The organism is Dactylosporangium thailandense (assembly GCF_059739745.1).
In genome coordinates this window covers 344,397-402,067 of the sequence record NZ_AP029195.1, presented here as the reverse complement: position 1 = coordinate 402,067, position 57,671 = coordinate 344,397, and the positions used below count along the sequence as shown (strand labels likewise).

44 protein-coding genes and 1 pseudogene (2 of these 45 cut by a window edge) are annotated in these 57,671 nt (G+C 73.2%); 18 read left to right on the top strand and 27 right to left on the bottom strand.

The annotated features are described in order from the left end of the window. The 3 genes in view from AC6JBM_RS01660 to AC6JBM_RS01650 are tightly spaced (at most 3 nt apart) and all read left to right on the top strand, a layout consistent with a single transcriptional unit that may run on beyond the window. A protein-coding gene (locus tag AC6JBM_RS01660) for a carbohydrate ABC transporter permease (protein WP_497981830.1) crosses the window boundary here: on the top strand, nucleotides 1-266 show its 3' end. 700 nt of this gene lie to the left of the window's left edge; 266 of the gene's 966 nt are visible here — the last part of the coding sequence; the start codon falls outside the window, past its left edge; it ends in the stop codon at nucleotides 264-266. Next, nucleotides 263-1,126: a carbohydrate ABC transporter permease gene (locus AC6JBM_RS01655; protein ID WP_497981829.1), complete on the top strand. Its 864-nt coding sequence runs from the start codon at nucleotides 263-265 to the stop codon at nucleotides 1,124-1,126. Before AC6JBM_RS01660 ends, AC6JBM_RS01655 begins: the two co-directional genes overlap by 4 nt. Nucleotides 1,127-1,129: 3 nt before the next feature. Further along, nucleotides 1,130-1,717: a hypothetical protein gene (locus tag AC6JBM_RS01650; protein WP_497981828.1), complete on the top strand. Its 588-nt coding sequence runs from the start codon at nucleotides 1,130-1,132 to the stop codon at nucleotides 1,715-1,717. A 12-nt stretch (nucleotides 1,718-1,729) separates the two neighbouring features. Here AC6JBM_RS01650 and AC6JBM_RS01645 read toward each other — a convergent pair whose 3' ends face one another. Continuing rightward, complete coding sequence (locus AC6JBM_RS01645) at nucleotides 1,730-2,206, bottom strand: hypothetical protein (protein WP_497981827.1); 477 nt, start codon at nucleotides 2,204-2,206, stop codon at nucleotides 1,730-1,732. Nucleotides 2,207-2,219: 13 nt separating this feature from the next. After that, complete coding sequence (locus AC6JBM_RS01640) at nucleotides 2,220-3,851, bottom strand: RyR domain-containing protein (RefSeq protein ID WP_497981826.1); 1,632 nt, start codon at nucleotides 3,849-3,851, stop codon at nucleotides 2,220-2,222. 235 nt (nucleotides 3,852-4,086) lie between these two features. Between AC6JBM_RS01640 and fxsT (AC6JBM_RS01635) the strand changes: the two genes are divergently transcribed. Beyond that, nucleotides 4,087-7,752: an FxSxx-COOH system tetratricopeptide repeat protein gene (fxsT, locus tag AC6JBM_RS01635; protein WP_497981825.1), complete on the top strand. Its 3,666-nt coding sequence runs from the start codon at nucleotides 4,087-4,089 to the stop codon at nucleotides 7,750-7,752. A 6-nt stretch (nucleotides 7,753-7,758) separates the two neighbouring features. Here the strand turns inward: fxsT (AC6JBM_RS01635) and AC6JBM_RS01630 are convergent, their stop codons facing one another. Then, nucleotides 7,759-8,649, bottom strand: a complete 891-nt coding sequence (locus AC6JBM_RS01630) for an alpha/beta fold hydrolase (RefSeq protein ID WP_350622264.1) — start codon at nucleotides 8,647-8,649, stop codon at nucleotides 7,759-7,761. Between the two features lie 189 nt (nucleotides 8,650-8,838). Between AC6JBM_RS01630 and AC6JBM_RS01625 the strand changes: the two genes are divergently transcribed. The 3 genes from AC6JBM_RS01625 to AC6JBM_RS01615 all read left to right on the top strand — a co-directional run bounded on the left by AC6JBM_RS01625 (nucleotide 8,839) and on the right by AC6JBM_RS01615 (nucleotide 12,165). Then, complete coding sequence (locus tag AC6JBM_RS01625; protein WP_497986399.1) at nucleotides 8,839-9,981, top strand: FxsB family cyclophane-forming radical SAM/SPASM peptide maturase; 1,143 nt, start codon at nucleotides 8,839-8,841, stop codon at nucleotides 9,979-9,981. After that, on the top strand, nucleotides 9,978-11,783 hold the full coding sequence (locus AC6JBM_RS01620; RefSeq protein WP_497981824.1) for an HEXXH motif domain-containing protein: 1,806 nt from the start codon (nucleotides 9,978-9,980) through the stop codon (nucleotides 11,781-11,783). Before AC6JBM_RS01625 ends, AC6JBM_RS01620 begins: the two co-directional genes overlap by 4 nt. 184 nt (nucleotides 11,784-11,967) lie before the next feature. Continuing rightward, a complete protein-coding gene (locus AC6JBM_RS01615; RefSeq protein ID WP_497981823.1) occupies nucleotides 11,968-12,165 on the top strand; it encodes a hypothetical protein in 198 nt (65 codons plus the stop codon). Between the two features lie 121 nt (nucleotides 12,166-12,286). On the opposite strand, the gene fxsT (AC6JBM_RS01610) is transcribed toward AC6JBM_RS01615, so the two are convergent. Next, entirely contained in the window at nucleotides 12,287-16,744 is a 4,458-nt protein-coding gene (gene fxsT, locus AC6JBM_RS01610; protein ID WP_497986398.1) for an FxSxx-COOH system tetratricopeptide repeat protein, read from the bottom strand. On the opposite strand from fxsT (AC6JBM_RS01610), the gene AC6JBM_RS01605 reads away from it, so the two are divergent. Further along, on the top strand, nucleotides 16,644-17,015 hold the full coding sequence (locus AC6JBM_RS01605) for a hypothetical protein (RefSeq protein ID WP_497981822.1): 372 nt from the start codon (nucleotides 16,644-16,646) through the stop codon (nucleotides 17,013-17,015). The two genes, fxsT (AC6JBM_RS01610) and AC6JBM_RS01605, sit on opposite strands and share 101 nt — an antisense overlap. On the opposite strand, the pseudogene AC6JBM_RS01600 reads toward AC6JBM_RS01605, so the two are convergent. The 7 genes and pseudogenes from AC6JBM_RS01600 to AC6JBM_RS01570 form a co-directional block, all read right to left on the bottom strand. Beyond that, nucleotides 17,004-17,411 (bottom strand): annotated as a pseudogene (locus AC6JBM_RS01600) (TIR-like protein FxsC); the annotation flags it as partial. The gene AC6JBM_RS01605 and the pseudogene AC6JBM_RS01600 overlap by 12 nt on opposite strands. A 157-nt stretch (nucleotides 17,412-17,568) precedes the next feature. After that, entirely contained in the window at nucleotides 17,569-18,771 is a 1,203-nt protein-coding gene (locus tag AC6JBM_RS01595) for an ROK family transcriptional regulator (RefSeq protein WP_497981821.1), read from the bottom strand. A gap of 110 nt (nucleotides 18,772-18,881) precedes the next feature. Then, on the bottom strand, nucleotides 18,882-22,439 hold the full coding sequence (locus tag AC6JBM_RS01590; protein WP_497981820.1) for a choice-of-anchor D domain-containing protein: 3,558 nt from the start codon (nucleotides 22,437-22,439) through the stop codon (nucleotides 18,882-18,884). Between the two features lie 193 nt (nucleotides 22,440-22,632). Then, nucleotides 22,633-23,295 (bottom strand): response regulator transcription factor, encoded by a 663-nt coding sequence (locus AC6JBM_RS01585; RefSeq protein WP_497981819.1) that lies wholly within the window; start codon nucleotides 23,293-23,295, stop codon nucleotides 22,633-22,635. Next, nucleotides 23,292-24,389, bottom strand: coding sequence for a sensor histidine kinase (locus AC6JBM_RS01580; protein WP_497981818.1), 1,098 nt, complete (start codon nucleotides 24,387-24,389; stop codon nucleotides 23,292-23,294). Before AC6JBM_RS01580 ends, AC6JBM_RS01585 begins: the two co-directional genes overlap by 4 nt. A 10-nt stretch (nucleotides 24,390-24,399) precedes the next feature. After that, on the bottom strand, nucleotides 24,400-26,814 hold the full coding sequence (locus AC6JBM_RS01575; RefSeq protein ID WP_497981817.1) for an FtsX-like permease family protein: 2,415 nt from the start codon (nucleotides 26,812-26,814) through the stop codon (nucleotides 24,400-24,402). Nucleotide 26,815: 1 nt separating this feature from the next. Further along, a complete protein-coding gene (locus tag AC6JBM_RS01570; protein ID WP_497986397.1) occupies nucleotides 26,816-27,544 on the bottom strand; it encodes an ABC transporter ATP-binding protein in 729 nt (242 codons plus the stop codon). A gap of 116 nt (nucleotides 27,545-27,660) precedes the next feature. Here AC6JBM_RS01570 and AC6JBM_RS01565 point away from each other — a divergent pair, with 116 nt between their 5' ends. After that, the gene (locus AC6JBM_RS01565; protein WP_497981816.1) at nucleotides 27,661-28,683 is read left to right on the top strand and encodes an alpha/beta hydrolase family protein; all 1,023 of its coding nucleotides are present in this window, start codon (nucleotides 27,661-27,663) and stop codon (nucleotides 28,681-28,683) included. A 6-nt stretch (nucleotides 28,684-28,689) separates the two neighbouring features. Here the strand turns inward: AC6JBM_RS01565 and AC6JBM_RS01560 are convergent, their stop codons facing one another. Both AC6JBM_RS01560 and AC6JBM_RS01555 read right to left on the bottom strand, forming a co-directional pair. Continuing rightward, complete coding sequence (locus tag AC6JBM_RS01560) at nucleotides 28,690-29,787, bottom strand: nucleotide disphospho-sugar-binding domain-containing protein (protein ID WP_497981815.1); 1,098 nt, start codon at nucleotides 29,785-29,787, stop codon at nucleotides 28,690-28,692. Between the two features lies 1 nt (nucleotide 29,788). Next, nucleotides 29,789-31,840 carry an alpha/beta fold hydrolase gene (locus AC6JBM_RS01555; RefSeq protein ID WP_497981814.1) on the bottom strand — a complete coding sequence of 684 codons (2,052 nt, stop codon included), beginning with the start codon at nucleotides 31,838-31,840 and terminating at the stop codon, nucleotides 29,789-29,791. 121 nt (nucleotides 31,841-31,961) lie between these two features. Between AC6JBM_RS01555 and AC6JBM_RS01550 the strand changes: the two genes are divergently transcribed. From AC6JBM_RS01550 to AC6JBM_RS01535, 4 genes are all read left to right on the top strand, one after another. Beyond that, entirely contained in the window at nucleotides 31,962-32,495 is a 534-nt protein-coding gene (locus AC6JBM_RS01550; RefSeq protein WP_497981813.1) for a GrpB family protein, read from the top strand. A 150-nt stretch (nucleotides 32,496-32,645) separates the two neighbouring features. Next, a complete protein-coding gene (locus AC6JBM_RS01545) occupies nucleotides 32,646-33,083 on the top strand; it encodes a hypothetical protein (RefSeq protein ID WP_497981812.1) in 438 nt (145 codons plus the stop codon). 114 nt (nucleotides 33,084-33,197) lie between these two features. Further along, complete coding sequence (locus tag AC6JBM_RS01540) at nucleotides 33,198-33,983, top strand: SDR family oxidoreductase (protein ID WP_497981811.1); 786 nt, start codon at nucleotides 33,198-33,200, stop codon at nucleotides 33,981-33,983. 167 nt (nucleotides 33,984-34,150) lie between these two features. Continuing rightward, complete coding sequence (locus AC6JBM_RS01535) at nucleotides 34,151-34,948, top strand: hypothetical protein (protein WP_497981810.1); 798 nt, start codon at nucleotides 34,151-34,153, stop codon at nucleotides 34,946-34,948. 204 nt (nucleotides 34,949-35,152) lie between these two features. On the opposite strand, the gene AC6JBM_RS01530 is transcribed toward AC6JBM_RS01535, so the two are convergent. Beyond that, entirely contained in the window at nucleotides 35,153-35,905 is a 753-nt protein-coding gene (locus AC6JBM_RS01530) for an ROK family protein (protein WP_497981809.1), read from the bottom strand. Nucleotides 35,906-36,133: 228 nt separating this feature from the next. Here AC6JBM_RS01530 and AC6JBM_RS01525 point away from each other — a divergent pair, with 228 nt between their 5' ends. Continuing rightward, nucleotides 36,134-37,234, top strand: a complete 1,101-nt coding sequence (locus AC6JBM_RS01525) for an RICIN domain-containing protein (RefSeq protein WP_497981808.1) — start codon at nucleotides 36,134-36,136, stop codon at nucleotides 37,232-37,234. On the opposite strand, the gene AC6JBM_RS01520 is transcribed toward AC6JBM_RS01525, so the two are convergent. Together AC6JBM_RS01520 and AC6JBM_RS01515 are read right to left on the bottom strand one after the other, a co-directional pair. Further along, nucleotides 37,231-37,884 (bottom strand): TetR/AcrR family transcriptional regulator, encoded by a 654-nt coding sequence (locus tag AC6JBM_RS01520; protein WP_497981807.1) that lies wholly within the window; start codon nucleotides 37,882-37,884, stop codon nucleotides 37,231-37,233. The genes AC6JBM_RS01525 and AC6JBM_RS01520 overlap by 4 nt on opposite strands. A gap of 31 nt (nucleotides 37,885-37,915) precedes the next feature. Beyond that, a complete protein-coding gene (locus tag AC6JBM_RS01515; protein ID WP_497981806.1) occupies nucleotides 37,916-40,276 on the bottom strand; it encodes an RICIN domain-containing protein in 2,361 nt (786 codons plus the stop codon). Nucleotides 40,277-40,363: 87 nt separating this feature from the next. Here AC6JBM_RS01515 and AC6JBM_RS01510 point away from each other — a divergent pair, with 87 nt between their 5' ends. Continuing rightward, the gene (locus tag AC6JBM_RS01510) at nucleotides 40,364-41,155 is read left to right on the top strand and encodes an ROK family protein (protein ID WP_497981805.1); all 792 of its coding nucleotides are present in this window, start codon (nucleotides 40,364-40,366) and stop codon (nucleotides 41,153-41,155) included. A gap of 221 nt (nucleotides 41,156-41,376) precedes the next feature. Here the strand turns inward: AC6JBM_RS01510 and AC6JBM_RS01505 are convergent, their stop codons facing one another. From AC6JBM_RS01505 to AC6JBM_RS01495, 3 genes are all read right to left on the bottom strand, one after another. After that, entirely contained in the window at nucleotides 41,377-41,769 is a 393-nt protein-coding gene (locus tag AC6JBM_RS01505) for a hypothetical protein (RefSeq protein ID WP_497981804.1), read from the bottom strand. A 388-nt stretch (nucleotides 41,770-42,157) separates the two neighbouring features. Further along, nucleotides 42,158-42,667 carry a protein-tyrosine phosphatase family protein gene (locus AC6JBM_RS01500; protein ID WP_497981803.1) on the bottom strand — a complete coding sequence of 170 codons (510 nt, stop codon included), beginning with the start codon at nucleotides 42,665-42,667 and terminating at the stop codon, nucleotides 42,158-42,160. 544 nt (nucleotides 42,668-43,211) lie between these two features. Then, nucleotides 43,212-44,183: a helix-turn-helix transcriptional regulator gene (locus tag AC6JBM_RS01495; protein WP_497981802.1), complete on the bottom strand. Its 972-nt coding sequence runs from the start codon at nucleotides 44,181-44,183 to the stop codon at nucleotides 43,212-43,214. A 71-nt stretch (nucleotides 44,184-44,254) separates the two neighbouring features. Between AC6JBM_RS01495 and AC6JBM_RS01490 the strand changes: the two genes are divergently transcribed. Beyond that, on the top strand, nucleotides 44,255-44,932 hold the full coding sequence (locus AC6JBM_RS01490; RefSeq protein WP_497981801.1) for an alpha/beta fold hydrolase: 678 nt from the start codon (nucleotides 44,255-44,257) through the stop codon (nucleotides 44,930-44,932). Nucleotides 44,933-44,936: 4 nt separating this feature from the next. Here AC6JBM_RS01490 and AC6JBM_RS01485 read toward each other — a convergent pair whose 3' ends face one another. The 3 genes from AC6JBM_RS01485 to AC6JBM_RS01475 are packed head-to-tail and all read right to left on the bottom strand — an operon-like array spanning nucleotide 44,937 to nucleotide 47,640. Continuing rightward, entirely contained in the window at nucleotides 44,937-45,572 is a 636-nt protein-coding gene (locus AC6JBM_RS01485) for a response regulator (protein ID WP_497981800.1), read from the bottom strand. Next, nucleotides 45,569-46,729, bottom strand: a complete 1,161-nt coding sequence (locus AC6JBM_RS01480) for a sensor histidine kinase (protein WP_497981799.1) — start codon at nucleotides 46,727-46,729, stop codon at nucleotides 45,569-45,571. The genes AC6JBM_RS01485 and AC6JBM_RS01480 overlap by 4 nt, the downstream gene beginning before the upstream one ends. 5 nt (nucleotides 46,730-46,734) lie before the next feature. Then, complete coding sequence (locus AC6JBM_RS01475) at nucleotides 46,735-47,640, bottom strand: hypothetical protein (RefSeq protein WP_497981798.1); 906 nt, start codon at nucleotides 47,638-47,640, stop codon at nucleotides 46,735-46,737. Between the two features lie 192 nt (nucleotides 47,641-47,832). Between AC6JBM_RS01475 and AC6JBM_RS01470 the strand changes: the two genes are divergently transcribed. Further along, nucleotides 47,833-48,888 (top strand): cellulose binding domain-containing protein, encoded by a 1,056-nt coding sequence (locus AC6JBM_RS01470; RefSeq protein WP_497981797.1) that lies wholly within the window; start codon nucleotides 47,833-47,835, stop codon nucleotides 48,886-48,888. Here the strand turns inward: AC6JBM_RS01470 and AC6JBM_RS01465 are convergent. The 4 genes from AC6JBM_RS01465 to AC6JBM_RS01450 all read right to left on the bottom strand — a co-directional run bounded on the left by AC6JBM_RS01465 (nucleotide 48,885) and on the right by AC6JBM_RS01450 (nucleotide 54,863). Beyond that, entirely contained in the window at nucleotides 48,885-51,539 is a 2,655-nt protein-coding gene (locus AC6JBM_RS01465) for a putative bifunctional diguanylate cyclase/phosphodiesterase (protein WP_497981796.1), read from the bottom strand. The two genes, AC6JBM_RS01470 and AC6JBM_RS01465, sit on opposite strands and share 4 nt — an antisense overlap. 99 nt (nucleotides 51,540-51,638) lie before the next feature. Further along, complete coding sequence (locus tag AC6JBM_RS01460; protein WP_497981795.1) at nucleotides 51,639-52,598, bottom strand: carbohydrate ABC transporter permease; 960 nt, start codon at nucleotides 52,596-52,598, stop codon at nucleotides 51,639-51,641. 19 nt (nucleotides 52,599-52,617) lie between these two features. After that, complete coding sequence (locus AC6JBM_RS01455) at nucleotides 52,618-53,619, bottom strand: carbohydrate ABC transporter permease (protein WP_497981794.1); 1,002 nt, start codon at nucleotides 53,617-53,619, stop codon at nucleotides 52,618-52,620. Beyond that, nucleotides 53,616-54,863, bottom strand: a complete 1,248-nt coding sequence (locus AC6JBM_RS01450) for an ABC transporter substrate-binding protein (RefSeq protein WP_497981793.1) — start codon at nucleotides 54,861-54,863, stop codon at nucleotides 53,616-53,618. The genes AC6JBM_RS01455 and AC6JBM_RS01450 overlap by 4 nt, the downstream gene beginning before the upstream one ends. Nucleotides 54,864-55,186: 323 nt before the next feature. Here AC6JBM_RS01450 and AC6JBM_RS01445 point away from each other — a divergent pair, with 323 nt between their 5' ends. After that, a complete protein-coding gene (locus AC6JBM_RS01445) occupies nucleotides 55,187-55,489 on the top strand; it encodes an STAS domain-containing protein (RefSeq protein ID WP_497981792.1) in 303 nt (100 codons plus the stop codon). A 27-nt stretch (nucleotides 55,490-55,516) separates the two neighbouring features. On the opposite strand, the gene AC6JBM_RS01440 is transcribed toward AC6JBM_RS01445, so the two are convergent. Further along, nucleotides 55,517-57,671, bottom strand: the 3' portion of a protein-coding gene (locus tag AC6JBM_RS01440) for an ABC transporter permease (RefSeq protein ID WP_497981791.1). Its footprint extends 143 nt past the window's final position; the window shows 2,155 of its 2,298 coding nt (coding positions 144-2,298); its start codon lies beyond the right edge, outside the window; the stop codon is at nucleotides 55,517-55,519.

Genomic DNA, 57,671 nt, shown 5'->3' with positions numbered 1-57,671 from the left:
TCATCTTCTTCAACCTGGTGCTGGAGACCATCCACGGCTTTCAGGGCTTCACCGGGGCGTTCGTCATCTCCGGCGGCACCGGCGGCCCCGTGGACTCCACCCTGATGTACACGCTGTACCTGTACGTCAAGGCCTTCACCGACTACGAGATGGGCTACGCGTCCGCCCTCGCCTGGGTGTTCCTCGCCGCGATCGGCCTGCTGACGGTGGTGCTGTTCAGCACCGGCCGGTTCTGGGTGCACTACTCCGACGGAGGGGACGAATGATGGGCCGAGTGACGGGCCTGGCCAAGCGGAGCCTGCGGCTCGTCGTCATCCTGGCCCTCCTGGCCATCATCCTGTACCCGCTCGCCTGGCTGCTCGGCAGCTCGTTCAAGAGCCAGGAGGAGGTGCTCAGCAACGCCTCGGTCTGGCCGGAGCACTGGACGCCGGGCAACTACCCGCAGGGCTGGACGCACTTCAAGAGCGCCGCGGTCACCTTCGGCCGGTTCTTCCTCAACAGCACGCTGGTGGCCCTGCTCGTCGTGGTCGGCAACGCGGCGTCGTGCCTGCTGGCCGCGTACGCCTTCGCGCGCCTGCGCTTCCGCGGCCGCCGGATGTTCTTCGCCATCATGATCGGCACCCTGCTGCTGCCCGGGCACGTGCTCATCGTGCCGCAGTTCATCCTGTTCAAGCAGCTGGGCCTGGTCGGCGGCGAGTTCCCCTACCTGCCGCTGGTCGTCCCGCACTTCCTGGCCACGGAGGCGTTCTTCGTCTTCCTCATGGTCCAGTTCATGCGGAGCATCCCGCGGGAGCTCGACGAGGCGGCGAAGATCGACGGGTGCTCCCCGTTCGGGGTGTTCCGCAACGTGATCCTGCCGCTGTCGCGCCCGGCGCTGGTGACCACCGCGATCTTCTCGTTCATCTGGACGTGGAACGACTTCTTCCGTCAGCTGGTGTACGTCTCGGAGACCACGAAGAACACGGTGCCCGTCGCGCTGCGGGCCTTCATCGACTCCTCGGGCCAGGTCACCGTCGGCCCGATGTTCGCGATGTCGGTCCTCTCCCTGCTGCCGGTGTTCCTGTTCTTCCTGGCCTTCCAGCGCATGCTCGTCGAGGGCATCAACACCTCGGGCCTGAAGGGCTGAGCCATGAAACGGGACTGGCTGGAGACCGTGACCGTCGCCGCGGACGTCGCGCTGGTCGGCGTCGCCGTGACCATCGCCTCGGCGCCGCTGGTGACGGCCGGCGCCGCGATCCGCACCGGCTCCTCGGCGATCCACGCGATCGGCCACGGCGAGAAGGTGGACCTCCGCGCGATGGGGCGGCTGTTCCGCGCCTCGCTGCTGCGCGGGGCCATCGCCGGTGCCACGGCCGCGGCGTGCGCGCTCCTGCTGGTCTTCAACGTCGGCGCCGTCGCCGCCGGCCGGGTCCCGGGCGGGTCACCCGCGCTGGCCGGCACCGGCGTCGCGGCCGCCGTGCTGCTCGCGATCGGCATGCTGAGCGTCGTTCGCCTGGGCCGGGACACGTCCCCGGCCGGGTGGCGCGACGCCCTGCGCTGGGCCGGCCGCACGGCATGGCGGCAACCGGGCGCGGCGGCGGCGGTGGCCGGGGTGTCGGCCGTCGCCGCCGTGCTTGGCGTCTTCGTCCCCCTGACGGCGCCGCTGCTCGTCGGATACGCCCTGTACGCGGCGCACGCGGTGACCGCCCACCTCGTGCGGGCCCCCAGCGCCGCGTGAGCCGCCCGGGCCTCAGGCCCGCTCGGCGCCCGCCGGCCAGATCACGGTCATCGGCAGATCCGCGGCGCGGGCGCGGGTGACCACGTCCGCGGTGCCGCCCGGGTCGCCGTGCTCCAGCCCGTCCCACACCGCGATCAGCTCCTGCACGCGGCCGAGCATGATGCGGTTCGCGGCGACGTACGCGGCCGGGCCCGAGCGGGCCTCGCCGGTGGGCAGGATCTTGCGGGCGCCCGCGAGCAGCCCGTCGAAGTCGCGGCGGCGCTCGATCGGCACCACGCGGCGGTAGTCCGGCGCCGGCAGCACGACCTCGTAGACGCCGCCGACCTCGCGCACCGCGCGGGCGAAGAGCTGGTCGGCGCCGTCGGCCAGGCACGTCACCCCGATGAGCTCGCCGTCGTCGCGCGAGCGCAGGTGCTGCACGAGCGCCCGGTAGATCAGCTCCGCGCCGACGTCGGTGAGGTTCGTGTGCCCCGTGATGCCGATGCGCATGGCGGTCTCCCAGTCAGACGGTCGTCGCGCGGATCGGTTCGTTGAGCCGGACGATCGTGAAGCCCTCGTCCGCGAGCATCTCCGTCATGTACCGCACGGCGTCGAGGGCCTTCGCACGGCCCGTCTCGCCGAGATCCTGCCACGCGACCAGGTCCGGATGCCGTTTCCGGCGCTCGTCGCGCCGTTCGGCGTGGCGCCACCCCTGGCCGGCCCGCTCGTCGCACCACCGCTGGTGCTCGAGCTCGGCCAGCACCTCCAGCTCGCTTTCGGTGATGAGCCCGTCCTCGCCGTTGCGCACGGCGATCACGCAGTCGATCCTCTGCATCTTGGCCGCGATCCCCTGCACCTGCGCCCGGTTGGCGTTGCGCATCGACTCCGACAGCTGCGACCAGGCCACGGCGCTGCTCGGGCTGGCGGAGCTGCGGGCGATCTCGAGGTACCGCCGATGGAAGCGCCGTGCCAGGCGCTCGGTGAGGTCGTCGGCGATCAGGCGCGCGTCGCACGCCCGGGTGATGATCGGGTAGACCCGCAGCTTGCCCGCGACCTCGTCGAGCAGGTCGTTGTGCTCCCCGCCGTGGAAGGCGTCGGCGAGGGCGGTGGCCTCGTAGGTGGCCACGAAGACCGCGTCGGAGACCGCCTGCCACAGCTCTGTGCTCTCCAGCGCCAGGTCGAGCATCTTCGACTCGTCGCGGTGGCTCAGGTGGATGCGGTCGTAGCGCGCGGGCCGGGTGATGCGCGGCAGCCAGGTCTCGAGCAGCTCGTTGTGGGCGCGCACCCGGCAGACGGAGGCGAGGAACGGGAACCGCGCCTGCAGGGTGGCCAGGGTGCGGCCCGCGTCGGCGCCGATGAGGTCGATCTCGAGCTGGTCGGGGTGGCCGCCGACGGAGCGCCAGTACCGCGCGGTCTCGACCAGCAGCACGCGCGGGAACGAGCCGTCGCCGGAGATGAGCAGCCGCACCGGCGGGCCGCCGGACGCGGGCGGATGCAGGGGGTTGAGGCGGTACAACATGCGCGCGGCGACGTCGTCGACGTGGAAGTAGTCGAGGCGGAAGCGGTTGGAGCCGGCCGCCCCGAGCCGCCGCGCCTGCAGCAGGTGACAGGTCTGCTGGCGGTGCAGCTGCACGAAGATGTACGGCGAGGAGCGGCGCAGCTGCAGCTCGGTGCCGGCCGTCACGGACACGGCGTGGTTGAACTGGTCGTCGTCGCCGCAGATGTAGAGGTGCCGCGCCCGGCGCAGGCCCGCGGCCCGCAGCACCTCGGGCGAGCGCGCGTCGCCGGACACGCCGAGCATCCGCCGGTGCCGCAGCTCGAACGGGCGGATGGGCGCGGAGCGCACCACCACGACCCGCTCGCCGGTGGCGAAGAGCTGCGCGGCCAGGGCCTTGGCGAAGGGCGTGTCGCCGCACACGATCGCGTGGCGGCGGGCGGTGCGGGCCCGCAGCCGGCGCATCTCCCCGGCGAACAGGACCCGGGCCGTCTCCACCACCGTGGCGGCGAGGAACAGCGGGGCCAGGAACCGCGCGACCTGCAGCTGCCACGGCAGCGGGGGATCCGGCAGCTGCAGCGGGTCGGATCCGAGCACGAAGAGCTGAAAGGTGTAGTACCACTGGTCGGGCCAGTCGCGATCGGGACGAAATTGGTGCATCCCGATCAATCCGAGCACAAGTGCGGCAATGCCCACGAGGCCGAACACGGTTCGCAGGATCGTCCAGCCCGGCCGGCCACCGCCCCGTTCCGGCCCCACCACGGCGCACCCCCATTGTCGGCGTTAGATGGATTTCCAGTGTGCGGTAATCGCAGCGTTACTGACAGATGCCGATGCGTGAGGATTTTCTCCGCATCCCTTGGGCGGAGGCCCTTCCATCGGGGACTATCGACGGGTGCCGCAGCAGCCAGAGGGTCGCGTCGTCACGTTCCACTCCTTCGCCGGCGGCTCGGGCCGCACCATGGCGACGGCGAACACGGCCTGGATTCTGGCCGCGGCCGGGCACCGGGTGCTCGTCGTGGACTGGGATCTCGAGTCGCCGGGGCTGCATCGGTACCTCCACCCGTTCCTGGACGCCGCCGAGCTGGACCAGTCCGGCGGCGTGACCGATCTCTTCCGCCGCTTCGAGCGCGCGACGGTCGACCCGTTCGCCGTCACCCCGCCCGTCCCGGTGCACTGGCCGCACTTCGCGGGCGGCATCGACTACCTGCCGGCCGGCCGGCAGGACGCGGCCTACGCGGGCGCGCTCGGCGGCCTCGGCGGCCTGGACTGGGACGACTTCTACCGCGCGGGCGGCGGCGAGTTCCTCGACGCGCTGCGCGGGCACATGACCGCCCGCTACGACTGGACCCTGATCGACAGCCCGCCCGGCGTCGGCGACCTGGCCCAGATCTGTCTCGCGCACCTGCCCGACGACGTGTTCGCCTGCTTCACCCTCAGCGCCAAGAGCATCGAGGGCGCGGCCCGGGCCGCCGCCGCGACCCGCGACGCGGAGCACCCGCCGCGCGTGCTGCCGGTGCCGATGCGCGTCGACCCGGCCGACCGCCCCCGCGCCGAGGCCGGCCGCCGCGCCGCCCGCGAGCGCCTGTCCGGCCTGCCCGCGGGCCTGAACGCGGACGAGCGGGAGGTCTACTGGCGCGACGTGCAGGTGCCGTACCAGTCCGCCTACGCCTACGAGGAGACGCTGGCGACGCTCATGGACCTGCCGGGGCAGCCGGACTCGCTGCTGACGGCGTACGAGCGGCTGGTGTGGTACCTGACCGACGGCGCCGTGAAGGCGCTGCCGCCGCTGGACGAGGGGGTGCGGTACCGCGCCGCCGCGCACTACCTGCGCCTGACCGCCACGCGCGAGGACCGGGTCCTGCTGCGCCACGCGCCCGAGGACGGCATGTGGGCGGAGTGGATCACCGCGACCCTGTCCGCCGCCGGCGTGAGCGTCCTGCACGCCGACCTCGCCGACGCCGAGCCCGGCGGCCGGCCCGCCACCGCGGCCCGGGAACTCGCCGTCATCTCGGACGGGCCGGCCGCAGCGGACGCACGCCGCCGACCGGCGAGCCGGCGGGGACGACCACCGCTGGCCGTCTACACCGAGGACATCCGCGCCCTGGCCGCCTACCCGGAGCCGACCTCGGCGCGCCTGCACGGACTGCCCGAGGGGCCGGCCACCCGGGAGCTGCTGCGCCTGGTCGGCCAGGCCGAGCAGCCGCCGGTCGGGACGCTGCGGTATCCGGGCCAGGAGCCGGTCCACTTCTGCGCCCCGCCGCGGCCGCGGGACTTTCTCGGCCGGACGAACGATCTCGCCCTCCTGCGGGACCGGCTGCGGGCGGAGGGGTACGCCGACCCGCGCCAGGCGCCGCCCGTCGTGCTGCACGGGCTGGACGGCTCGGGCAAGTCGACGCTCGCGCTGGAGTACGCCTACCGCTTCCGCACGGCCTACGACCTGGTCTGGTGGCTCGACTGCGGCGCGCTGGACGACGGGCTGCCCGGCCTCGCCCGCGCGCTGGGCGTTCCGGCCGGGACCGGGCCGGGCGCGGCCACTCCGGCGATCCTCAGCGCGCTGCGGCGCGGCGAGCCCTTCCGGCGCTGGCTCATCGTCCTCGACGACGCCGACGAGCACGACCAGGTGCGCGACTTCCTGCCGCAGGGCCCCGGCCAGGTGCTGATCACGTCGCGCAACCTGTCCTGGGGCGGCGGATTCGACTCGGTCCCCGTCAACGTGTTCAACCGCTACGAGAGCATGGTGTACCTCAGCCGGCGCCTGCCCGACCTGCCGCCGGCCGATGCCGACGCCCTGGCCGAGTCCGTCGGCGACCTGCCGCTGGCGGTGGCGGAGACGGCCGACCGGCTGGCGTCCGGCGGCGAGCGGGCGGCCGAGCAGGTCGCCCGCGCGCGCAACGGCACGCTGGAGCTGCCGGCGGTCGAGCGGCGCTGGGACCGGGAGCTGGCCCGGCTGGCGGAGCGGTCCCCGGGCGGCTACCGGCTGCTCCAGCTGTTCTCGGTGCTCGGCCGGGAGACGGCGACCGACCTGGTCTACAGCGACGTGATGGCGGAGGTACTCAACCCGTACGAGGCCTCCGTCACCGATCGGCTCATGCCGGCCTCCCTGGTCCAGCAGATCAGCCGGCTCGGCCTGCTGCGGCCCGACCTGCCGGGCGGGCGCATCCAGATGCACCCCCTGGTGCAGCGGGTGGTCCGGGCGCGCATGTCCGCCGACGACCTGCGGGAGGCCCGCCATCAGGTGCATCAGGTGCTGGCCGGGCTGGCGCGGCCCCACGACGTCGAGGACCCACGCTCCTGGCCGCAGTTCGAGATGATCTGGCCGCACCTGGCGATCACGGGCGCCGCCGCCTGCCGGGAGGAGGCGGTGCGCGGCCTGATCGTCGACCGCGTGCTGCGGATGCGCCACGCGGGGCAGGTGGCCGCGGGCGAGCAGCTCGCGCGGGCGGCGGAGGCGGCGTGGTCCGGTCCGCGGTACGAGCGCCAGCTGCTGCAGATGCGGGGCGTGCGCGCCGCGCTGCTGCGCGACCAGGGCCGCTACGCCGAGGCGCTGCGCCTCAACGAGCAGGTGGCCGCGGAGCAGGAGCGGCTGCTCGGGCGGCACCACACCGCGACGCTCACCACCCGCAACCGGCTGGCGGCGGACCTGCGCTCGCTCGGCCGCTACACGAAGGCCGTGGACCTGGCCCGCTCGACCTACCGGGCCTGGGCGCGGGCGGTCGGGTCCGAGCACGCGCAGACCCTCAACGCGCTCACCGGGCTGGCCGGCGCCTACCGGGCGGCCGGCCTCTACCGGGCCGCGCGGCGCTGCGACGAGCGCGTCCGCACCTTCCGGCCGTTCCCGGGCCCGGAGCACTATCCGGCGGCCCTGCGCACGGCCGCCAACCTGGGCCGGGACCTGCGCGACACCGGGCAGTTCACCGAGTCCGCCGAGCTGCTGCAGGCGCTGGTGCCGGCGGTCGCCGCGATGTTCGGCGACCGGTCGCGGGCGGCGCTCACGGTGCGCATGAGCCTCGGGGTGTCGCTGCGCGGCGCCGGCCGGGCCGCCGAGGCCGCGCCGCTGCTCGAGGAGACCTACGAGCACCTCGCCGACCTGTCGGGGCCGGCCGGGCCCGACACCGTGATGTGCCGGCACAGCTGGGGCCTGGCGCTGCTGGCGACCGGGCACGTCGAGCGCGCGCGGGCCGAACTCGCCGGCGTCGAGCAGCGCTACCTGGACCTCCTCGGCGCGGGCCACCCGCGGACGATCGCCGCGCGCGCCAACCTCGCGCTCGTGGCGTGGGCGGCCGGCGAGCGCGAGGACGCGCTGGACCGCGCCGCCGCGGCCGCGGCCGATGCCGCCGGCGCGCTGCCCGCGAACCACCCGCACGCGCTCGCGGCCGCCCTGAACGAGGCGCTGCTGCGGATCGGCGGGAGCGACGAGGCGCCGCGGCGCGTCCAGGAGCTCGCCGCCCGGCTGAGCCGGCCGCTCGGCGCGGACCACCCGCAGGTGCGACGGTTGGCCGGGCAATCGACTGTCACATATCCGACAATCGATGCGTTGTGGCCGATCGACCCGTGCTGAGAGGCCTCAGGCGGCGGCGCTCGGCGTGTCGTCGGAGTCGGCCAGCCAGCGGATGATCTGCGGCATCACCAGCAGCGCCCCGAAGTGCGCGGCCCCCGGCTCGACCTCCAGCTGGGCGCCCGGGATGCGGTCGGCCAGCCAGCGCGTGTGACTGGCTGGCGAGAAACGGTCGTCGGCACCGTGCCACAGCCGGACGGGCGCGCGGATGTGCTCGAACCGGAAGCCCCAGTCGATCCGCAGCGCCACCAGGTCGTCGATCCAGCCGTCGGGCCCGTCGCCCAGCGCGCTGGCGTAGGTGGTCAGCAGCAGCCGCTCGATCGCGATGTCGCCGACCACGTCCAGGTCGGCCGGGGGCATCTCGGAGCGCAGCTGCCGCAGCAGATGGGCCGGGTCCTCGCGGATCCGGTTCACCCGCAGCCGCAGCTGCTCGGCGACGAGATCGTCGTCGACCGCCGCCGTGCGCCAGGCGCGCTGGTTGGACGGGACCATGTCGCCGAGCCAGTCCAGCCCGACCGCGTCGAACGGCGCGACGCTGACGAGGGCGGCCACCCGGGTGACCCGGTCGGGCAGCAGCGCCGCGCAGGCCAGCGCGTGCGGGCCCCCGCCGGAGCGCCCGAGCACCGCGAACGTGTCCAGGCCGAGCGCGTCGGCCAGGGCGGCGACGTCCCCGGCGGCGTCGGCCACGGTGCGGCCGGGATGCCGCGACGATCCGCCGTACCCCGGCCGGCAGTAGGCGATGAGCCGGACGCCGTGGCGATACAGGATCGAGTCGCGCGGCTTGGGGCCGGCGGCACTGCCGGGCGTGCCGTGGTGCAGGAACACCGGCCGCCCGTCGCGCTTGCCGGAGTCGGCGTAGAAGATCCGCCGGCCGCCGGGCAGCTCGAGCACCTCCGACACAACCGCCCTCCCAGACATCATGATCGATCTCTTCCGGGTTCGCAGGATCGTAAGGATACGAGGCGGCAGGCCACCCAGCCAGCACGTCATTTCGCCATCTGCCCGCCGCGACCCTCGCCAGAACTGGGGAGAGCACCACCCGGCGTGACGATTCGCAGGTACAATCTGGCCGTTCCGCTGGACATCCGAATGACCGGCGCCAAGAATGCTCCAGTGGGTATGCCGCTGCGGCAACTGATCTTAAAAATTCACAGCCGGTGCAATCTGAGCTGCGATTATTGCTACGTATACGAGAGCATCGACCAGAGTTGGCGAGGCCGGCCGACGACGATGGCTCCCGCGACGATCGACCAGATCGCCCGCCGCATCGATGATCACGCCCACCGGCACGACCTGCGCGACCTGCAGGTGGTCCTGCACGGCGGCGAGCCCCTGCTGGCCGGGCACGACGGCGTGGCGGCGGCCCTGTCGGCGATTCGCGGCGCGTTCCCCGCCACCCGGTTCTCCATGCAGACCAACGGCATCCTGCTCGACGAGCGATTTCTGGCGCTGTTGCACGAATACGGCGTCCGCGTCGGCGTCAGCGTCGACGGCGGCCAGGCGGCCACCGACCGCCATCGCCGCTACGCCAACGGGCGCGGCTCGTACGACCGGATCGCGGCCGGCATCGAGCTGCTGATGCGGCCCGAGCACGCCGAGATCTACGGCGGCCTGCTGTGCACGATCGACATCGACAACGATCCCGACGAGGTCCTGGAGGGCCTGCTCGGCTTCCGGCCGCCCCGGGTGGACCTGCTGCTGCCGCACGGCAACTGGACCAACCCGCCGCCGCACCACGACCGGCCGCTGGCCTACGCCCGCTGGCTCATCAGGGTGTTCGACCGGTGGTACGACCAGCGCCCGGAGCCGACCCGGATCCGGATGTTCGAGTCGATCATCGCCCGGCTCTTCGGCCTGCCGAGCCAGACGGAGGCGTTCGGGGGTGAACAGCTCGGCATCGTGACCGTCGAGACCGACGGCGCCTACGAGCAGTCCGACGCGCTCAAGACGACCGCCGAGGGCGGCCCCGCCACCGGCCTGTCCGTCACCGGGCACAGCTTCGACGACGTGCTCGAGCACCTCGCCGTCGCGGCGCCCTACCGGTTGGCGCAGCAGTGCCGCTCGTGCCCGGTCGTGAGCGTCTGCGGCGGCGGGCTGCGGGCCCATCGCTACGCCGCGGAGACGGGGTTCGACAACCCGTCGGTCTACTGCCAGGATCTGCTCGCCCTCATCACCCACATCGGCGACCGCGTGCGGGCCGACCTGAACAACGCGGCGGTGCTCGCTCAGTGAACACGGATCGCATGCTGCTCAGCGCCGAGCAGTTTGCCGGCATCGCGTCCGGCTACGGAGACGCGGGAGCCATGGCCGTGCTCGACGCCGGCCAGCTCGCCAAGCGGCGGGCGCTGATCGTCATGGTGCTGCGGGCGGCCGCGCCGACGCCGTTCGCCGCCGGCACCCACGCCGCGGCGGCCCTGCTCGCGCGCGCCGAGGACGCCGACCCGGCCGCCGTGGACGCCGTGCTGGCCCACCCGCATCTGGACGCCTGGGCGACGCTGTGCCTGCACCGGCTGGCGGACCACGGCGAGGGCGCCGACGTCGATCCCGCCGCGGACCTCGCCCACCTGGCCGCGTACGCGGTGGCGGCCGCGGTGGCGGCCGGGGTCGCCTTCGACATCGAGGTGCCGGTCCGCGAGGGCATCGCGACGATTCCGGGCCTCGGCACCGCCACGGGACTCGGGGCGGGGCCGGCCCGGGCGCGCGGCGCGGGCACCGCGGGCGACGCGGGCGGCGTGCGCCTCACCGGGTCGAACGGTCATGTGGTGGCGAGCGGCGGCCCGGGCTGGCAGCCGCGGCGCACCGTGGAGCTCGACGCGGGCTGGCACCTCGCGATCGAGGACCAGGACCCGTACCGGCACTGCTACGGCTGGCAGCCGCTGCCGGCGCTCGGCCCGGTCCAGGCCGACGAGCTGGCGAAGCTGCTCGGCGAGGCCTGGCGGCTGATCGAGCGCGACCATCCCCGCCACGCGGAGGCGATGCGGCACAGCCTCCGCTCGCTGGTGCCGCTGGCCACCCCCGGCCACGGGAACATGATCAGCGCGGCCTCGCGGCAGGCGTGCGGATCGATCGCCGTGTCCGTCCCCGACACCGCGGCCGACCTGGCCCTGCTGATGCTCCACGAGTACATGCACGCGAAGCTCGGCGCGCTGCTCGACCTGCACGACCTGCACCCCCGCTCGTCCCCCGCGCGGCTGCACGCGCCCTGGCGGCTGGACCCCCGCCCGGCGGGCGCCCTGCTGCAGGGCATTTACGCCCATACGGGCGTGACCGACTCCTGGCGAATGCGCCGCCACGGCCCGGACGGCGACACCCGGCGCGCCGCGGCCCAGTTCGCCTACTGGCGGGCCATGAATCGCATCGCCATCGAGGACCTGACGCAGAGTGGGGAATTGACTCCCGTCGGCGAGCGGTTCTGCACTTTCCTGCACGACACACTGCGATCCTGGGAATCCGAAGGCATTCCTGCCGATATCGCTTCCCGAACGCAATTGTTCGTCGTCGCGCAAATGACACGATGGCTTCTCCTGAATGCCCGCCCGGCGGCCGGCGAGACTGAACGAATCCTCAGTTCCATCCGGTCCGGCGAGCCCCTCGGCACGATCGCCGGGCGCGGCACCGTCGTCGCCGGCCCCGCCGCCCGGCCCGCCGACGCGCCGGGGCTGCTCGGCGAGCTCCATCAATGGCTGGACGGGCGGACCGAGCCGCCGGCAACATCGGGCCACAACTCGACCGCAGCAGGGATGATGTTGCTCAATGGCGACGCCGCTGGCGCCGAGCGGGTCTTCCTGGAGCGGCTCGACGCCGACGCCGCCGACGACGAGGCCTGGATGGGCCTGGCCGTCGCCCGGAGCCTCACGGCCGAGCTCGCCGACCATTCGGATCGAGTCGACCTGGCCACCCGGCTCGTTACCACCAGGCCGGAACTCTTGCGGGACGTCGTGCTCAAACTGCAATGTGCGGGTGGTGCCGACCACCCCGCGAGTGATCTTCTGAAACTGCTGGTGGAACCACTGGATGGGTCGACGAGTTCCTGATACACGGCGACCCGCACTTGTGCAATACTTCCTGCCGAAGATGTCAGCTTCCGCAAGGCTGCGACTGCGGAGTCGACTTCATCCTGCTCCGGTGACCCCAGTCGCTTGCGCCCGAGGTCAACTAAACAGTGGATCACGCATTCTGGCCATAACCCGCAGCACTCTCCTATTTCAAGGTGGAAGCATGGACAAGCCGGGCGGGGTCGCCGGGGGCGACGAGGTTCAGAGCGGATTACTGGACCTGGCGGGGGTGAGGTTGCGGACGCTCATCACCGAGCCCGATGCGCCGACCGCGTCGACGCTCGACAGCGTGATGCGGCGGCTGTTCGACCCACGCGAGCGGGATCTGCTCACGGTCTCCGCGTTTCAGTCCGCCCTGTAGCCTCGATGCCGCCCGGCCCACGCCGGACGGCATCGCTCTTCGCAGCTCATGACCGAGGCCTGGAACGAGGTTCCGCGGAACGCTCGAACCAGGCCCTGTCTCCCGCTCAGTCTCCCGCTCGTTACGTCGGCGGCGGCGAGATGTCGCAGTTGAGCCGGCGTCCGTCTCGCACCGAGAGCGTGTTGGGGTGGTCCTCCCCCAGCCGGCGCACACTGCGGTCGAGCGTCACCTGCAGCAGTTCGTCCGCGCCGGTCACGTCGCCGGTCTGACGGCGGCTGACGATCAGATTGGCCGCCGCCGCGAGCGTGTCGGGATTGTCGACGCCGAGCACGCGCTCGAAGGCCGGCTTGACGCTCTCGTCGATCTCGCGGGCACCCTCCAGGTCGCCGAGGTCGACCAGCGCGTTGGCGAGGTTGATCCGGCTCGACAACGTGTAGGGGTGCTCGCCGCCCAGCGACTGCTCGAACAGCTCCGTCGCCTGCTCCGACAGGACGCGGGCGTCGCGCGCCGAGCCGTTGACGCGCACGAAGATGGCGAGGTTGTTCAGGGCCGCCAGACGGAACGGATGCCGCTCGTCGTAGAGGCTCTCGTAGCCGGACAGCACCTGCCGCGCGATGCGCTCGGCCGCCTCCCCGTTGCCCAGCGCCGCCTCCTCGAACGCGGCGTTCATGAGGCACGAGAGCGTGTCCGGGTGCTCCTCCCCGTGGATGTCCCGATATCGCTGCAGGGTGTCGCCGGTCAATTGGCGAGCGGCCCGGATGTCGCCGAGCTTGCGCAGCGTCACCGCCATGTTCTTCGCCGCGCGCAGGGTCGCCGGGGCCGAGTCACCGAGCAGCGAGCGGTACGACTTGAGCGTCGTCTCGAGCAGTTCGCGGGAGTCTGTGAACCGGCCGATGGCCCGCAGGTCGTGCGCGTAGTTGTTCGCCGCGAACAGGGTGTTGAGGCTGCGTTCGCCGAAGACGCGGCGGCGGCGCGAGAGGGTGTCCTCGTCGTAGTTGGCGGCGCCGTTGAAGTCGCCGACCAGCCGCAGCGAGACCGCGACGTTGTTGGCGGCCATCAGCGTGCGGTCGTGGTCCTCGCCGAAGGTGCGCTGCGCCCGGTCGTAGGTCTCCTCGGCCAGGTCGCGGGCCTCCTCGAACCGGCCCAGCGCCCGCAGATCGGCCGCCACACCGCCCGCCGTCATGACGATGTAGGGGTCGTCCTCCTCCTCCACCGTCTCCTTGAGCCGCTCCAGCGCCCGCTGGTCGATGTCCAGCGCACGGTCGAACATCGCCTGCGAGCGCAGCGCGTTGCCGAGGTGGAAGTCGAGCAGCAGCGTCACCTGGTCCTCGCCGATGCGCGGATCGCCGCGCCAGATCTCGACGGTCTCCTCGGCCAGCTCCTGGCTGCTGGAGAAGTCGCCGCGGGACCACAGGTAGCGCACCACGTCCACGACGAACAGGCGGACCTGCATGTCCGAGGAGTGGTTCGCCTTGGAGCCGCGCACGTGCGGCAGGAGCCGGGCGTACGCCGGCCAGCTCGCCACCTCGTCGGGGTCGGAGCGCTCGGCCGTCGCCAGCACCTGGTAGACGTGGCGGCGGTTGTCCTCGCGCTCCTGGGCGGTGAGGCTGTCCTGGATGACCGCCTGCACGAGGCGGTGGATCTGCATGATGGTCTGGCCGGAGTCGACCGACGCGAGGGCGTAGCGGCCGATCTGGCGGATCAGGCGGCCCTGCCGGATCGGGTCGTGCAGCGCCGGGTCGTAGGCCAGCAGGGGCTGGGTGAAGCGCGGGGTGTAGAGCAGCCGCGTCGGGATCGGCTCGGGCGCGAAGAAGGCGCAGATCTCCAGCAGCTTGGCCGCGGCCGGGGACTGTTTGCGCAGCTGCTCCAGCGACAGCTGCCAGGTCGCGGCGGTCGAGCGGTCGTAGCCGACGGGCGGGTTCTCGTCGAGGATGCGCAGCGGCTGGGTGTCCAGCAGCTCGAGGTACCGCGTCACCGGCATGCCGGTCTCCGAGAGCCACGCCGCCGCCTGCTCGATCGCGAGCGGCAGGTCGCCGAGGCGGTTGGCCACGGCGTCGGCGTCGGCGACCGCGAGGCCGATCACCCGGCGGGTGAGGAACGTGATGCTCTCGGCCCGGCTGAACGTCGTGATCTCCACGACCTGGGCGTCCTGCGTCCACTCCTGGTTGCGCGAGGTCAGTAACACGTGGCCGGGGCCCTGCGGGATGAACTCGCGGATCGACTCGGGATCGCCGACGTTGTCGAAGATCAGCAGCCAGCGCCCGGGGCGGCCCTGGCGCAGCGCGTCGCGGACCATCCGGACGCTCTCGCCGAGGGTGTCCGCCTCCTGCAGCCGCAGCTCCCGGGCCAGCTCACCGAGGGCGGAGCGGACCTGGGACACCTGCTCGGCGGAGATCCACCAGACGAGGTCGTAGTCGGCGGCGAAGCGGTACGCGTACTCGATCGCCACCTGCGTCTTGCCCACGCCGCCGAGGCCGTAGAGGGCCTGCGGCACGACGACCGTGACGCTCGCCGAGAGCCGGTCGCGCAGCTGCTCGAGGGTGTCGCGGCGGCCGGTGAAGCCCGGGTTGCGCTGCGGCACGTTCCAGATCGGCGGGAGCACGCCCGGGAAGCGCGGCCCGGTGTCCTCCGGCTCGCCGACGCCCGCGTGCAGCGGCACGCCCAGCGCGCCCAGGAGGGCCTCGTGGGCCCGGTCGCGGGGCTGGTTGGCCAGCTCGGCCGGCAGCCGCTCGGTGAACGGCGGCGTGATGCGGGTGCTGTCCAGCCGGATCGGCACCACCGCGGGCGTCCCGGCCGAGCTGCGGCTGTCCAGCAGCGCCCACAGCGGGGCGGCCTGCGGCGAGGACACGTAGTCCTTCGACAGCAGCACCAGCGTGCGCCCGACCGTGGCCAGCCGCCGCTCCAGCTCGCTGACGAAGTGCGGGCCGGTCACCGAGTCGATGTCCAGCAGCGTCACCCGCATGTCGATGTCGACGAGCCGCTGCTGAATCCACTCCGCCCACATCCGGTCGACGGCGGCGTAGCTGATGAGCACGTCCGAGGCGCTGCTGGGCCGGGGCCGCTCGAACTTCTGCAGCCAGCGCCGCCGCTCGGACTCCTCCATGGCGGGCATCTCGCGCACAGCCCCGTCGGTGAGCACGCCGACGAGCCGCTCGAACGCGGCCAGCAGCGAGGTCTCCAGGCGCGGGCGCTCGGCGAAGGTCGCGAGGATCTCCTCGTAGGCGAAGTACGGCTTGTACGGCACCTCGACGTCGCCCCAGTACCGGTTCGCCTCGTCGGGGCTGGCGTGCTCGAGGAACGGCCGGAAGCGGCGCCGGGCGTAGTCGCGGCCGATCTCGAGCTTCAGCTGCTCGGCGTCCTCGACCCGCATCAGGGCCGGCAGGAAGCGCAGCGGGCGGCCGCGGCGCTGATGGCGGATCGACTCGCTGACCGCCACGGCGCCGTCGACGCTCTGGATGCTCAGGGTGAAGCAGTTGACGACGACGTCGGGCAGCAGCACGGTGCAGACGCCGGCCGCGTCGCTCAGGCCCGTGCGGCTGTCCACGAGGATGTAGTCGTAGTGCTGGCGCATGTTGCGCGCGAGGGCGTCGATGAACGCGGCGCCGGGCAGCCGGTCGTAGAACTTGGGCCAGTCGAAGGTGCTGACCGCCGCGGCGTAGGAGCGGGTCTGGCGGCCCGACGGCAGCAGGTCGACGCCGCCCTTGCCGGGGAAGCGCCACTCCAGCGACACGGCGTGGTCGAGCACCTGGGCCTGGGCGTCGATCCAGCCGGGGTCCTCGTCGCGGTCGGGCTGCAGCGCGGCGGTGACGAAGCCGGTGAGCATCTCGATGACGCCCGGGGAGTTGCGCAGCTCCTTGTCCAGCAGGAACGGGTGGAAGTACCGGTGCAGGCCCGGCGACTCCAGGTCCCAGTCGACCACGAGCACCCGGTGGCCGTTGCTGGCGAGGATCCAGGCCACGTTCGCCATCGTCATGGTGCGGCCGGAGCCGCCCTTGTACGAGTAGAAGGTCACGATCTGGCCGGACCCGGCCGGCGCATGTTCTGTCGCGGTCATCGTGCCTCCTACGGTCCTTCGAGGATGGGGCGCGGGGGGGTAGTCGCCGGGGGGTGGCCGCCGCGAGATCCGCCCGTCGGCCACGAGCCGGTTGCGGGCCTCGGCCAGCACCGCGGCCAGGTCGGCCTCGAACGACGGCCAGGTGAGCACGCTGCGGCGGGACAGCACCTCGCCGAGGCGGCGCTCGTTGTTGCCGAGGGTGTCGTGCATGAGGTCGACCAGCCGGGGGCTGTTGGCCTGGGTCTGCGGGTCGGTGGCGCTCATGACCACGAGCATCGCCGACACGTGGTCGCGAAGGTGGTCGATCTCCAGGAGCCGCTCGCGGTGCGCGGCGACATCGGCGCTCCAGGGGTCCACGAGCAGCACGACGATGTGGTTGTACTGCTGCGCCATCTTCACCCGGTCGGCGAGCCGGTCGAGTCCGGTGAACATCGACTCGAAGCCGGCGTCTGAGGCGACCTTCTGCGCGTATTCCCCGCAGCGGCTGCGGCTGCCCGGGCCCGAACGGCGACCACTCCAGCGGATCGGCCCCGTAGAAGCCGCCGTCGCGCTCGATCGCCTCCGCCTCCGCGCGGGTCGGCGCGGCGACCACGAAATGGATCATCTGCCCCGTGCCGAACCGGGCGGGCAGTTCGCCGCTGTCCTCGAGGCCGAGCCGGCTGAGGTGGAAGGCGCTGTCCGTCTGCGCGAAGTCCTGGTTCACCGAGCCGCGCGGGGGCGGGGTGCGGGCCGCGGTGACGATGCGCTCGGCGATGTTGGACAGGAACTCCAGATACGCGTCGCGATTGCGTTGTAATCGCAGCAGCTGCCGCAGGCCGCGGCGGCGGTAGTCCTCGTCGGCCACGTCGAGGTCGTAGTGCACGGCCTGGACCTCCGGCGGGAGCTCCCGCGGTGGCAGCCAGACGATCGGGATCAGGCCCTGGATGCGCGGGCTCTCGTCGAAATGCGAGCCGTGCGATCGCTGCTCGAACAGTTTCCATTCCTTGCCGCAGGGGCGGCTCAGGAAGTACGCCGGGGAATAGAGCGCGAGAAAGCAGGAACAGTCGGCGATCGCGTCCACCAGGGCCTGCGGCCAGTGCTGGCCCGGCTCGATGTTGTGGTTGTCCAGGAAGCCGACCTCGACGTCGTGCCCGACGCCCGCGTGCGCGCGCACCTCGTTGCAGAGGTCGTTGTAGAACTTTCTGACGAACACGTCGTCCGGGCCGCGGGCGTAGCTGAGAAAAAAATACAGCACACGTCCTCCGCGGGCATGACGAAACCGACCCCCAAGGCATTCAGTATATAGATCAACATGCGTGGGAACAGCCCTCGCGAATCTCCGTACCGGCGGGAGTGAACCGGAAACGCGATTACGCCTGGTCGGCGGCGGCGAAGGGCACGGTGTCGATGCCCAGGGCCAGGGCCACCGCGCCGAGGGCGGCCGCGCGGGGCGTCAGGGTGCTCTGCACGACCTCGACCGCCTCGGCCGCGGCGGCCAGGGCGGTCTCGGCCAGGCCGCGCTGCAGCGGCTCGCGCAGCAGCTCGGTCGCGGCCCCGAGCTCGTCGCCGAGCAGGACGCGCTGCGGGTTGATGAGGTTCACGAGGTTGCCCAGCGCGTATCCCAGCTGCGTCCCCGCGTCGATGATGAGGCGGCGGCAGCCGGGGTCGCCGGCGTGCGCGTACTCGATCAGGCCGCCGAGGTCGAGCAGATCCGGGTGCCTCTGCCGCGCGTTGGCGAGCAGCGCGCGGCCGCCCACGGCGAGCTCGACGCAGCCGCGGTTGCCGCACCGGCACACCGCGCCGCGCGCGTCCAGCGTCACGTGGCCGAGCTCGCCCGCGGTGCCGGCCGCGCCGCGGTAGAGCCGGCCGTCCAGCACGATCCCCGCGCCGATGCCGGTGGCGAGCTTGACGTAGACGAGGTCGGTGCAGCCGCGGCCGGCGCCCCAGACGTATTCGCCGAGGGCGGCCAGGTTCGCGTCGTTGTCCACGCGCACGGGCAGGCCCAGGCGCGCGTTGAGCTCGTCGGCGGGGCGCAGGTCGGCCCAGCCCGGCAGCATCGGGGGCGAGCCGATGCGCCAGTCGCGGGTGATCGGGGCGGGCACCCCCAGGCCGACGCCGACGACGTCGTCGCGGGTCGCGCCGATGTCGCCCAGCGCCGCGTCGACGAGGACCACCGCGAGCTCGAGGGCGTCGGCGGGGCGGTCGTCGATGTCGAAGTCGGTGCGGGAGCCGCGCTCGGCGATCACCGTGTGGCCGAGGTCGGCGACGGCGACGCGCACGTGGCGGCGGCCGATGTCGGCGCCGACTGCGATGCCGGCGCGGCGGGTCAGCTGGACCACGGACGCGGGGCGGCCGCCGACCGGGCGGGCCGCGGCGCCGACCTTCTCGCTGACGAGCCCGGCGCCGCCGAGGTCGGTGAGCACGGCCGAGACCGTGGGGCGGGACAGGCCGCTGAGGGTGACGAGCTCGGCGCGGGTGCGGGGCCCGTACAGGCGCAGCGTCTCGGCGACCCGTCGGGCGGTGCCGCTCAAGCGTCGCCACAGGTCGCGGGGATGCGTCTGCTGCGCCGCCACGGCGCGTAATCCTGCATGGCCGTCGCTAGTTATGTCAAGGCCTTACTGAACCCCAGAAGCGTGAACGCCGCCGGGCCCGTGGGCCCGGCGGCGCTCGAAACCCTTGCTGACTAGCTGTTCCAGACCTGGAAGGTGGAGAGCTGACCGGCCGGCCAGCCCGAGTTGGACGTGAACGTCAGGCGGAAGTACCGCTGCGTGCTCGCCGTGAAGGTGATCGTCACGGTGTTGTTGGCGCCCGGCGTGAAGCTGTAGTCCGCCGCCGCCTTGAGCTCCGTGAAGGACGAGCCGTTGGTGCTGCCCTGGACCTGGATGCGCTGGGTGCGCGCACCCCAGCCGGCGGGCAGCTGCAGCACGACCCGCGACGCGCTCTGCGCCGAGCCGAGGTCGACCTGCACCCACTGCGGGAAGGCGTTGTTCGCGCTCTCCCAGTAGGTGCTCTGGTTGTTGTCGACCACGTTGCCGGACGGGTACACGTCGTTGTGGCTGGACTCGCTGGTCGCCTTGCCCTGGGCGAGGTCGATCGGCGAGCTGCCGGCGCCGGTGCCGCTCAGCGCCACGGTCGTCGGGCTGTTGTTGGCGTTGCTGGTGACCGTGAGCGTGCCGGTGCGGGTGCCCGAAGCCGTCGGGCGGAAGGTCACGCTGACGGAGCACGAGGCGCCGACGGCGATCGAGCCGCACGTGTTGGTCTGGGCGAAGTCACCCGAGACGCTGACCCCGGAGACCGTGGCCGCCGCGGTGCCGGTGTTGGTGATGGTGACCGACTGCGCGGCGCTCGTGGTGTTGAGGGCCTGGGTGGCGTACGACAGCGACGCCGGGCTCGCGCTGAGCACGGGCGCGTTGACCGTGCCGCCGCCGCTCGGGTAGACCTCGAGCTCCGACAGCTGCGCGGCCGGCCAGCCGGTGTTGGCGGTGACGTTCACCCGCACGTAGCGGACGTTCGTCGCCGGCACCGTGATCGCGACGGTGTTGCCCGACGCCGGGTTGAAGGTGCGCCCGGCCGACGCCGACAGGGTGCTGAAGTTGGTGCCGTCGGTGCTGCCGGTGATCGACAGCGTCTGCGTGCGCGTGGCCCACGCGGTGTCCGGCGGCAGCTTCAGGGTGACCTTGCCGATGCTGGTCGCCGCGCCGAGGTCGACCTGAATCCACTGCGGGAAGGCGTTGTTGGCGCTCTCCCAGTAGGTGGCCGCGTTGCCGTCGGTGGCCGTGTTCGGCGTCTGGGTGCCGTTGACCTGGCTGCTCGCGGTGGCGGTCTTGTTCAGCGCGATGTTGGTGTCGGTGCCGATGCCGGAGCCGGAGAGGCCCACGGTGGCCGGGCTGTTGTTGGCGTTGCTGGTGACGGTCAGCGAGCCGGTGCGCGAGCCCGAGGCCGTCGGGGTGAACTTGACGGTCACGGTGCAGGACGCGCCCACGGCGATGCTGCTGCCGCAGGTGTTGGTCTGGCTGAAGTCGCCGGAGGTGGCGATGCCGGAGACGCTCGCCGCGGTGGTGCCCGAGTTGTTCAGCGTGACGGTCTGGGTCGCGGACGACGCGCCCACGACGGTACCGCCGAAGCTGAGGCTGCCCGGGTCAGCGTTCACGATCGGGCCCGGGGCGACGCCGGTGCCGGACAGCGGCACGGTGTTGGTGATGCCCGAGGCGGTGACGGTGAGGGTGCCGGTGCGCGCGCCGGCGACCGTGGGCTTGAACGTGACGCTCACGGTGCAGGAGGCGCCGGCGGCGATGCTGCTGCCGCAGGTGTTGGTCTGGGCGAAGTCGCCGCTGACCGCGATCGTGCCGACCGGGGCCGCGCCGCTGCCGGAGTTGGTGACCGTGACCGTCTGGGCGGCGCTGGTCGAGCCGGTGACGACCGAGCCGAAGCCGACCGCGCTCGGGCTGATGTTGATGCTCGAGCCGTTGTCGGGCAGGTACGGCGGGAAGGCCGGGTTCTGCAGGTTCGAGCACGCGGTGGTGGACAGGCCGCTGTTGCCGCCGCCGTCGGTGAGGGTGAAGCCGACGCCGCAGTTGTAGATCGCGGCCGGGGCCTGCACGCCGGTGGCGGTGGAGTTGGTGATCGTCGCGGCGCCGCCGACCTGCTCCTGGATCGCCCAGGTGCCGGTGTTCTGGATCGTGGCGTTGTTGATCTTCACGTTGGAGATGTTCGAGCCGGAGACGAACTGGATGGCCTCGAACGGGCTCTGCTGGATGAGGATGTTGTCGACGTTGGTCAGGCCGTTCATCACGCCGTCGCGGGCGTCGAACCACAGCGCGCCGACGCCGAACTGCCAGTTCGGGTCGAGGCTGCCGGAGCGGATGATGGTGTTGCGCAGCACGTCGGTGCGGCCCAGCGTCGTGGAGGCGAAGCGCTGCGCGACGTGGATGCCGCCGCCCTGGGTGAGGCCGGCGTCGATGACCCGGTTGTCGGTCACGAAGTTGTCGTGGCCGCCGTAGATCGCGATGCCGTTGGCCAGGATCGGGTACTGCACCGTGTTGTGGTCGAACGAGTTGTTCGCGTCGGCGTTCTGCTCGGCCCAGGTGGCCAGGCCGTCGTCGCCGGCGTTGCGCACGTCGGAGTTGGTGACCTTCGAGTTGGTGACGCCGTTGTGGAAGTTCACGCCGTCGGCGGTGAAGTTGCGCAGCCGCAGCCCGCTCATCACCAGCTTGTCGAACGGCCCGTCCATCCAGGCGCCGACCTTGGTGTGCTCGATCCAGACCCGGTCGACGGTGGAGTTGCTCATCGCGCCGCCGATGCCGTTGACCTGGTCGGAGTCGTTGCGCTCCTGGACGTTGCCGAAGATGGCGAAGTCCGACAGGTGCACGTTGCTGCTCGGCGTCGGCGCGTAGTTGCCGTAGAAGCCGATGCGGTCACCGGTGGTGCGCGAGCGCCACATGCCGGCGCCCTTGATGGTGATGTTGTTGACCGCGATGTGGCCGAGGATCTTGAACGTGCCCTCGGGGATCCACACGGTGCCGCCGGCGCCGGCCGAGGCGATCGCGGCGTTCATCGCGGCGGTCGAGTCCTGCGCACCGGTCGGGTCGGCGCCCTTGCTCGTGATCGAGACCGAGCCGGCTGGCTGGGACAGCGCCGCGCCGACGTTCTCGAAGTCGGCGAAGTCGATGGTGTACGACGAGGCGGTGGAGTCCGAGTCGACCTGCAGCTTGAACTTGGTGCCGGCCGGGTAGGTCGTCGGGAAGAGGCGGTTGACCTCGTCGTAGAAGTGGTGCGGGTTGCTGCCCGGCTGGTTGCTGAACGGGTAGCTGCTGTAGTACCAGCTGTACGCGTTCGTCAGCGTGAAGTTCGTGCTGCGCGTGCCGTTGATGTACAGCGAGATCGGCGCCGTGTAGACCGAGCCGCTCGCGGTGTCCGGGATGCTGTAGCGGAAGACGATCGAGTTGGTCGCCACCGGGGTGGTGAACTCGACGTACTTGCCCTGGCCCTGCAGCGTGACGGCCTTGCGGTAGGAGGCCTCGGCCGGCAGCGTGTTGTAGGCCGCGCTGGGCCCGATCACCGTGCCGTTGGTCGTGGCGTTCTCGGCCTGCACCTCGACGTAGGGCAGGGTCGCGCCCACGCCGCCGGTCGCGGCCGCGAGGGCCGGCGACGCGACGTACACGACCGCGCCGGCCGCGGCCAGAGCGGCACCGGCGACGAGGGCCGCGGTGCGTGCTCTGGGCCTGAATCTGGGAATGCGCATGGGGTGCCAACTTTCGACGAGCCGGGCGCACGGCCGGGCCCTCGGTTGGCGGCGCGGGGGCCTGAGAACAGTGCGCGGGCTGAACGGGGGATGCACCGGTCGGCGGTTTGGTCGGTGCAAGAGGGACGGTAACCCCAGCGACACTGGCGCGCAATATCCAGACGCATCTTCGCAAGAGATTGACGATCCGGCGTCATCCGCCGGGCCGGACCAGACCCGTCTCGTAGGCCAGCACGACGAGCTGCACCCGGTCGCGCAGGCCCAGCTTGGTCAGCACCCGCCCGACATGCGTCTTGACCGTCGTCTCGGCCACCCGCAGCCGCTCGCCGATCTCCAGGTTCGACAGACCCTCGGCGACCAGCAGCAGCACCTGCCGCTCGCGGTCGGTGAGCAGGTCGAGCCGGACCCCGGGCGGCGCCTTCGCCACGACGGGCCCGGGCACGACGAAACGGTCGAGCAGGCGGCGGGTCACGCTTGGGGCCACCACGGCGTCGCCGGCCGCGACGACCCGGATCGCGGCCAGCAGGTCGGCCGGGGGCGCGTTCTTGAGCAGGAACCCGCTCGCCCCGGCCCGCAGCGCGGCGAAGGCGTCCTCGTCGGTGTCGAAGGTGGTCAGCACCAGCACCCGCGGCCCGTCCGGCCGGCGGGTGAGCTCGGCGGTCGCGGCCACCCCGTCCATGACCGGCATGCGGATGTCCATGACGACGACGTCGGCCGGGGTGTCGCGCAGCAGCCGCAGCGCCTGCGCCCCGTCGCCGGCCTCGCCCGCGACGGTCATGTCGGGCTGGGCGGACAGGATCATCCGGAACCCCGCCCGCACGAGCTCCTGGTCGTCCACGATCACGATGCTGATCATGCGCTCGTCACCGGGATCACGGCCCTGACCTCCCAGCCGCCGCCGGAGCGGGGACCGGCCGCGAACGTCCCGCCGTGCATCGCCACCCGCTCCCGCATCCCGACCAGCCCGTGCCCGGGCTCGCCGGAGGCGCCCGAGCCGGTGCCGTCGTCCGTGGCCGTGATCGTGAGGCGGCCGTCGCACCGCTCCAGCCGTACCGTCAACGTCGCCCCGGCCCCCGCGTGCCGCAGCGTGTTCGTCATCGCCTCCTGCACGATCCGGTACGCGGTCAGCTCCTCCGCCGCCCCGAGCGGCCCGGCCTCCCCCTCCACCCGCAGCGTGAGCCCCGAGGCGGCCGCGAGCTCCGCCACGTCGGCGAGGCCGACCCGCCGCCGGTCGAGGGTGCCCGGCCCGCGCAGCACCGCGAGCACCCGGCGCATGTCGGTGAGCGCGTCGCGGCCCGTCGCCGCGATGGTGTCGAGGGCCTGCCGCGCCTGGGTCGCCGAGGGGTCCAGGGTGAAGGCCGCGCCGTCCGCCTGCACGATCATGACGCTCAGCCCGTGGGCGATGACGTCGTGCAGCTCCCGCGCGATGGCGGCCCGCTCGTCGGCGGCGGTGAGCCGGGCGAGATGGTCGCGCTCGCGCTGCAGGGTCGCGGCCCGCTCCTCGAGCGAGGCGACGTAGAGCAGGCGCGTGCGCACCGAGAACGCGGTGACCCACGCGGCGACCGTGATCGCGCCCAGGACGGCGAACACGGTCCAGAAGTTGCCGGCGTTGTGGTGTTCGGTGATCGCGGCCAGCAGCACCCCGATGCCCGCCCCGGCGCCGGCCACGATGCCCCACACGAGACGCGGCTGGTACTTCACCACGGAGTACATGGCGATGAGCGCGGCCACGTCCACCATCCGCACCGCCGGGCGCACCGCGAGCTGCGCGATGGCGAGCCCGCAGACGACCAGGGCGACCGGCACCGGGTAGGCCCGGCGGAACAGCAGCGTGAGCGCCATCGCGACCAGGATGGCGGCGAGGGCGGGCGGGCGGGCGAAACCGCGCTCGAGGTACAGCAGCGCGAGCACGCACGCCGTGACCCCGATGTCGAACAGTCTCGCCCTCACACCGACCAGCCTAGGCACGCGCCGCGCGGCGGGCGGGCAGGACCGCGGCAAGCACCGCGGCGGCGGCCGCGAGCCCCACGAAGCCGGCCAGCTGGCCGAACGGCACGCTCAGCAGCGGGTGTACCGCCCCGAAGGCCGCCTTCGTCGTGAGCCACCCGTAGAGCACGCCGAACGCCACCCCGCCCAGCGCCCCGGCCAGCGCCATGAGCAGGGCCTCGGTCAGCAGCGTGGCCCGCAGCTGCCCGCGGGTCAGGCCCAGCGCGCGCACCAGCCACGACTCCCGGGCCCGCTCCAGCACCGACAGCGAGAGCGTGTTGCCGATCCCGATGACCGCGATGACCAGCGCGAAGGCCAGCAGCGCGGCGATGATCGCGACCATCTGGCCGATCTCGGCGTTGCGCTCGTCGCGCACCTCGGCCAGGTCCGCCACCTGCACCAGCGGGTGCGCGGCCAGGGTCTCGTCGAGCTTCTGCCGCGCGGCCGCGGCCGACAGCCCGGGCGCGGCCTTCACCAGCACCAGGCCGTCGTCGTGCACGTCCGGGAACAGCGTCGCGAAGTCGGCCTCGGCGATCACCGCGTCGCCGACGAGGCTCGAGCTCTGCACGACCGCGGCAACGGTCAGCCGCAGCCGGCGGTCCCCGGCCACGAGCTCGATCGTCGAGCCGGCGGTGGCGCGCACCTGCCCGGCGGCCGGGACGACGGCGGTGCCGGGCCGCACGTCGGCCGCGAACACGTCCGCCCCGGCGCCGACGGTCCCGACCAGCACGTCACCGGCCTCGCCCTGCTTGACCGGCGCGGCCACCGGGAAGCCCGCGGCCCGCACCTCCCCCGCCACCCCGGCCGGCACCAGCTCGCCGGGCACCGCGGGCGTCAGCAGGTAGTCGACCGGGAAGGCCCTGTTGAGCTGCGCCTCGGCGGTCCGGTTGGCGGTGGCCGCGACGGTACCGCCGCCGGCCATCAGCGCCACCCCGATGAGCAGGGTCGCCGTGGTGGCCGCGGTGCGGGCCGGATGCCGGGCCGCGTTCGCGGTGGCCATCTTCACCGGCACCCCGAACAGCCGCCCCGGCAGCCAGCCCAGCGCCCGCACGACCGGCCCGACGAGCCGGGGCATGAGCAGCAGCAGGGCCGCGAAGTTGCCGATCCCGCCCAGCATCACCAGCGCCATCGCGGCCAGGGCCCCGCCGGTGCCGCGCAGCCCGGCGACGGTGATCGCGGTGCCGGCCAGCGCGGCGAGCACGGCCAGCACCAGCGAGGTGCGGCGCAGGGCGCCGGACTCGGGCACCGCGGCCCGCAGCGCCGCCATCGGCCGCACCCGGGACGCGCGCAGCGCCGGGGCGACCGCGGCGCCGACGGTGACCAGCAGCCCGAGCGCCGGGCCGGCCAGCAGCGGCAGCGGGCTGAACACCACGTCGCCGGCCGGCAGCCCGAGCACCGTGGAGAGCCGGGACATGAGCAGCGCGACGAGCACGCCGAGGCCGGTGCCGAGGACCGCGCCGGCCAGCCCGACCAGCGCGGCCTCGGCCAGCACGAGCCGGAACACCTGCCCGCGCCCGGCGCCGACGCAGCGCAGCAGGGCCGTCTCGCGCAGCCGCTGGGCCATGAGGATGGTGAACGTGTTCACGATGACGAAGCCGGCCACGAGCACGGCCACCAGCGCGAACAGGCCGATGCCGACGAGCAGCCCGCTGAGCTGCCCGGAGGCCGCCTTGGCCAGGTCGTCGCGCAGCTGGGTGCCGGTGCGGGCCCGCGCGTCGAGCCCGGCCCCGAGCCGGTCGCGCACGGCGGCCGCGTCGGCGCCCGGCCGCAGCGCGGCGACGACCTCCCGGTAGCCGGCCGAGCCGGTCAGCCCGGTCAGCTCGGCGTCGGTGAGGACCACGGTGGAGGTGCGGCCGCCGCCGAAGCCGGTGACGTCGACGGTGCCCACGACCCGCAGCCGCTGCCGCCGCTCGCCGGCGCCGATGACGGTGATCTCGTCGCCGATCGAAAAGCCGATGCGGGCGGCGGTACGGGTGTCGAGCGCCACCTCGCCCCCGGTCTGCGGCAACCGGCCCGCGTGCACGTCGAACGGCCGCAGCCGCGCGACGGTGCCGGCGTTGATGCCGTAGCCGGGCAGCCCGATGTCGGTGACGATCCGGCCCCGCTTGTCCAGCAACGGCAGCCGCTCGGCCCGGCGCCCGTCGGCCTCGGCCACCCCGGCATCGGCCCGCGCCCGGTCCAGGGCGGACGGCTCCAGCCGCCCGTCGTCCCGGGCCGTGAGCGCGGCGCCGACGTTGCGGGCGGCGCGGGCGTACTCGTCGTAGAGCGCCGCCTGCGCCGTGTCCCGGTAGATGAGGGTCCCCGCCACGAAGGCCACCGCGAGCACGACGGCGACCAGGGTCGGGACGAGCCGCCGGACCCGCAGCCCGGTGAACGCGGTGCGCAGCACGTCAGCCCCCCAGCCGGCGCAGGCCCGCCAGGACCGCGTCGGGGCTCGGCCGGTGGATCTCCTCGACGATCCGCCCGTCGGCGAGCAGGACCGCGCGATCGGCGTGCCCGGCCGCGACCGGGTCGTGCGTGACCATGACGATCGTCTGGCCGAGCTCGCGCACGCTGCGGCGCAGGAACTCCAGCAGCCCGGCCCCGGTGCGGGAGTCGAGGTTGCCGGTCGGCTCGTCGGCGAAGACCACGTCGGGCCGGCTCAGCAGCGCCCGCGCGCACGCGACCCGCTGCTGCTGGCCGCCGGAGAGCTCGGAGGGCCGGTGCCGCAGCCGCTCGGCGAGGCCCAGCGTCGTCACGAGCTCGCGCAGCCACCCCGGGTCGGCCCTGCGCCCGGCCAGGTCGAGCGGCAGCGTGATGTTCTGCTCGGCGGTCAGCGTCGGCAGCAGGTTGAACGACTGGAACACGAACCCGATCCGCTCCCGCCGCAGCCGCGTCAGGGCACGGTCGGACAGCCCCGTGATCTCGGTCCCGCCGATGCGCACCGACCCGCCGTCGACCGTGTCGAGCCCGGCCAGGCAGTGCATGAGCGTCGACTTGCCGGAGCCGGACGGCCCCATCACGGCGGTGAACTCCCCGGCCGCGAACTCGACCCCGACCCCGTCGAGCGCGCGCACCGCGGTGTCGCCGCTCCCGTACACCTTCACCACGTCGGCGGCCCGGACCGCCACCCGTCCCATCCCGTTGTTCGTCACGATCCGTGACGCTAGGCGCGCACCGGCCGCGCGTCGTCCACGCGAGGTCGTACTACCTGAGCAGGACGCGCTCCCCCGGACGGGCCCCTACGGTTCGCCGCATGGATCGACGCTCCTTCCTCGCATCGGCCGCCGCGCTGGCCGCGACGGTCCCCGCGGTCCCGGCGTTCCCGCGCACGCACGCCGCCTTCGAGCTGCCGGATCCCGACGGCCCGCACCCGATCGGCACGACCGTGCTGCACCTCGTCGACGGCTCCCGCACCGACCCGTGGGTGAGCGGGAACCGTCCCCGGGAGCTGATGGCGCAGCTGTGGTACCCCATCACGGCGCGATCCGGCCCGCGGGCACCCTGGGTGACGGCGGGCGAGGCCGGGCCGGTCGGCCGCGACCTGAGCGAGACGGTCACGGGCACCCCGCGCGACCTACCCGGCCTGGCCGAGGTCCGCACCCACGGACGGCTGCTGGCCCAGCGCCGCCCCGGATGCCCGGTGCTCGTCTTCTCCCCCGGCTTCGGCGCGCTGCGCAACTCCAGCTCGGCGCTGGTCGAGCACCTGGCGGCGCGCGGCTACCTGGTGGTGACCCTCGACCACACCCACGACGGGATCGCGGTCGAGTTCCCGGGCGGGCGCATCGAGCCGAACACGATCGTCCCGCTGCTGCAGGACCCGGACACGATCGCCGAGGTGGCCGCGCGCATGGTGACGGTGCGCGCGGCCGACATCCGCTTCGTGCTCGACCGCCTCGGCGTCCGCGGCCGGGCCGGCGTCTTCGGGCACTCGCTCGGCGGCGCGGCCGCGGCCCAGGCCGTGCGCGACGATCCACGGCTCGTGGCCGGGGCCAACCTGGACGGCACGTTCTACGGCCCCGTCGCGCGGACCGGCCTGGACGAGCCGTTCCTGCTGGTCGGCAGCGACGACGCGGACGAGTCCTGGCCCGCGTTCGAGGCGAAGCTGCGCGGCTGGCACCGCACGGTCCGCGTGGCCGGGGCGCGCCACCTCACCTTCCACGACTCGGTGCTGCTGCGCCTGTCCGCGGACGCCTACGGCACGATCCGCCCCGAGGACGCGATCGCCCGGACCCGCCGCCACCTGAGCGGCTTCTTCGACCGCTTCCTGCGCGGCTGATCGCCGTCAGCGTGTGAGGGTGGCGATCGTGTCGGCCACGGCGGACGGGGACGGCATCGCGGCGATCTCGGCGGCCAGCTCGGCCGCGCGCACGTGGTAGCCGTCGTCGGTGAGCAGCTTGGCCGCCTCGATGCGCACGGCCGCGGCGCAGCGCTCCGCGAAGGGCACCGCGCGGGCCGCGCCCGCGGCCGTGAGCCTTTCGGCGATCGCGAACTGGTCGCACATCTGCGGCATGAGCAGCTGCGGGCGGCCGGCGGCCAGGGCCGCCATCGAGCTGCCGGAGCCGCCGTGGTGCACGAACAGCGCGCAGCCGGGCAGCACCTGGTTGTGCGGGATCCAGCCGATGCGGCGCACCCCGTCGGGCAGCCCGCCGAGGTTGTGCACGCCGGCGCCGGAGACCACGACCTCCACGTCGAGCTCGCGCAGGCCGAGCACGGCGGCGGTGAGGCCGTCGACCCCCTCCGGGATCGGCACGGTGCCCATCGACACGCAGACCCGCGGCCGGTCCGGGGGCTCGAGCAGCCAGTCGGGGATGGTGCAGGCGGCGTTGTACGGCACATAGCGCATCGGCGTCCCACCCGGCACGGCGCCGAGGCTCGGCGGGCAGGTGTCGACGGTGAGCGCGGGCGGGTCGACCGTGACCCCACGGTACAATGTGGACAGTCGTGGCCCGACCCTGTCCAGGGCGGCCCGGTGCACCGGCTCGGGGACCGGCAGCCCCCAGTGCTGCAGCACCCACGGCACCCCGGCCCGCGTGGCGGCGAGCGGCCCGGCGTACTCGACCGGCTCGGTCACGACGAGGTCCGGCCGCCAGGCGCGCACGAGCGCGTCGATGTCGTCGCGGGTGCGCTCGGCGAGGGCGACGAACACGTCCAGGTCGAGCTCCTCGTTCCCGCCGAGGCCGACGCCGGACGGCCACAGCTCGAAGAACGAGGCGTCCCCGCCGACCACGGCCGCGGTCAGCCCGGCCCGGCGCACCTGCTGGTGCAGCGGCTGCGGGACGGCGACGAGCACCTGGTCGCCGCGCAGGTGCAGGGCCCAGGCCAGCGGCACCATCGAGAACAGGTGGCCCGGGGCCGGGTTCATGGTGAACAGCACGCGCACGTCAGTCCTCCGGTCGTTCGGGCGCCGACAACGTCACCGGCAGGTCCTCGATGCCGCGCAGCATGGTGCCGGGCGCCCGGTAGCGGACCGGCCCGGCGATGCGCAGCGCGGGGAACCGGCGCAGCAGGCGCGGGAAGAGCACCTGGGCGTGCAGCCGGGCCAGCGCCGCGCCCGGGCAGAAGTGCCGGCCGGCGCCGAAGCTCAGCGACGCGCGGCCGGGCTTGCGCAGCACGTCGAAGCGGTCGGGCTTGCCGACGTACGCCGGATCCCGGTTCGCCGCCCCGACGAGCCCGAGCACCGCCATGCCGGGCGCCACCTCGACGTCGCCGAAGCGGGCGGGCGCCATGGCGATGCGCACCGCCACCTGCACCGGCGGCTCGTAGCGCAGGATCTCCTCGACGGCCCGCTCGGCCTGGGCCTCGTCGCCGCCGCGGACCAGGGCGGCCTCGTCGGGGTACGACAGCAGCAGCCGCGCCCCGAGGGACACCAGGCTCGCCGGCGAGTCGTAGCCGGCCCCGAAGAGCAGGACCAGGTCGCCGAGGTACTGCTCGCCGAGGTCGGGCCGCAGCCCCCGCACCATCGCCAGCAGCCCGGTCTCCCGCTCGGCCGCGAGCGCCTCGAGCGCGTCGATGATCTCGTCGCCGGCCGCGGCCATCCCGGTGCGCTGCCGGGGCGTCATGAACGGCTCGAACGCCGCCGACGCGACCCGGGCCGCCTCCCCCAGCCGCAGCGCGTCCGCGTCGGGGATGTCCAGCAGCCGCCCGGTGACGAGCGAGGCGAACGGCACCGCGAGCGCCTCGGCGAGGTTGACCGTCCCGCCGTCCGCGAGCCGCTCCCCCAGCCGGTCCAGGCAGGCCTCGGCGGTGTCGATCGTGTGCCCGCGCAGCTCCTCGGCGCGGCGCGGGACGAGCCGGCGGGCCAGGGCCGCGCGCAGCTCGCTGTGCACGGTGCCCTCGCGCCAGCCGAACGACTGGTAGAGGCAGCGGATGAGCCGCACGTCGCGCCAGTTGGGGGTGAGCCGGGCCGGGTCCTCGCCGGGGCTGGCGAAGATCGGCTCCTGCAGCAGCCGGGCCACGTCGGCGTGCCGGCTGAGCACCACCGCGGCGGCCTTGCCGGGCAGGTCGATGCGCAGCACGGGGGTGCGCTCGCGCAGGGTGCGGTAGTGCGCGTACGGGTCGGCGAGCGCCCGCGGCCGGACCAGGTCGAGGAAGAGCCGCTCGCCGTGGCGGCGCTCGGCCCCGGCCCAGAACCGCAGCAGCGCCGCGACCGTGCGCCCGGGCTGCTCCAGGTTGGGGCTGTGCGACGCGTCCGGGATGATCTCGAGCTCGGCCCCGAGCCGCTGGGCGTAGCCGGCGAAGTCCTGGGTGGACCAGAGGCGCTGGTCGCGGTACCCGTGCATGAGCAGCACCGGCAGCCGCGTGGCGCGCAGGTCGGCGCCGCGGTCGGCCTCGGCGGTGAGCGAGCGCAGCGCCCCGTGCAGGAAGGCCAGGCGCATCCCGTCGAGCCGGCGGCGCCAGAACTCCCGCCGGTCGACGTCCCGCTCGGGCACCAGCCGCCGCACGACGGGCCACATGACGGCCGCACCCTGCAGCGCGAGGGTCTTGTCGAAGCCGGAGAGCAGCTTGCGGTGCCGGAACCCGTCCATCCCCGGCCCGGCCCCGATGAGCGTGACGGAGAGCAGCAGGTCGGGCCGGGCGAGCGCGGCGGCGCGGGCGACGAACCCGCCGTAGGAGTGCCCGACGAGGTGCACGGGCCGCCCCGCGCTCGCGAGCACGGCCACCAGGTCCTCGGCGTGCCTGGCGATGGTGTGCGCCTCGGGCGACTCGCCGTCGAGCCGGGCGTAGTGGCCGTGGTAGTCGTAGGCGTAGGCGTGGTACCCGGCGGCGGCGAGCGCCGGCAGCACGGGCACGAAGTCCTCCTTGGACCCGACCACCCCGGCGCACAGCACGACGGCCGCGTTACGGTCCGCCTCGGCGGGCGGCGGCATGTGCAGCGCCGCGACCGGCCCGCGGGCGGTGTCGAGGACCAGTTCGGAGTCACTGAGCGTGAGCACACTACGACGATAGTCCTGTTCGTCCGATTTGTACGGCTATAACACCACATAGGCCTCGCCAGGCGATATCGGCGCCGGCTCGGGCCCACGTGCGTGGCATCATGACGGAGTGTCGAGTCCGGTGGAGATCGTCGACTACGACCACGGCTGGGTGGCGGCCTTTGCCGGCCTGGGAGCCACGCTTCGCGGCGCGCTCGGCGACGTTGCGGTCCGTATCGACCATATCGGCTCGACCGCGGTGCCCGGCCTGGCCGCCAAGCCGGTCATCGACATCCAGGTGTCCGTCCGATCGCTCGAGCCGCTCGAGCGCTTCCGGGACCCGCTGGAACGGCTCGGCTACATCTACCGGGCCGACAATCCCGAACGGACGAAGCGCTACTTCAGGGAACCGCCGGGACATCGGCGGACGCATGTCCACGTCCGTCAGCTCGGCAGCTTCTCCCAGCAGTTCCCGCTGCTCTTCCGCGACTATCTGCGGTCTCATCCCCCGGTGGCCGCCGAGTACGCCGATGAGAAGCGCCGATGTGCGGCACTGTTGCGCCACGACCGGCAGGGCTACGTCGAGGCCAAGGACTCGTTCGTGTGGGAGGTCATCCGCAACGCCGATGCCTGGGCGCAGCGCGACGGCTGGACACCCGGGCCGAGCGACGCCTGAACGTCCCGCGCGGCCGGCAAGGGAGCCGGTGGCGGAGGTTACGGTGCCGACGGTAGAGCATGACTCGGTCCCGTCATGGTGCGGACCGCCGCTCCCGCCAGACGGTCGCGACGAGCCGATGACGACGGGGATGTCCGTACAGTTGCGCAGATGCCGGAGGAACCGTGGGAGCGCTACCACCGCAATGTGCTGCGGTCCGGCTTGTCCTATCCGGTCGGGCGGTCGATCGTAGAAGCGTCACTACGGGCGGCAGGCGTGCGCCTGCTCGCGCTGGACTTCACCCTGTACGGCGACCATCAACCTGACATCGTGCTGCTGCAAGCTGTCCGATACTCGGATATCGGCAGCACCTACTTCCTCGCACGAGGAACGCCCGACCGCCCACGTTGCGACCTCAAGCTCTATGCCGTTCCCAGCGGAGTCCGCGCCGAGGCCGGGGCCGCGCTCACCACCGGAGGCGGGCTTCTGCGTGCTTGCGCGTGGCTGGCCGCCGCTGACCACGCGAACCCGACCTGGCTCGACAAGTCGCACACCTGGACGGCGTACCTGCGCGACGGCGCGCTGCGCGTGGAGGAGCGAGCGTACTGACCCGCAGGACCAAGATGGGTGTCCGGATCTGCCGCATCAACGCCCCGCCCGGTCGTGACCACAGATCAACTACGCGATGTAGCCCCCGGCGGCCCTGGCGGCGATCATGGTGCGGTGTCGTCGCCTTCGTTGCAAGACCGGGTTGTGATCGTGACCGGTGCGAGCCGCCGGGTCGCGATCGGGGCAGCCATTGCTCGCCGGCTCGTCGCCGATGGGGCCGCGGTGTTCCTGCACTCGTGGGCGCCCCACGATGCCGAGCAGTCATGGGGCGCGGATCCGGACGGCCCCGAAGTCCTCATGGACGAGCTTCGTGCGGCCGGCGGCCGGGTCGAGCATCTTTCGGCCGACCTCGCCGTTGCCGATGCTCCGGCGGCTTTGGTCGGCGCCGCCCGCGACGCGTTCGGCCATGTCGATGGCCTGGTGGCGAACCATGCTCGCAGCAGTATGCAGACGCTGGAGGAGCTGACCGCCGGCGAACTTGATCTCAGCTACGCCGTCAACACCCGCGCGGTGCTGCTCATGGTCAAGGCCTTCGCCGCCCAGCACGACGATACCCGGCCGGGCGGGCGGGTGCTGTGGATGACCTCGGGGCAGTACCACGGGGCGATGCCCGCGGAGCTTCCCTACATCGCCTCCAAGGCGGCGCTGCACGAGCTCACCCGCAGCCTCGCCACGCATCTGATGCCCCGCGGCATCACCGTCAACTGCGTCGACCCCGGACCGAACGACACCGGATACGCCGACGACCACCTGCGGGCCGAGGTGAGCCGGATCAGCCCCGGAGGACGTTGGAGCACGCCGGCGGACACGGCTCGCCTGGTCGCCTGGCTCCTCAGCGACGAGGCGGACTGGATCAGCGGCCAGACCATAGCCTCCGACGGCGGTTGGTCAGCACGATGACTTCGCCCTGACGAGGCCGGCCGCCGGTCGGTGATGGGCCGCGGGTGGCAGGCGGGGTGTAACGCCACCCAGTGCGACCAACCTTGGTCTTCCGGCGGGCGCCGGCCCTGTCGGTTTGTCTGGGCCCAACATGTCGAGGGCGGAACCCGCCTGGAACCATCCGAATCATGACGACCTTCCGTCTGCTGCGGCAGACGAGTCGCTCCTCGCGATTCGCTCAGGTCACTGTCGAGGTGGCGGCATCGAGCCGGTCCGAGGTCGAGGTGACCGCCATCGCCGCCGACGAACACCAGCGGGAAGCCGAGCTGGGCGCTCGGTGGGCTCTGCGCGGCCTCCCCGCGGCGGCGAAGGTGACCGTGACCGGCGTGGTCATCACTGAGGCCGACACCAGCACAGGCGATGTCTACGAGGCCACTGCCCGCGCCGTGTGGCAGGCGCTGCGCGTTGAGCACAGGGCGCCGTACGCGGGCTTCAGCGATCCCGGGATGGCCGCGTCGTGGCTGAAGGACATGTTCGGCCGACGGCTCGAGGCCGTGACGGAGGCCCGGCACTGGTACCAGGGACGACGTGAGCCGGACGCCGGGAGTCTGCTGCACGCTTGGCTGTTCTTCGAGCGCGCGGTGCCGGTCGGTCTGCACGGCCGCGGCGATCAACTCCTGCTCGCGAAGGAGGACCCATACCGTTCCTACGACATGGACGAGTGCGGAGAGACCAGGGTCGGTCCGGCACAACCTCCGGACGTACTGTCCGGGTTCATCGGGGCCCTGCTCACCGACGGCGCCGTGATCGTCGGGCACGACGGCGACGCGGTCTGCGCCGGTCTCGTGCTGCGATTCGGCAACAGCGACCTCGTCATCGGCACGCTCGGCGACGAGTGGGTCCTCGCCGTCGGCTCGGTGCCGGCCCCCGCCGCTCAGTACTGGGCTCTGCAGCCCTTCTTACGCGGCGCTGACCGGAGCGGTTGATCCGGCCGTCGCGCCAGGAGTCCGGTGCGGCCGGCGTGCTACCGCCCAGATCGCAGTCAAGGCCATCCCAGCGCCGACGGGCTCACACAACTGGGCAAGCGCAACCGCCCCCGGGCCTGGCAGCGAAGGCGCGCAGCGCCGAGCGGTGTCTGGCGGGAGCGACGGTCCGCACCCCCGCGGACCCGAGCCATGCTCTGCAAAACCTCAGACGCCGATCAGCTTCCAGGCCCGCGCCCCGCCGAGGACCCCCGCGGTGTTCGGCACGATCGTCACGTCCGAGCCCATGCGGCCCACCGACTCGGCGTCGATCAGGGCCGCGTTGCCCCCGCCGATGTAGAGCCGGTCCCAGCGGAACACCGGCCGCAGCCCGTCGACGACCCGGCGCACCCGCCGGGACCAGCGCTCGTTGCCCAGCTCGCGGCGCTGGATCTCGCCGATGTACGTGTCGTAGGTCTTCTTGCGCCGGATCGGGCCGTGCGAGAGCTCCAGGTGGGGGGCGAGCACGCCGTCGTCGAACAGGGCGTTGCCGAGGCCCGTGCCGAGCGTGATGACCAGCTCCAGGCCGGTGCCGACGACCAGGGCGGCGCCGTGCACCTCGGCGTCGTTGAGCACGAGCACGGGGCGGCCGAAGGCGCGGTTGAGCGCGGCCCGGGCGTCGTAGCCGGTCCAGGCCGCGAAGAGCCCGGGGTCGACCGGGGTGTGCGGGCCGGCGCGGTTGACGTAGTGCGGGGTGGCCACCACGCGGCCGTGGCGGATCATGCCCGGCAGGCCGACCGTGACCCGGTCCGCGGGCGGGAGCTGGCCCTCGATGTCCAGCATGGCGCGGACGAAGCGGTCGGGCGGGAACGGGTACGGCGTCGCGATGCGGATCGGCCCGCCGACCAGCGCGTCGGAGTCGTCGACCACGGCCGCCTTCAGGCCGCCGCCGCCACAGTCGATCGTCAGCGTGTTCCCCACCGGTGGATTGTGCGCCGCCCGGCGGCCCGGCGCTGCTCCGGAGCCCGAAAAGCCGCGTTGATCACTGTTCGGCGACCGCTCGGCGCAGCACCCGGGGCGCTCGCCGCGCACTTGGCCGGCAACCGTCGACGGAACCTGTGACATTGCCAAGAATCGATCCGCAGACCCCTGCACGTCGCCTCCGCCAGGGCGGCGTGCAGGCCATCTCCCGTCTGGAGGAGACACGGCATGCGACGACTGCTCACCTCGATCGGCCTCGCCACCGCCATGGTCGCGGCCACCCTCGGCCTGACCGCGACCGCGGCCCGGGCCGAGTCCAACGGCGGCGTGAAGATCATGCCGCTCGGCGACTCGATCACCGACGGCTACAACGTGCCCGGCGGCTACCGCATCAACCTCTGGCAGCGCCTCGCCGGCGGCGGGTACACCGCGGACTTCGTCGGCTCCGGGTCCAACGGGCCGGCGAGCCTCGGCGACCACGACCACGAGGGGCGCTCCGGCTGGCGCATCGACCAGATCGACGCCAACATCGTCGGCTGGCTGCAGGCCTACGCCCCGCGCACGATCCTGCTGCACATCGGCACCAACGACATGAACCAGAACTACGACGTCGCCAACGCGCCCGCGCGGCTGTCGGCGCTGATCGACAAGATCCGGGCCAACGATCCCGGCGTCGAGCTGTTCGTCGCCCAGATCACCCCGGAGAGCGACGCGACCCTCGAGTCGCGCGTGCAGGCGTACAACGCCGCCCTGCCCGGCATCGTGGCGCAGAAGGGCGCGCACACCCACCTGGTCGACATGCACTCGGCGATCACGACCGCCGACCTCGCCGACGGCGTGCACCCGAACGCGGGCGGCTACGACAAGATGGGGGCGCGGTGGTACTCCGCGCTGCAGTCGGTCCCCGCCAGCCTCCAGGGCGGCGGCGTGCCCCCGGTCGGCACCGCGGCCGCCGTGACGAACCCGCAGTCCGGGCGCTGCCTCGACGCCAGCGGGGCCGGCACCGCCAACGGCACCCAGATCATCATCTGGGACTGCCACGGCGGCACCAACCAGTCGTGGACCCGCACCGCCGCGAACGAGCTGCGGCTCTTCGGCGGCAAGTGCCTCGACATCAACGGCAACGGCACCGCCAACGGCACCAAGGTCCAGCTCTGGGACTGCAACGGCACGACCGCGCAGAAGTTCACGTTCAACACCGACGGCACCGTGGTCGGGGCCGGCTCGGGCAAGTGCGTCGACGTGACCTCGAGCGGCACCGCCAACGGCACTCTGGTGCAGCTCTACCAGTGCAACGGCACCGGCGCCCAGAAGTGGGCCCGCCGCTAGCGCGTCAGGAGCCCGGCCAGCAGGCTGCGCACCGTCCGCTCGAACAGGTCCGGCACGTCCTCCGGGGCCGGCTGCGCCCCGGAGGACGCCTCGGTGATCGCCGCGGCCAGGTTCGAGTACCGCGAGAGGTCGATCGCCGCGAACGAGAGCCCCTGCGGCTGCGGCCGCGCGAACAGCGACACCACGCCGGTGATCATCGCGACCGCCTCGAACTTCGCGGTCGTCGGGCACCGCACGGGCGCCAGGACGCCGAGGCAGTGGTCGAGGTACGCCAGGCCGTTGGGGCCGAAGCCCTTGGCCTGCTGCACCGCCTCGATCAGCCACGTGTGCCGCTGGTAGACGGCCAGCTGGCGGCGGGCGAGCAGCACCAGCGCGTCGATCGGGTCGGCGGCCTCCGGGAACGGCTGGAGGCCGCCGATCACCGCGTCGGCCATGAGCTCGAGCAGGTCGTCGCGGGAGGAGAGGTACCGGTAGAGCGAGCCCGCGCCGGTGCCCAGCTGCGCGGCGACCGCGCGCATCGACACGGCCGCGAGGCCGTCGGCGTCGGCGAGCGCGACCGCCACCGCGACGATCTCCTCGCGGCTGTGCCCCGGCGCCGGCCCGCGGGTGCCCCGCTGCGGGCGCTGGAATATCGACTGGCTCTCCCCCACCCCCGTCACTCTAAACTGCGAACACCGTTCTCTAGCGGGCCCAGCGCTGGTTGGCCCCGCCGTTGCACGTCCAGATCTCGACCAGGGTGCCGTTCGCGGTGCCCTGGCCGGTCACGTCGAGGCAGAGCCCGGACTGCACCCCGGCGATGGTGCCGTCGGCGCGGACGGTCCACTGCTGGTTCGCCCCGCCGTTGCAGTCCCAGATGGCCACCGGCGAGCCGGCCGCCGTCGCGTTGTTCAGCACGTCGAGGCACTTGTTCGAGTACACCCGCAGCGCCCCGTTCGACAGCTGCGTCCACTGCTGGTTGGCTCCGCCGTTGCAGTCCCAGATCTCGACCTGGGTGCCGTTGGTCTGCGACTGGCCGGGCACGTCGAGGCAGCGGCCGGACTGGGCGCTCGTGAGCGGCCCGCTGACCGGCGGGGGCGGCCCGGCGACGGCGGTCACCGACAGGTTGTCGAACTGGGCGGTCTCGCCCTGGCTGGTGCCGATGCCGACCTGGCCGGTGCTCCACACCGAGTCGCTCAGCGTGGCCACCGTGGCCCCGTCGATCTGGGCGGTGAGGTTGCTGCCCGAGAACGTCAGCGCGACGTTGTGCCAGGTGCCGGTCCCGGGTGCGGCGACCGTTCCGCTGCGCAGCACCGTGGCGGCGTTGTTGACGTCGTTGCGCAGCAGGGTCCAGGCGCCGGTGTTGGTCAGGCGGAGGTAGTACGCGTTGAGGCCAGCCGGCCCGAAGGCGTGCTGGAGCCCGGCCCGGCCGATCACCTCGGCGTAGCCGGCCTGCTCCAGCAGCACGTCGGCGGACACCTTGTAGTTGCTCCAGCCGAGGTCGCCGAGCAGCGCGTACGGGTCGCTGAGGTCGTCCCAGGTGATCGGGGCCTGGGGCGACATCTGCCGCACGCACTTCGTCCCGCCGCACTGGGCGATCTCGAACGCGCCCTGCATGTCGGCCAGGTACTTCGCCTCGCGCCCGATCGCGTAACCGTTGAAGTCGTCGGTGTACGGCAGCGCGAGGGTGCCCGCGGCCGGGGACGTCGCGGTGCCCTTGCCCTGGCCGGTCGTCGTGCTCAGGGTGTAGACGCGCCCGGGCTGCAGCGTGACCGTGTACGACCCGTTGGACGGCGTCACGTCGGCGGTGTGCGCGAAGTAGTCGGCGTTGCTGGTGCTGCTCAGCAGCGAGGACCACACGTGCACCGCGCCGGTGGACAGCCCGCCGGTGACGGTGGCGGTGAACGGCTGCGCGGCGGTGGCGTCCAGCGTCTCGATGACCACGCTGTAGTTGCCGCTGCCCGGGTCGCGCAGGGTGACGTACGACCCGTTGGCCCGGTTGCCGCCCAGGTAGCCCGACGCCGAGTCGAGGTAGCGCCAGCCCGGGGCGGTGAACTGCGTGGTGTGCGCCATCACCCAGGTGTTCTTGCCGATCGAGTAGTTGCCCGACCACGGCTGCGCGGCCAGGGCGACGCCCATCGTCGGGAACGGGATGTTCGGCGTGATCGCGGCGATGACCGGCCAGTTGAGGTACGCGGTCATCTTCCCGTCGAGGTAGCCGCGGTTGATGCCGCGGGCGAGCGCGACGGCGCCCAGGTTGTAGTCGTCGGAGCCGTTCTCGCTCGCCCAGACCTTCTTGCCGCTGTTGATCGCGTTGGTACTGCTGGGGCAGTTCGTCTGGGCCCCGCGGTAGCCGCAGACGTAGTGCGAGCCGAGCACGTCCACGGCGGCCGCGAACGCCGGGTCGGCGACCACGTCGTTGGCCGGGTCGAAGCTGGTGTCGTCGGCGACCACCTGCACGTTGCCGTAGCCGTGGCTGTTGAGGGCCGCCTTGAGCCGCTCGTACCAGCTCTTGTTGTAGCCGCGCTCGTTCCAGCCCCCGAGGTAGTCGAACGTGAGGCCGTGGCTGTTCTTCGCGCAGTCCAGGAAGGCGAGGTAGTAGTTGATCATGTCGTCCGACCAGAAGTTGCCGTTGCCGATCCAGCCGGGGGCGCCCCAGGCGAGGGCGTACAGCTTGATCTGCGGGTTTCTGGCCCGGGCCTGCTCGGCCATCCACCACTCGTAGCCGCGGTTGCAGTTGAGGTCGCCCGCGGCGTGCTGGTGGCTGGGCTCGGCGCCGCTGGTCGAGTTGGTGTCGCCGCCGACCTCGACCTTCATCATCTGCATGGCGGCGCCGTAGCCGGGCTTGAACAGGTAGTCGAGGATCTGGGTACGCTGGGGCTCCGGGTAGTCGTAGAGCAGCCGGCTGTTCCCGCCACCCCCGGAGATCGCGCCGACGCCGTCGAACGTGCGCCCGGCGGCGGTGCCGTTGATCGTGACGGTGGTGGCCGCGGCCGCGGGCCCGGCCGCGACGAGCTGCGCGACGACGAGACTGAGCGCGGCGAGCAGAGCGAGGCGAGACTTCATGTGCGGTCCTCCATGGCGGTGGGGTGAACCACCAACCAGATTCGCACACGTATCGACACACTTCTACAATGAACCGTGTCGATTTCTGTGACCGCGATCGATATCGGCGGAACCTGGACCCGGGTCCGGTCCGGCGCCACCCTGACGAGGTTCCCGAGCGAGCCGGACTACGGCCGCCAGCTGCGCGCCCTGATCGCGGCCGTGCCCGCGGGCACGTCGGCGATCGGCGTGTCCTTCGGCGGCCGCGTCACCCCGGCGGGCGCCGTGCGGGTGGCGCTGAACCTGCGCGGCTACGAGGGCCGCCCGCTGGCCGCCGACCTGTCCGACGCGCTCGGCGTGCCCGTCCGGGTGGCCCACGACGCGACGTGCGGCCTGCTGGGCGAGTGCGCGGCGGGCGCCCTGCGCGGCTTCGAGCGCTGCGGCTACCTGACCCTGTCGACCGGGGTGGGCGCGGCCCTGCGCCTGGGGACGGTACACCTGACGACGGAGGCGGGCCACCAGCTCATCGCGGGCAACGAGCGCCCGTGCGACTGCGGCCAGATCGGCTGCCTGCAGACCCTGACGGGCGGCAGCGCCCTGCACCGCCGCCTCGGCCGCCCCCTGGAGGACGTCGACGACGAGCGCTTCTGGCGCTCGTACGCCTCGTCACTCGCCCTGGGTGTGGCGAACTTCGCCCTGAACGCCGGCCTGGAGGCGGTGGCCCTGGGCGGCGCGATCGCCCTGCGGCGCCCCGCGCTCTGGCCGCCGCTGCGCGAGTCCCTGGCCGAGCTCCTGACCTACCAGCGGGTCACGGTCCTCCCGGCCGAACTGGGCGAGGAGGCCCCACTGGTCGGCGCGGCGCTGCTGCCCAGCCTTCCCGAGGCCGGGATCCTGCACTGAGCGGTAGGGCATGGCTCGGGTTCGTCGTGGTGCGGACCGTCGCTCCCGCCAGGCACCGCTCGGCGCTGGCGCGCCGTCGCTGCCAGGTCCGCGGCTGGTTGCGCCGGACCAGATGAAGCCCACCGGCACCGCAACCTCTGCCACCGGCTCCCCCTTCCCGCGTGGCAGCGGACCCGCGGATCGCGGCCATGAGCGTGCGTTGGTGGCTACGCAGGCGCACCTCACTCCCGCCAGCTGTAGACCGCCCGCAGCCGCGGGAAGTCGGCCGCCCGCCGCAGGACTTCAAGCCCGCGTTCGCGCGGCGCCAGCAAGGCCTTCGGCATCGGTCCCGCCGTGCCACACAGCACAATCTCCACCTCCGCGTCATCCTCCTCGCCGTCGGTCTCCTCGAGCTCGTACCAGCGCTCGCCGTACAGCATCGAGATGTACGAATAGTCGTCGCCGACGGCCACGATCAGTACCTCCACGCCCGACTTGTCCCAGACGAAGAGCGGACCTGTCGATTCCATGACCTCGCCATACACCGCGTCGAGTTCGCCCGGGTCCAGCCGGCGCTCGCCGGGCGGCGACCACAGCGACAGTTCGATACCAGGCCGGCCCTCCGTCGAGGGCATGCCAGGAAGCACAAGCTGGACCCTCGTCCCGTCGTCGACCACGCGATCATGGAACTCCACGTCGACCCCCGGCGCAAGGACGCCGTGGCCATCGGCACCTCGGCCCGCACGGCCCCATGCAGCGGCAAGCGCCGAATACCGCCACGACCGCGGATCAGTTGAGCGACGACGTCCTCTCCATGCGAGCCATGCTGGATCCGGCAGAGGACGATCCGATCGTCGTATGGCACGACTTGACCCACGTCGTCGGTGTCCTCAGCCGGCTCGCCTCCCTCGACCTGCCCGGCACCGGCAGCAGTGCTCCCTGAGCGTAGACACGATCACCATGTTCAGCTTTCGCCTCCGTGTGACCGGGTAGGCCGATGGAGGTTCCCGGCGGCGAGACGGATCAGTGCGGCGGTTCGAGGCCGGTCAGCAGGCACGCAACGTCGAGGCCGGTGCGGATGTAGTCGACGAACGTCGCGTTGTTCAAGGCTCGGGTGGACCGGCGGCGTCTGATCATGTCGATGGCGTCGTCAGGCTGGTGGCCGAGCAGCACCAGCGCGTGGGCGATGACGAGTCCTGAGCGGTTGTAGCCGCGGTGGCACCGCACGAGCACGCGACGGTCGGCGCGCACGGCGTCCGCGGTCAGCTCGGCCACGCGGCGCACCGCCTCGAGCTGATCGGCGCGCAAGGGCTGGTCCGGAACGTCAACGACGCGGTGCTCCACGCCGGGGTCCGGGCCGTGCCCGTCACGTTCGTGCAGGCTGACCACCAGGTCGAACTCGCTGCCGACAACGGCCGGCACCACGACCCCGGCGTCGAGGTGGTGGTGACCGCCCATCCACAGACCGCCGACGATCTCGTTCCACGGATCGTCCGCGAACGGCTCCCCGTGGTCTTTGGCTCGCGTCTTCACCGCACCCTCCGCCCCCGGCGGCCCGCCCGGGCCGGGCCGAAGCCACCGCAACCCTAGCGGCTGCCCCGAAACGCGAAGCCGCTGTCGCCGAGCGCGCGATGCCGGGACACCAGCTACGCCACCTGGGACGACCCGGCTCTCCCACGCCCTCAACCAAGCCGGCTCGACTCTGCCCACCAGCAGCGATCGGCTCGCGGCATGAGCGAGCGCGGTCAGAGAATGCCGTCTCGGGGTCGTCGGATACGCGGAGCGCGTGGTGCGCTGCGGCAAAGGATGCTCACGGTCGGGGCGCCATCGTCGTCGAGCCTGGGACGGGCGCGCTGGGCCGGTCGTGCGGGCGGCGGCGACCGTGCGCGGCACCAGCACGCCGAGCCGGCGCCGTGGCGCGAATGGGCCGCGAACACCGGTGGCGGAGGGTTGCGCAGCCGTGGGAGTGACACAGATCAGCGGGCCCACCCGCGGACCTGGCAGCGACGGCGCGCCAGCGCCGAGCGGTGTCTGGCGGGAGCGGCGGTCCGCATCCACGACGGGCCCGAGCCATGCTCTACGGCTCTGGCGCCTCGGCGGGTGCGGGGCCGGACAGGGCGATCAGGCGCCGCCCGAGCCGTGCGACTTCCGTGCGTAGCTCGTCCGGCCGCACCACCGTGAAGTCCCAGCCCAGCCCGGCCAGCATCACCGCCATGCCGTCCAGGCGCTCGGCCCGGCAGACCAGCCGCGCGCCCGAGGGGGTCGCGGTCACCGTGCCGGCGGTGGCGGGCACCCGGCGGCGGACCTCGGCCTCGGGGGCGTGCAGGAGGACCTCGACCTCGTGGCGGTACGGCACCGCCGCGAGCGCCCCGGCCACGTGCCCCGCGGCGTCGAACGAATCCGGGGCCTCGAAGCGTTCCTCGCGCACCGACAGCGAGCCGATGCGGTCCAGCCGCAGGGTGCGGATCTCGCCGCGGCGGTGGTCGAAGCCGCTCGTGTACCACCGGCCCGCGTGGAAGACGACGCCGTAGGGGTCGAAGGCGCGTGTCGAGTCCTCGCCGCGCCACGAGCGGTAGGTGAGCTCGACGCGCCGGTGGTCGCGGGCCGCTTCGCCCAGGGACAGCAGGTGGCGGACGTCGAAGAGGCCGGCGGGGCGGGGCGGGCGTGTGAAGCCGAGGGTCTCGCGCACCGCCTGGACCCGCTCGCGCAGCGCGGGCGGGAGCACCCGCTCGATCTTGGCCAGGGCCGACGCGCGTGCGGCGGGGGCGATGCCCAGGTTCTCCGCCGCCAGCAGGCCCAGCACGACCGCGACGGCCTCGTCGTCGCCGAGCATGAGCGGGGGCAGCCGATAGCCGGGGGCCAGGCGGTAGCCGCCGTAGCGGCCGCGGCCGGCTCGCACGGGCAGGCCGAGGCCGGCGAGCGCGGCCGCGTAGCGGCGCACGGTGCGCTCGTCGAGGCCGAGCCGCTCGGCGAGCTGCGGGCCGGTCAGCCCCGGCTGGGCCTGCAGCACCTCGAGCAGCGCGAGCACCCGGCCGGTCGACTGTGACACGGGTCACCCTCCGAAACAGGACCGCGGCATCAGGGCCGAATCTGCCCTGATTCGATCGTAGCGTCGGCGGCATGACGAACTTCGTACTGGTTCCCGGCATGTGGCTCGGCGCGTGGGCGTGGGACGAGGTCGCGGAGCCCCTGCGCGCGGCCGGGCACGACGTGACCGCGGTGACGCTGGGCGGGCTGGCCGAGCGCGCGGGCGAGCCGGCGACCCTCGAGTCGCACATCGAGGACGTCGTCGCGGCGGCCGGCGACGCCCCGGCGGTCGTGCTCGTCGGGCACAGCTACGGCGGCCTGCCGGTGCGCGGCGCGGTCGAGCGGCTCGGAAGCCGGGTGACGCGGGTCGCGTACGTCGACAGCGGGCCGGTCCCGGACGGCACCGCGCAGGCCGACTTCTCCGCGGGCGTGCCCGATGCCGACGTGCCGCCGCCCTCGTTCGACCCGGCCGACGACCCGGTGCTGTTCGCGGGGCTGGAGGGCCGGGCCGCACAGATCCGCGGGCGGTGCACGCCGCACCCCTGCGCCACCGTCGCCGGGAAGCTGCGCCTCCGCCACCCGCAGCAGCCCCCGACCGACCTGGTCGTGAGCACCTTCACGCGCGCGAACGTGGAGCGGATGATCGCGGACGGCCACCCGTTCTTCGCCGGCCTCGACCGGCGCGACTACCGGGTACGCGAGCTGCCGACCGGGCACTGGCCGATGTTCAGCCGCCCGGCGGACCTCGCCGCGGTCCTCGGCGGCGTCTGAGCCGTCACCGGCCGGCCGCGTAGACCGCCAGCTGCACCCGGTTGGCGCTCCCGGTCTTGGTCATCAGGTTCGCGACGTGCGTCTTCACCGTGGTCACGCCGAGCCCCAGTCGGGCCGCGACCTCCGGGTTGGACAGGCCCGCGCCGACGAGCGCGAGCACCTCGACCTCGCGGGCGGTCAGGTTCGGCGCCGGCGCGGCCGGGGCGGCGGGCGCCCGCTCGGCGAGCACCGCCCGGGCGACCAGGCGCCGCAGCACGGCCGGGGTGAACGGGCTGTCACCGGCCGCGGCCCGCCGGACGCCGTCGAGCAGCTCCTGCGGCGTCGCGTCCTTGACGAGGAACCCGCACGCGCCGGCGGCGAGGGCCGGGTAGAGGTGGTCGTCGTCGTCGAACGTGGTGAGCACCACGATGCGGACCGAGGGCCGCGCGGCGAGGATGCGCGCGGTCGCGATGGTGCCGTCGACCCCGGGCATGCGCAGGTCCATGAGCACGACGTCGGGGCGCAGCTGCTCGGCGAGCCGGACCGCGGCGGCGCCGTCGGCGGCCTCCCCCACCACGTCGAGGTCGTCCACGGACTCGCACAGCATGCGCAGCCCGGCGCGGACCAGCCGCTGGTCGTCGACGAGCAGCACCCGGATCACGTCGTCTCCTTCGCCGGTACCCACGCGGAAAGCCGCCACCCGTCCCCCTCCGGCCCCGCCGACAGCTCGCCGCCGAGCACCTCGACCCGCTCCCGGAGCCCGGCCAGCCCGACGCCGCCGGCCCCGGCACCGTCCCGCCCGGCGCCGCTTTCCCGCCCGGCGCCGCCGCCCCCGTGGGAGCGCAGGTCGAACGCGAGGCGGTCGCCGCTCAGCCGGATCGTCAGCGCCGCGAGCGCGCCCGGCCCCGCGTGCCGGGCGGCGTTCGCGAGGCCCTCCTGGGTCAGCCGCAGCACCGCGAGCGCGGTGCGGGCGTCGAGGCGGGTCACGTCCGGGTCGATGCCGGCCTCGACGGTGAGCCCGACCTGCCGCCCCCGGTCCACGGCGGCGTCGAGCGCGACGGGCAGCGCGGCCGGCTCGACCAGGGCCGCGGTCGGCGCGGTGCCGGGCTCGCGGAGCACGGCGACGAGCCGGCGCAGGTCCGCGAGGGCGCCGGAGCCGGTGGCGTGCACGTCGTCGAGCACCTGGCGCACGCGCGGGTCGCCGAGCGGCAGCACGGTGCGCGCCACCCCGACCCGCAGCACGATCGAGGCGACGTGGTGCGCGACGAGGTCGTGCAGCTCGCGGGCGATCGCCGTGCGCTCGTCGGCGCGCACCCGGTCCAGCTCCGCGGCGGCCCGGGCCGCGGCCTGCCCGTTGAGGTCGGCGAGGGCGCGCGCGTACAGCCCGATCAGCACCGGCGCCCCGGTCACCGCCAGCCCGGCGAAGACCACGTTCGCCGGGCCGGTCACCAGCTCGTCCAGGTCCGAGACGAGCGAACCGGCCAGGCCCAGGGCGAGGCCGAGCGGCACCTGGCGGCCGCGGCGCCGGGCGGCCAGCTCGAACAGGGCCCACGCGGTGCCGACCGCGGGCACGGTGTCGTCGTGGGCGCCCGCGAACCAGCCGGCGCCGGAGACCAGGGCCAGGGCCGCGACCGTGGCGAGCGGCCAGCGCACGCTCAGAAACCCGAGCGCCAGCGCCAGGACCGCGACCGTCCGGTCCACTGTGGACATGGCGCGCCCGTCGGCGGCCACCGTGAGGTAGCCGGCCCCGGCCAGCGTCACGAGCGCGAGCCGCAGGACGGTCGACCGCTCCGCGAACAGCCGCTCGACCCAGCCCATGCCGCTCACCTTAGTGCCGCGGCCGCGCCCGCCGCGGTGGCCGCGACGAGCACGGCCAGCGCGGTGAGGGTCGCCGCGTCCGGCGCGAGCAGCGGCTGCCCGCGCAGGGCCTGCCAGGTGACGAGCGCGAGCAGGCCCGCGTAGGCGCCGGCGAGGACGACGGTCAGGCGGGTGCGGCGGGCCGGGTCGGCGACCAGGCGGCCGAGCAGCATCGCGACGAGCAGCATGGCCTGCAGCGCGTGGATACCGACGAAGTGCCCGACGCGCAGGTCGCCGCCGGTCGTGCTCCAGCCGAGCAGCGGCAGGCCGGGGCCGCCGTCGGGGACGCCGACGGCGTGGGCGCCCAGCAGGGTGTCGGCGCCGCGCGCGTCGGCGTCCAGCTGGGCCCGCGTCGGCACCAGCATCAGCAGCCCCTGCGGCATCCCGAGCAGCAGCAGGACGAGGCCGAGCCGCCCGGCCCAGGCCACGGCCCGGTCGGCGGGCGGGTCGCGCCAGAGCAGGATCGCGATGAGCAGCGTGCCCAGCCACAGCACCAGGATGATCGCGCCCATGCCGCTCCACAGCAGGCCGTCCAGCGGGGTCGTGCTGTTGAAGTGGCTGGACCGGCCCCGGGCCGCCTGCCCGGCGATGATCCCGACCTCCAGCACCGACATCGCGGCGACGACCGCGGCCGCGATCCGGGCGGCGCGGCGGCCGCGGACGAGCCGGTCGAGCAGCCAGGCGAGGGTCAGGGCGTAGACGACGAAGGAGACGGCGAACTTCGCGGGCTTGAGCCAGACGGGCTGGCCGAGCAGGGTCCGGTCGTCGAGGGCGAGACCGGCGAGGCAGACGGCGAGCAGCAGGGTCATGAGTGCGGCGAGCGCGGTGAGGGCCCGGCTGCCGCGCCAGGCCTCGCGCAGGATCGTGGTCATGGCGCCGACGATCCCGGAGCCGGCCGCGGCGCGACTCCTGCCGCCGGCCCCACGGCCTCCTGCCGCAGGAGGAGGAGCCGTGTAAGGTTCACCGCCCTCGCGCTGGTCCCCGCACCGCCGGCGACACAGCCATTGAGCTGTATCGAAGCGCTTGCTTCAATCCGCGGCATGCGATGGCGTTTGGTGTCTACGGTGACGGCGGTCCTGGCCCTGCTGGCCGCGTCGGTCGCGCTGGCGTGGCCGAGCTCGGCCGCGCCAGTGGCAGTCCAGCCGGTGCGGATCATGCCGCTGGGCGACTCGATCACGGGCTCGCCGGGCTGCTGGCGGGCGCTGCTGTGGCAGCAGCTGCAGGCGAACGGCTACACGAACATCGACTTCGTCGGCACGCAGGCGCCGCAGGGGTGCTCGGTGCCGTACGACGGCGACGGCGAGGGCCACGGCGGCGCCCTCGTGACCGCGGTCGCCGACCAGAACCAGCTCGTCGGGTGGCTCGACGCGACCCACCCGGACGTGGTCCTCATGCACTTCGGGACCAACGACGTGTGGAGCAACCGCAGCACCGACACGATCCTCGCGGCGTACTCGAAGCTCGTCGACCAGATGCGCGCCTCCAACCCGTCGATGCGCGTCCTCGTCGCGCAGATCATCCCGATGAACCCGTCGACGTGCCCGGAGTGCGCGCAGCGGGTGGTGGCGCTCAACGCGGCGATCCCGGGCTGGGCGGCCGGCAAGACCACGGCGGCCTCGCCGATCACGGTGGTCGACCAGTGGACCGGCTTCAACACCGCGACCGACACCGGCGACGGCGTGCACCCGAACGACGCCGGCAACCAGAAGATGGCCGCCCGCTGGTATCCGGCGCTCGCCAAGGTCCTGACCGGCGGCGTCCCCACGAGTCCGTCTCCGAGCAGGAGCCAGAGCGCCTCCCCGAGTCCGAGCGCCCCGGCCGGCACCACCTGCACCGCCACCTACAAGGTCACCAACCAGTGGCCCGGCGGGTTCCAGGGCGAGGTCACGGTGAAGAACGCCGGCACCGCGGCGATCAAGGGCTGGACGACCCGGTTCACATTCGGCTCCGGCGAGACGATCAGCCAGGCCTGGAACGCGACCGTCACCCAGTCCGGCGCAATGGTCACCGCGGCCAACGCGAGCTGGAACGGCGCCCTGGCCCCGAGCGCGACGGCGACCTTCGGCTTCACCGGCAACGGCACCAGCGGCACCCCGGCCGTGACCTGCACCGCCGCTTAGGACGCGGCGAGCGCGAAGGAGCCCCGGGCCAGCAGCTCCCCGAACTCCCGCTCCGGCACCGGGCGGGAGAAGTGGAAGCCCTGGCCGATCGGGCAGCCCAGGCGTGCGAGCTCGCGCGCCTGGGCCGCGTCCTCGATGCCCTCGGCGACGACCTGCAGGTCCAGCGCCTGGGCGAGGTCGAGGATGGCGCGGGCCAGGGCCGAGTGCTCGGGCCCGCGCGCCACGCCGTCGACGAACGGCTTCGGGATCTTCAGGATGTCGATCGGGAACGCGTGGAGCCGGGACAGCGAGGAGTACCCGGTGCCGAAGTCGTCGACCGCGAGCCGCACCCCGAGCGCCTTGAGCTCGGCCAGGCGGCTCGCGGCCACGTCGGCGTCCTCGCTCAGCAGCGACTCGGTGATCTCCAGCGTGAGCTGCTCCGGCTCGAGGCCGCTGTGCAGGAGGGTCTGCTGGACGTAGAGGGTCACCGCGGGGTCCTGCACCTGGCGGGGTGAGAGGTTCACGCTGATCTTCGGGCGGGCGCCGCCGGCCGGCCAGGCGGCGGCGGTGCGGCAGGCGGTGCCGAGCACCTCGTAGCCGAGCGGCAGGATGAGCCCGGTCTCCTCGGCCAGCGGGATGAACCGGTCCGGCGGGATGAAGCGGTCCGGCGGGATGAACCGGTCCGGCGGGATGAGCCCCTTGCGCGGGTGCGGCCAGCGCACCAGGGCCTCGGCGCCGATGATCGAGCCGTCGCGGAGGTCGACGAACGGCTGGTAGTACACCAGCAGCTCGTGTCGCTCGATGGCCCCGCGCAGGTCCTCGGCGAGGTCGAGGCGCTCCAGGAGCCCGGCCTGCATGCTCGGGGCGTAGTACGCGAAGCGGTTGCGGCCCTGGCGCTTGGCCATGTGCATGGCGACGTCGGCGTTGCGCAGCAGCTCGTCGGCGTCCGGCGGGCGGTCCGGGTCGGGCAGGGCGATGCCGACGCTGGCCTGGGGCTGGATCTCGCGGCCGCCGACGCTGATCGGGCGGCGCATCGCGCTCAGCACGCGCTCGGCGACCCGGGCGGCCTCGGCGGCGTCGTCGAGGTGCTCGAGCAGCATCGCGAACTCGTCGCCGCCGAGCCGGGCCGCGGTGTCCGCCGAGCGCAGGCACGAGCGCAGCCGGTCCGCCGTCGTGCGCAGCAGCGCGTCGCCGGCCGCGCGGCCGAGCGAGTCGTTGATCGTCTTGAAGTCGTCGAGGTCCACGATGAGCAGGGCGATGTGGCGGTACGGCGTGCCCCGGCGCTCCAGCGCGTGGTGGATGCGGTCGGCGAGCAGGGCCCGGTTGGCCAGGCCGGTGAGCCCGTCGTGGAACGCCTGGTGGGTGAGCTGCTCCTCCAGGGCCTTGCGCTCGGTGATGTCGCGGGTGGTGAAGAGGTACCCGCTGCCGTCCCCGTCGTCGACCGAGCGCCCGATCGTCTCGGTCAGCACGAAGCCGCCGTCCGCGCGCCGCAGCCGGCACTCGACCGGGCCGACATGCCCGTTCGCGGGGCGGGTCGCGAGCAGCAGCCCCACGCGCTCGCGATCGTCCGGGTGTACCAGCTCGACCAGCGTCCGCCCGAGCACGTCGGCCGGGCGCAGGCCCAGCAGCGACTCGATCGACGGCGTGACGTACTGGATCACCCCGTCCGGCCGGCAGATCGACAACAGGTCGGTGACCTGCTCGGTGAGGCGCTGGAAGCGGCCCTCGGCCCGCTGGCGCTGCACCTCGCGCAGCACGTTGACCACGTCGGCGAGGCGGACCAGGACGAGCACGAACAGCACGCAGGACGCGGTCAGGAACACCGCGAGCTCCCGCGACGCGGCCGCCTTGACGGTGATGACGACCGGGATGAGCAGCGCGGCGACGGCCAGCAGCACGGCCACGCGGCCGCTGGAGAGCCGGGGCGCGGCGGGCGGGAGGCGCTCGTCGACGGTCCGCATCCGCGGGTCGAGCGCGGCGCACCCGACGCACAGGTAGAACCCCATCCAGCCGACGTCGACCCAGGTGCCGGCGTGGAAGTCCCCGCTCAGCGACTGCCAGGTGTAGACGGCGTCGGCCGCGAGCAGGCAGGCGAGGCCGGCGAAGAGCAGCCGGACCGGGGTGGCGCGGGTGGTGCCCCGGGCGCCGCCGAGGCGGGCCATCACGGCGAGCACCAGCACGTCGCCGAACGGGTAGGAGATCGCCACGAGCCGTTCGGGCAGGCTGATCGTGGGGCGGGTGAGGTACGGCTCGATCAGGAACGCCCAGGTGAGCAGCGCGGCGCCGACGGTGACGATGGTGCCGTCGATGAGGGCGGCCCGGTCGCCGCCCGGGCTCTGGCGGCGCACCAGGATCGCGAGGGCGCCGGCCAGGCACGGGTACATCGCCAGGTAGCACACGTCCGCCACGCCCGGCCCGGGCGCGTCCCGGCCCTCGACGAGCTGCGGCCAGTAGAACAGCCAGTCGCCGACGCTGTAGCACGCGAGGCCGGCGGCCGTCAGCCACCACGGCAGCGGGCGGGCGGGCCGGTGCACGGCGATGCCGATCAGCACGGCCACGGCCGACGAGCTCGCGGCGGCGGCCCAGACCAGGGCGCGCAGGGGCGAGTCGGGCGTCACGAAGTACACGACGCCCAGCACCACGCCGACGGCGGCATACGACCGCAGCAGCACTCGACCCCCTCCGGTGGTCCCCGGAGCCCAATCGGCCGTTTCGCGTGCCGCGTTACCCTTTTGCCCGATAAGTCGGCCGCGCCGTGCGGCCCGGTCGGTTCAGCGCTCCTGCAGCGTGCCCGCCAGCAGCCCGCGCATGAAGAACCGCCCGAGCAGCACGTAGATCACCAGCGTCGGCAGGCTCACCAGCAGCGCGCCCGCCATCGCCTGGCCGAACGGCACCGACTGCCCGCCGGCCACGTTGTTCAGCGCGATCGTCACCGGCCACGAGTCACGGCTGGTCATCATCGCGCCGAACATGAAGTCGTTCCACGACGACGTGAACTGCCAGATGACGGCGACGGCGAAGGCGGGCTTGGCCAGCGGTACGGCCAGATCCACCCAGGTCCGCAGCACCCCCGCGCCGTCCAGGCGGGCCGACTCCAGCAGCGCGTCGGGCATCGACACGAAGTGGTTGCGGAAGATCAGGGTCGTGATCGGCAGCCCGTAGATGATGTGGATGAGCATCAGGCCGAGCAGGCCCCCGGTCGCGTCCCCGGACCCGCGCAGCCCGACCGCGGTCATGGTCTGCGACACCGGGATGATCACGGCCTGGTACGGCACGAAGATCCCGAACAGGATCAGCGGGAAGACCACGTTGGACAGCGGGAAGCGGAACTTCGACAGCACGAACCCGTTCGCGCAGCCGAGCAGGGCCGAGATGAGCGAGGCCGGGATCGACAGGGCGAGGGAGTTGCGGAAGCCCGACGACAGCTTGGGCAGCACCGCCGAGAAGTTGTCGAACGACAGGCTGGTCGGCAGCTCCCAGATCCGGGTCACCGACACGTCCGCCGGGTTCTTGAAGCTGGTCACGATGAGCACGTACACCGGCATCAGGAAGAACGCGGCCAGGGCCCACAGGATGACGTAGCGCAGCGTCGTGCGCACCGGCCCCGGGCGCTGCCAGCGCGGGATCGACGACGGGTCGGGGTCCGGCGCGTCGCCCGGCGTCGGCAGCCGGGTGGGCCGGTAGGTCTGGGCCGCGGTGTTCTGCGGCACGGCGGCGGTTGCGCGAACCATCGGTCCGGTCATGGACTGATCACCGCCGTTCCGTGCGAAGGCTGTACCAGACGTAGGGGCCGACCACGATGGCCACCCCGAGGAGCAGGACCGTGGCGATGGTGGCGCCGCGGTCGTAGAACCCGCCGTCGAACGTGGTGAACCACATGTAGAGCGACGGGGTGTCGATGCGCAGGTTGCCCTGGTCGAGCGCGTAGAGCAGGTCGAACGTCTTCAGCGAGATATGGATCATGATGAGCATCGCGCTGAACGTGACCGGGCGCAGGGCCGGGCGCACGACGTGCCAGAAGATCTGCGTCTCGCTGGCGCCGTCCATCCGGGCCGACTCGCGCAGGGTGTCGTTGACGCCGCGCATGCCGGCCAGGAACAGGGCCATCACGTAGCCGGACAGCGCCCACCCGGCCGGCAGCGCGACCGCGGAGATCGCCCACACCGAGTCGGACTTGTGCCAGTCGCTGCGCAGGAACCCGAGGCCGGCGTCGGCGAGCAGCTTGTTGATGCCGGCCGTGTCGTTGCCCGAGCCGTTGTCGAGCAGCCAGCGCCACACGATCGCGGTGGCGATGAACGAGATCGCCATCGGGAACAGGAACACGCCGCGCAGGAAGCCCTCGCCGCGCACGCCCCGGTCCAGCAGCATCGCCATGAAGAACCCGAGCAGCAACGCGGCCGCGACGAACACGACGGTGAAGATGATCAGGTTGCGCATGTCGGCCCGGAAGCGCTCGTCGCGCAGCAGCGCGGCGTAGTTGTCGAAGCCGACGAAGTGGTACCGCGGGGAGAGCCCGCGCCAGTTCGTGAACGACACCCGCACGTTCCAGCCGAGGAACCCGTAGACGAAGACGCCGATGAGGATCAGCGACGGGGAGACCAGCACGAGCCCGGGCAGCCAGCGAGGGCCGTGCTGCTTGCGGGGCCGCCGCTCCTTCATCGCGAAGGCCGGCCGGTCCGGCTCCGAGGAGTGCCGTGCCCGGTGCTGCTGCTGGGGCGGGGGTGCCGGCGCCTGCCGGACGGGGAGGTTCACTGCGTCTCCCGGTACTGCTGCTCGACGGTCCGGGCGAACTTGCCCTGGTCACCGTCCTGGACGAACAGGCCCAGGGCCGAGTCGATCTCCGCGTTGTACGCGTTGTTCGCCACGACGCCGTGGGTCAGCGACCCGACGATGCGGGTATTCGGGTCGCGCCACTGTTGCAGCGCCCAGCCCAGGTAGTCCTTGTAGAGGCCCGCGTCGGCGTCGGTGCGCGCCGGGATCGAGCCCTTGAGCGGGTTGAACAGGTTCTGCCCGTCGGTGGAGCCGCACTCGACCAGCCACCGGCGGGCCAGGTCGGGCCGGCGCGCGCCGGTGGGCAGCGTGAACGTGTCGGACAGGAAGTCGTAGACCCCGGTGCTGCCCGGCGAGGCGACCGCGGCGTAGCCGTCCTGCCACTGCAGGCCCTTGGTCTGCGCCAGGTACGACGAGGACCAGTCGCCCATCACGGCGTACACCGCGGAGCCCGACACCACCCGGTCCAGCTGCGGCTGCCAGTCGCCGGCCGCGGACTTCACGTCGGAGACCGCGAGGATCTTGGCGTACATGTCCAGCGCGGCGGCCACCTCGGGCGCCTGCCAGCTGACCCGCCCCGCCCACAGCCCCTCGTAGGTGTCCGCCCCCAGCTCCCCGAGCAGCACCGTCTCGAGCAGGTGCTTCTGCGTCCACTCGGGCCCGACGGCGAGGGCCACCCGCCCCTTGGCCTTGATGACCTCGGCCTGCTGGAGGAACTCGGCCCAGGTCTTCGGCGGCGCGCCCAGCCCCAGCTCCCGGAGGGTCTTCGGGGTGTACCACATGAGATTGGCCCGGTGGATGTTCACCGGCACCGCGTAGATCCGCCCGTCGATGGTGAGGTTGTCCACGAGCCCCTTCGGGAACACCTTCGCCCAGCCCTGCTGCCGGTACAGGTCCGAGATGTCCTGCACCTTGCCCGAGCGCACGTCGTCGAGCAGTTCGAGCCCGGCGTGGCGCTGGTAGGAGTCCGGCGGGTCGTTGGCCAGCAGCCGGCTGGCGAGGATGGCCTTGGCGTTGGAGCCGGCGCCGCCGGAGACGGCCGCGTTGACGAACCGCACGCCCGCGTTGGCGCCCTCGAAGGACTTGGCCATGGCGGCCAGGCCCTCCTCCTCACCGGGGCCGGTCCACCACGAGTACACCTCGAGCTGATCGTTGCTCGCGCCCCGCACCGCGAACATCGACAGACCGCTGATCAGCGAGACGACCACGATCGCCAGGATCGCCAAGCGCCCCTTCCACACGCCAACCCCTCTTCCACAACCACAGATTGAGGACGCGGCGCGGCGACTCCATCCGGCGGGGCGGCGCACGCATGTCGTCCAGGGACGGTATGCGCGTATACAGCGGTTGCAGATGGAACCTTAAGGCGCTACCGAGCGTCGATCGGACACTTACCCACGCCGAACGGTGGACCTTTTATCACGGCGTAATGAAATTGTTGCAGCCGGTATTTACCAGAGGTTGGTGAAAAATCAACGGTTCACAGACTGGTATGGCATTGGTTACCGTGGCACTCGGTGCAACATTCACCGACACCTCGGAGGCTCGCGTGCCCCACGAGCGTTCAGCGGTCACCCTGCTCCACGATCCGAGTTGCCCAGTAGCCGTCAGCTTCCACGGCGAGATCGACGCGTCGTGGGCGGCCGAGGCCCAGCACAGCCTCGTCGCGGCCCTCGTGCACCACCGCCCCGACCCCATCGTCATCGACCTGCGCGGCGCGACCCGCCTCGACCCGCGCGTGGTCGGCGCCATCCTGGCCACGATCGACGCCGCCGACGACCTGGACGTGCCCGTGCAGGTGCTCCTGGGCGCGGCCGACCCGACCGGAGGCCTGCTGGCCACGCCCGCCTGAGGGCGCCGCGACCGCCCGAGGGCCGGTCTATTCGCGCACCGCCGCCATGCGCGCGGCCGGGGTCCGCAGCGCGAGCGCCGCCGGGACCAGGGCGGCGACCACCGCCACGACCGCGCACACGGCCGCGACGACGAGCACCGGCGTCCACGGCACCACCACGGTCACCGCCGCTCCCCCGGCGCTCAGGTGCGGCACCATCGCCAGCAGGACCCCGCCGGCGAGCGCCCCGGCCAGCGCCAGGCCGGCGACCGTGGACAGCAGGGCCTCGATGCCGACCATGCTGAGGATCTGGCCGGGCGTGGTGCCGGCCAGCCGCAGCACGGCGAGGTCGCGGGAGCGGTCGGCGGTGGCCATGACCAGGGTGTTGGCGATGGCGATGGTGGTGTACAGCAGCGCCATCCCGAGCACCGTGAGCAGGGCGAGGTCGTTCATGCGGCGCTGGCCGGCCTCGAGCCCGGCGAAGTACTCGGCCGGCGTGAGCACCGTGCCCGAGGCGTCCGTGACCGGGCCGGTCAGGGGGCCGGTCAGGTAGACGGCGTCGGCGTGGCCGGGCCCGAGCGACCACGGCAGCAGGACGCTGTCGTCGAGGTCGACGGAGGGCGCGAGGACGCCGGCGACGCGCAGCCGCACCGGGGTCGAGTCGTCGAGCCAGAGGTCCGCGGGGGCGCCCGGGGTCCAGTGCATCGACGCGGCGAGGCCGTGGCCGACGACCACGGTGCCGTCGGCCGGCTCGGCGCTCACCCGCATGACGCTCGCGAGGCCGGGGCCGGCGAAGAGCGCGTCGAACGGCTCGGCGTAGTCGGACTGGTTCACGTACACCACCGAGCGCGCCACCGGCACGCCGCCCGCCGGGACCCGGGCCGGGCTGACGAGCACGCCGGTCGCGCTCAGCCGGGCGGCGCTCGCGTCGGCCTCCGCCCGCCAGATCGTCGCGGTGGCGGACAGGGTCGTGGCGGCGATGCCGGCGGTGACGAGGATGGGGGCGACGGTCGACGCGGTCCGCCGCACCGCGGTCCGGGCGCCGTCGCGCGCGAGGGCGGCGGTCACCCCGGGGATCGGGCGGCCGGCCAGCCAGGCGGCGCCGGGGGCCAGCAGCGGGGCGAACAGGGCGATGCCGGTGATGGCGAGCTGGGCATCGAGCAGCACGAGGGCGATCGCCTCCGGCCCGTCGACCGGGACCCAGATGAGCAGCGCCGCCGTCCCGCCCAGGCAGGCCAGCCCGCACATCCAGCGCCCGGCGGTCATGACGCGCCGCTCGGCGGCGGCCTCCCGCAGCGCCTCGATCGGCCGGACCCGCCCGGCCCGCCGCGCCGCGACCATCGCCCCGGCCAGCGCGACGAGCAGCCCGGCGCCGAACGCGGCCAGCAGCGGCCACCACACGAACCCGGCGGTGAACCCGGGCGGGGCGAAGCCGTTGCGGGCCATCGAGTGCGCGAACACCGGCGCGGCGAGGAGTCCGGCCCCGCACCCGGCGAGCCCGGCGGCGACGCCGACGACGAACGCCTCGCCGAGCACGAGCCGGCGCACCTGCCGCGGCGTGGCCCCGGCCGCCCGCAGCAGCGCGAGCTCCCGGCGGCGCTGGGCCACGGCGAACGCGAATGTGCCAGCGACCACGAACACCGCGACGAGCGCCGCCACGCCCGCCGTGGTGCCCATGAGCGAGGCGGCGAGGGCGAGCAGGTCGCCGTCCGGGTTCGGCTCCGCCTCGGCGCGCGCGTCGCCGGTCAGGACCCGCGGCCCGTCGCCGATCGCGGCCCGCACCTGGGCCGCGGTCATGCCCCGCACCGCGAGCGCGTCGATGCGGCCGCCGCTGAGCTCCTCGGCGGCGCGGTCGGTGAGGTACACGGCCTTCGGCCCGCCGACGATGCCGGCCACCGTGAACGCGCGGCCCGCGATGGTGATCCGGTCGCCCGCGCGCCCGTCGGTGGCCACGACCTCGTCGTCGCGGGCCGGGCCGGCGCCGGCCGGGACGCCGTGCAGCGCCGCGGCCGACCAGGGGTGGGCGTTGCCGGGCAGCCAGCGGTCGGCGATCGCCCCGGGCAGCCGCGCGGCCAGGTCCGCGGGCAGTGATCGGGCGCGGTTCGTCGTCGTGGAGGCGGTGTACTCGTCCTCGGTGCCCGGGTCCACCACGACCGTGATGCTGTTCTGCCCCGCGACCACGACCTCGGCGGTGTCGTACCAC

Excerpts from the sequence above, each read along its gene's own strand:
- AC6JBM_RS01480 (WP_497981799.1), bottom strand. The coding sequence starts at position 46,729 with ATGGGCTGGGTCGAGCGGCTGTTCGCGGAGCGGTCGACCGTCCTGCGG.
- AC6JBM_RS01460 (WP_497981795.1), bottom strand. The coding sequence starts at position 52,598 with ATGGTTCGCGCAACCGCCGCCGTGCCGCAGAACACCGCGGCCCAGACC.
- AC6JBM_RS01615 (WP_497981823.1), top strand. The coding sequence starts at position 11,968 with ATGGACAAGCCGGGCGGGGTCGCCGGGGGCGACGAGGTTCAGAGCGGA.
- AC6JBM_RS01645 (WP_497981827.1), bottom strand. The coding sequence starts at position 2,206 with ATGCGCATCGGCATCACGGGGCACACGAACCTCACCGACGTCGGCGCG.
- AC6JBM_RS01655 (WP_497981829.1), top strand. The coding sequence starts at position 263 with ATGATGGGCCGAGTGACGGGCCTGGCCAAGCGGAGCCTGCGGCTCGTC.
- AC6JBM_RS01570 (WP_497986397.1), bottom strand. The coding sequence starts at position 27,544 with ATGGGACGGGTGGCGGTCCGGGCCGCCGACGTGGTGAAGGTGTACGGG.
- AC6JBM_RS01475 (WP_497981798.1), bottom strand. The coding sequence starts at position 47,640 with ATGACCACGATCCTGCGCGAGGCCTGGCGCGGCAGCCGGGCCCTCACC.
- AC6JBM_RS01625 (WP_497986399.1), top strand. The coding sequence starts at position 8,839 with ATGACCGGCGCCAAGAATGCTCCAGTGGGTATGCCGCTGCGGCAACTG.
- AC6JBM_RS01590 (WP_497981820.1), bottom strand. The coding sequence starts at position 22,439 with ATGCGCATTCCCAGATTCAGGCCCAGAGCACGCACCGCGGCCCTCGTC.
- AC6JBM_RS01505 (WP_497981804.1), bottom strand. The coding sequence starts at position 41,769 with ATGCCCTCGACGGAGGGCCGGCCTGGTATCGAACTGTCGCTGTGGTCG.
- AC6JBM_RS01640 (WP_497981826.1), bottom strand. The coding sequence starts at position 3,851 with ATGCACCAATTTCGTCCCGATCGCGACTGGCCCGACCAGTGGTACTAC.
- AC6JBM_RS01490 (WP_497981801.1), top strand. The coding sequence starts at position 44,255 with ATGACGAACTTCGTACTGGTTCCCGGCATGTGGCTCGGCGCGTGGGCG.
- AC6JBM_RS01525 (WP_497981808.1), top strand. The coding sequence starts at position 36,134 with ATGCGACGACTGCTCACCTCGATCGGCCTCGCCACCGCCATGGTCGCG.
- AC6JBM_RS01585 (WP_497981819.1), bottom strand. The coding sequence starts at position 23,295 with ATGATCAGCATCGTGATCGTGGACGACCAGGAGCTCGTGCGGGCGGGG.
- AC6JBM_RS01565 (WP_497981816.1), top strand. The coding sequence starts at position 27,661 with ATGGATCGACGCTCCTTCCTCGCATCGGCCGCCGCGCTGGCCGCGACG.
- AC6JBM_RS01650 (WP_497981828.1), top strand. The coding sequence starts at position 1,130 with ATGAAACGGGACTGGCTGGAGACCGTGACCGTCGCCGCGGACGTCGCG.
- AC6JBM_RS01545 (WP_497981812.1), top strand. The coding sequence starts at position 32,646 with ATGCCGGAGGAACCGTGGGAGCGCTACCACCGCAATGTGCTGCGGTCC.
- AC6JBM_RS01515 (WP_497981806.1), bottom strand. The coding sequence starts at position 40,276 with ATGAAGTCTCGCCTCGCTCTGCTCGCCGCGCTCAGTCTCGTCGTCGCG.
- AC6JBM_RS01535 (WP_497981810.1), top strand. The coding sequence starts at position 34,151 with ATGACGACCTTCCGTCTGCTGCGGCAGACGAGTCGCTCCTCGCGATTC.